Annotated in this window: 58 protein-coding genes and 3 pseudogenes; 41 read left to right on the forward strand and 20 right to left on the reverse strand. The window is 53.6% G+C overall.

Annotation, left to right across the window (positions count from 1 at the left end; translation table 11 throughout):
* Together LWH94_RS09370 and LWH94_RS09375 are read left to right on the forward strand one after the other, a co-directional pair.
* Positions 1–185, forward strand: a pseudogene (locus LWH94_RS09370) (IS256 family transposase); the annotation flags it as partial.
* Between the two features lie 391 nt (positions 186–576).
* Positions 577–1,500 (forward strand): tyrosine-type recombinase/integrase, encoded by a 924-nt coding sequence (locus tag LWH94_RS09375; RefSeq protein WP_232902006.1) that lies wholly within the window; start codon positions 577–579, stop codon positions 1,498–1,500.
* Positions 1,501–1,520: 20 nt separating this feature from the next.
* Here the strand turns inward: LWH94_RS09375 and LWH94_RS09380 are convergent, their stop codons facing one another.
* Positions 1,521–1,985 carry a hypothetical protein gene (locus tag LWH94_RS09380; RefSeq protein ID WP_232902007.1) on the reverse strand — a complete coding sequence of 155 codons (465 nt, stop codon included), beginning with the start codon at positions 1,983–1,985 and terminating at the stop codon, positions 1,521–1,523.
* Between the two features lie 95 nt (positions 1,986–2,080).
* Here LWH94_RS09380 and LWH94_RS09385 point away from each other — a divergent pair, with 95 nt between their 5' ends.
* The 7 genes from LWH94_RS09385 (at position 2,081) to LWH94_RS09415 (ending at position 12,922) form a co-directional block, all read left to right on the forward strand.
* On the forward strand, positions 2,081–2,572 hold the full coding sequence (locus LWH94_RS09385; RefSeq protein WP_232902008.1) for a hypothetical protein: 492 nt from the start codon (positions 2,081–2,083) through the stop codon (positions 2,570–2,572).
* Positions 2,573–2,873: 301 nt separating this feature from the next.
* The gene (locus LWH94_RS09390) at positions 2,874–3,746 is read left to right on the forward strand and encodes a DNA replication terminus site-binding protein (protein WP_232902009.1); all 873 of its coding nucleotides are present in this window, start codon (positions 2,874–2,876) and stop codon (positions 3,744–3,746) included.
* A gap of 112 nt (positions 3,747–3,858) precedes the next feature.
* The gene (locus LWH94_RS09395) at positions 3,859–4,890 is read left to right on the forward strand and encodes a DNA-binding protein (RefSeq protein ID WP_232902010.1); all 1,032 of its coding nucleotides are present in this window, start codon (positions 3,859–3,861) and stop codon (positions 4,888–4,890) included.
* 247 nt (positions 4,891–5,137) lie between these two features.
* The gene (locus tag LWH94_RS09400; protein WP_232902011.1) at positions 5,138–6,610 is read left to right on the forward strand and encodes a UvrD-helicase domain-containing protein; all 1,473 of its coding nucleotides are present in this window, start codon (positions 5,138–5,140) and stop codon (positions 6,608–6,610) included.
* A 109-nt stretch (positions 6,611–6,719) separates the two neighbouring features.
* Positions 6,720–7,760, forward strand: a complete 1,041-nt coding sequence (gene traF, locus LWH94_RS09405) for a conjugal transfer protein TraF (protein WP_232902012.1) — start codon at positions 6,720–6,722, stop codon at positions 7,758–7,760.
* Entirely contained in the window at positions 7,760–9,184 is a 1,425-nt protein-coding gene (locus LWH94_RS09410) for a conjugal transfer protein TraH (protein ID WP_232902013.1), read from the forward strand. The genes traF and LWH94_RS09410 overlap by 1 nt, the downstream gene beginning before the upstream one ends.
* Before the next feature lie 3 nt (positions 9,185–9,187).
* Complete coding sequence (locus LWH94_RS09415) at positions 9,188–12,922, forward strand: conjugal transfer protein TraG N-terminal domain-containing protein (RefSeq protein ID WP_232902014.1); 3,735 nt, start codon at positions 9,188–9,190, stop codon at positions 12,920–12,922.
* A 66-nt stretch (positions 12,923–12,988) separates the two neighbouring features.
* Here LWH94_RS09415 and LWH94_RS09420 read toward each other — a convergent pair whose 3' ends face one another.
* Complete coding sequence (locus LWH94_RS09420) at positions 12,989–13,537, reverse strand: hypothetical protein (RefSeq protein ID WP_232902015.1); 549 nt, start codon at positions 13,535–13,537, stop codon at positions 12,989–12,991.
* A gap of 841 nt (positions 13,538–14,378) precedes the next feature.
* On the opposite strand from LWH94_RS09420, the gene LWH94_RS09425 reads away from it, so the two are divergent.
* The 4 genes from LWH94_RS09425 to LWH94_RS09440 are packed head-to-tail and all read left to right on the forward strand — an operon-like array spanning position 14,379 to position 16,603.
* On the forward strand, positions 14,379–14,675 hold the full coding sequence (locus LWH94_RS09425) for a helix-turn-helix domain-containing protein (RefSeq protein WP_232902016.1): 297 nt from the start codon (positions 14,379–14,381) through the stop codon (positions 14,673–14,675).
* Positions 14,672–15,268: a lytic transglycosylase domain-containing protein gene (locus tag LWH94_RS09430; protein ID WP_232902017.1), complete on the forward strand. Its 597-nt coding sequence runs from the start codon at positions 14,672–14,674 to the stop codon at positions 15,266–15,268. The genes LWH94_RS09425 and LWH94_RS09430 overlap by 4 nt, the downstream gene beginning before the upstream one ends.
* Positions 15,269–15,290: 22 nt before the next feature.
* Entirely contained in the window at positions 15,291–15,863 is a 573-nt protein-coding gene (locus LWH94_RS09435; protein WP_232902018.1) for a transcriptional regulator, read from the forward strand.
* Between the two features lie 23 nt (positions 15,864–15,886).
* The gene (locus LWH94_RS09440; protein WP_232902019.1) at positions 15,887–16,603 is read left to right on the forward strand and encodes a FlhC family transcriptional regulator; all 717 of its coding nucleotides are present in this window, start codon (positions 15,887–15,889) and stop codon (positions 16,601–16,603) included.
* A gap of 88 nt (positions 16,604–16,691) precedes the next feature.
* On the opposite strand, the gene ltrA is transcribed toward LWH94_RS09440, so the two are convergent.
* From ltrA to LWH94_RS09460, 4 genes are all read right to left on the reverse strand, one after another.
* On the reverse strand, positions 16,692–18,059 hold the full coding sequence (ltrA, locus tag LWH94_RS09445; RefSeq protein WP_442914980.1) for a group II intron reverse transcriptase/maturase: 1,368 nt from the start codon (positions 18,057–18,059) through the stop codon (positions 16,692–16,694).
* Between the two features lie 409 nt (positions 18,060–18,468).
* Entirely contained in the window at positions 18,469–18,933 is a 465-nt protein-coding gene (locus LWH94_RS09450) for an H-NS family histone-like protein (protein WP_232902106.1), read from the reverse strand.
* Positions 18,934–18,958: 25 nt separating this feature from the next.
* Positions 18,959–19,276, reverse strand: a complete 318-nt coding sequence (locus LWH94_RS09455) for a hypothetical protein (protein WP_232902020.1) — start codon at positions 19,274–19,276, stop codon at positions 18,959–18,961.
* A 29-nt stretch (positions 19,277–19,305) separates the two neighbouring features.
* Positions 19,306–20,283, reverse strand: a complete 978-nt coding sequence (locus tag LWH94_RS09460) for a ParM/StbA family protein (protein WP_232902021.1) — start codon at positions 20,281–20,283, stop codon at positions 19,306–19,308.
* A gap of 486 nt (positions 20,284–20,769) precedes the next feature.
* On the opposite strand from LWH94_RS09460, the gene mobI reads away from it, so the two are divergent.
* The 4 genes from mobI (at position 20,770) to LWH94_RS09480 (ending at position 23,140) form a co-directional block, all read left to right on the forward strand.
* Positions 20,770–21,372, forward strand: coding sequence for a conjugative transfer protein MobI(A/C) (gene mobI, locus LWH94_RS09465; RefSeq protein ID WP_232902022.1), 603 nt, complete (start codon positions 20,770–20,772; stop codon positions 21,370–21,372).
* Positions 21,353–21,664 carry a hypothetical protein gene (locus tag LWH94_RS09470; protein ID WP_232902023.1) on the forward strand — a complete coding sequence of 104 codons (312 nt, stop codon included), beginning with the start codon at positions 21,353–21,355 and terminating at the stop codon, positions 21,662–21,664. The genes mobI and LWH94_RS09470 overlap by 20 nt, the downstream gene beginning before the upstream one ends.
* A 16-nt stretch (positions 21,665–21,680) precedes the next feature.
* A complete protein-coding gene (locus LWH94_RS09475) occupies positions 21,681–22,751 on the forward strand; it encodes a plasmid replication protein (RefSeq protein WP_232902024.1) in 1,071 nt (356 codons plus the stop codon).
* Positions 22,752–22,843: 92 nt separating this feature from the next.
* On the forward strand, positions 22,844–23,140 hold the full coding sequence (locus LWH94_RS09480) for a hypothetical protein (protein WP_232902025.1): 297 nt from the start codon (positions 22,844–22,846) through the stop codon (positions 23,138–23,140).
* Between the two features lie 1,017 nt (positions 23,141–24,157).
* On the opposite strand, the gene LWH94_RS09485 is transcribed toward LWH94_RS09480, so the two are convergent.
* Together LWH94_RS09485 and LWH94_RS09490 are read right to left on the reverse strand one after the other, a co-directional pair.
* Positions 24,158–24,607 (reverse strand): hypothetical protein, encoded by a 450-nt coding sequence (locus tag LWH94_RS09485; RefSeq protein ID WP_232902026.1) that lies wholly within the window; start codon positions 24,605–24,607, stop codon positions 24,158–24,160.
* 106 nt (positions 24,608–24,713) lie between these two features.
* Complete coding sequence (locus tag LWH94_RS09490) at positions 24,714–25,481, reverse strand: 3'-5' exonuclease (protein WP_232902027.1); 768 nt, start codon at positions 25,479–25,481, stop codon at positions 24,714–24,716.
* A 314-nt stretch (positions 25,482–25,795) separates the two neighbouring features.
* Between LWH94_RS09490 and LWH94_RS09495 the strand changes: the two genes are divergently transcribed.
* The 13 genes from LWH94_RS09495 (at position 25,796) to LWH94_RS09555 (ending at position 33,091) form a co-directional block, all read left to right on the forward strand.
* Complete coding sequence (locus LWH94_RS09495; protein WP_232902028.1) at positions 25,796–26,182, forward strand: hypothetical protein; 387 nt, start codon at positions 25,796–25,798, stop codon at positions 26,180–26,182.
* On the forward strand, positions 26,182–26,634 hold the full coding sequence (locus LWH94_RS09500; RefSeq protein ID WP_232902029.1) for a hypothetical protein: 453 nt from the start codon (positions 26,182–26,184) through the stop codon (positions 26,632–26,634). The genes LWH94_RS09495 and LWH94_RS09500 overlap by 1 nt, the downstream gene beginning before the upstream one ends.
* The gene (locus LWH94_RS09505; protein ID WP_232902030.1) at positions 26,621–27,145 is read left to right on the forward strand and encodes a hypothetical protein; all 525 of its coding nucleotides are present in this window, start codon (positions 26,621–26,623) and stop codon (positions 27,143–27,145) included. The genes LWH94_RS09500 and LWH94_RS09505 overlap by 14 nt, the downstream gene beginning before the upstream one ends.
* Positions 27,146–27,157: 12 nt before the next feature.
* The gene (locus tag LWH94_RS09510; RefSeq protein ID WP_232902031.1) at positions 27,158–27,721 is read left to right on the forward strand and encodes a hypothetical protein; all 564 of its coding nucleotides are present in this window, start codon (positions 27,158–27,160) and stop codon (positions 27,719–27,721) included.
* A gap of 119 nt (positions 27,722–27,840) precedes the next feature.
* Positions 27,841–28,320, forward strand: a complete 480-nt coding sequence (locus tag LWH94_RS09515; RefSeq protein WP_232902032.1) for a hypothetical protein — start codon at positions 27,841–27,843, stop codon at positions 28,318–28,320.
* A gap of 11 nt (positions 28,321–28,331) precedes the next feature.
* Positions 28,332–28,628 (forward strand): hypothetical protein, encoded by a 297-nt coding sequence (locus tag LWH94_RS09520; protein ID WP_232902033.1) that lies wholly within the window; start codon positions 28,332–28,334, stop codon positions 28,626–28,628.
* A gap of 3 nt (positions 28,629–28,631) precedes the next feature.
* Positions 28,632–29,360: a hypothetical protein gene (locus LWH94_RS09525; RefSeq protein WP_232902034.1), complete on the forward strand. Its 729-nt coding sequence runs from the start codon at positions 28,632–28,634 to the stop codon at positions 29,358–29,360.
* On the forward strand, positions 29,338–30,297 hold the full coding sequence (gene sppA, locus LWH94_RS09530) for a signal peptide peptidase SppA (protein WP_232902035.1): 960 nt from the start codon (positions 29,338–29,340) through the stop codon (positions 30,295–30,297). The genes LWH94_RS09525 and sppA overlap by 23 nt, the downstream gene beginning before the upstream one ends.
* 10 nt (positions 30,298–30,307) lie before the next feature.
* Positions 30,308–31,201, forward strand: a complete 894-nt coding sequence (locus tag LWH94_RS09535) for a DsbA family protein (RefSeq protein ID WP_232902036.1) — start codon at positions 30,308–30,310, stop codon at positions 31,199–31,201.
* Positions 31,202–31,246: 45 nt separating this feature from the next.
* Positions 31,247–31,495, forward strand: a complete 249-nt coding sequence (locus LWH94_RS09540; protein WP_232902037.1) for a hypothetical protein — start codon at positions 31,247–31,249, stop codon at positions 31,493–31,495.
* Positions 31,496–31,510: 15 nt separating this feature from the next.
* Positions 31,511–32,248 carry a TIGR00266 family protein gene (locus LWH94_RS09545; protein ID WP_232902038.1) on the forward strand — a complete coding sequence of 246 codons (738 nt, stop codon included), beginning with the start codon at positions 31,511–31,513 and terminating at the stop codon, positions 32,246–32,248.
* A gap of 170 nt (positions 32,249–32,418) precedes the next feature.
* Entirely contained in the window at positions 32,419–32,688 is a 270-nt protein-coding gene (locus LWH94_RS09550) for a hypothetical protein (protein ID WP_232902039.1), read from the forward strand.
* Positions 32,689–32,737: 49 nt separating this feature from the next.
* Positions 32,738–33,091, forward strand: a complete 354-nt coding sequence (locus LWH94_RS09555; RefSeq protein ID WP_232902040.1) for a nuclease-related domain-containing protein — start codon at positions 32,738–32,740, stop codon at positions 33,089–33,091.
* Here LWH94_RS09555 and LWH94_RS09560 read toward each other — a convergent pair.
* The 10 genes and pseudogenes from LWH94_RS09560 to LWH94_RS09605 form a co-directional block, all read right to left on the reverse strand.
* Positions 33,088–33,408, reverse strand: a pseudogene (locus LWH94_RS09560) (transposase); the annotation flags it as partial. The gene LWH94_RS09555 and the pseudogene LWH94_RS09560 overlap by 4 nt on opposite strands.
* A 16-nt stretch (positions 33,409–33,424) precedes the next feature.
* Entirely contained in the window at positions 33,425–34,969 is a 1,545-nt protein-coding gene (tnpC, locus tag LWH94_RS09565) for an IS66 family transposase (RefSeq protein WP_232902041.1), read from the reverse strand.
* Positions 34,970–35,044: 75 nt separating this feature from the next.
* Positions 35,045–35,380 (reverse strand): IS66 family insertion sequence element accessory protein TnpB, encoded by a 336-nt coding sequence (gene tnpB / locus LWH94_RS09570; RefSeq protein ID WP_169054488.1) that lies wholly within the window; start codon positions 35,378–35,380, stop codon positions 35,045–35,047.
* The gene (gene tnpA, locus LWH94_RS09575; protein ID WP_022993478.1) at positions 35,377–35,751 is read right to left on the reverse strand and encodes an IS66-like element accessory protein TnpA; all 375 of its coding nucleotides are present in this window, start codon (positions 35,749–35,751) and stop codon (positions 35,377–35,379) included. The genes tnpB and tnpA overlap by 4 nt, the downstream gene beginning before the upstream one ends.
* A gap of 83 nt (positions 35,752–35,834) precedes the next feature.
* Positions 35,835–36,330: pseudogene (locus tag LWH94_RS09580) on the reverse strand (ISL3 family transposase); the annotation flags it as partial.
* Positions 36,331–36,458: 128 nt separating this feature from the next.
* Entirely contained in the window at positions 36,459–36,980 is a 522-nt protein-coding gene (lspA, locus tag LWH94_RS09585; RefSeq protein ID WP_008930575.1) for a signal peptidase II, read from the reverse strand.
* Positions 36,981–37,033: 53 nt separating this feature from the next.
* Complete coding sequence (lnt, locus tag LWH94_RS09590; RefSeq protein ID WP_009686176.1) at positions 37,034–38,473, reverse strand: apolipoprotein N-acyltransferase; 1,440 nt, start codon at positions 38,471–38,473, stop codon at positions 37,034–37,036.
* A gap of 294 nt (positions 38,474–38,767) precedes the next feature.
* Complete coding sequence (locus LWH94_RS09595) at positions 38,768–39,529, reverse strand: ZIP family metal transporter (protein ID WP_009686175.1); 762 nt, start codon at positions 39,527–39,529, stop codon at positions 38,768–38,770.
* A gap of 180 nt (positions 39,530–39,709) precedes the next feature.
* Entirely contained in the window at positions 39,710–41,068 is a 1,359-nt protein-coding gene (locus tag LWH94_RS09600; RefSeq protein ID WP_232902107.1) for an IS1182 family transposase, read from the reverse strand.
* 197 nt (positions 41,069–41,265) lie between these two features.
* A complete protein-coding gene (locus tag LWH94_RS09605; RefSeq protein WP_008928737.1) occupies positions 41,266–42,162 on the reverse strand; it encodes a cation transporter in 897 nt (298 codons plus the stop codon).
* Between the two features lie 98 nt (positions 42,163–42,260).
* Between LWH94_RS09605 and cadR the strand changes: the two genes are divergently transcribed.
* Entirely contained in the window at positions 42,261–42,695 is a 435-nt protein-coding gene (cadR, locus tag LWH94_RS09610; protein ID WP_008175821.1) for a Cd(II)/Pb(II)-responsive transcriptional regulator, read from the forward strand.
* A 217-nt stretch (positions 42,696–42,912) separates the two neighbouring features.
* Positions 42,913–43,581: a hypothetical protein gene (locus LWH94_RS09615; RefSeq protein ID WP_232902042.1), complete on the forward strand. Its 669-nt coding sequence runs from the start codon at positions 42,913–42,915 to the stop codon at positions 43,579–43,581.
* Positions 43,582–43,931: 350 nt separating this feature from the next.
* Here LWH94_RS09615 and LWH94_RS09620 read toward each other — a convergent pair whose 3' ends face one another.
* Entirely contained in the window at positions 43,932–45,248 is a 1,317-nt protein-coding gene (locus LWH94_RS09620; RefSeq protein ID WP_232902043.1) for an IS1380 family transposase, read from the reverse strand.
* Positions 45,249–45,528: 280 nt separating this feature from the next.
* Here LWH94_RS09620 and LWH94_RS09625 point away from each other — a divergent pair, with 280 nt between their 5' ends.
* Positions 45,529–46,107 (forward strand): hypothetical protein, encoded by a 579-nt coding sequence (locus LWH94_RS09625; protein ID WP_232902044.1) that lies wholly within the window; start codon positions 45,529–45,531, stop codon positions 46,105–46,107.
* Between the two features lie 55 nt (positions 46,108–46,162).
* On the opposite strand, the gene LWH94_RS09630 is transcribed toward LWH94_RS09625, so the two are convergent.
* Entirely contained in the window at positions 46,163–46,369 is a 207-nt protein-coding gene (locus LWH94_RS09630; protein WP_232902045.1) for a hypothetical protein, read from the reverse strand.
* Between the two features lie 630 nt (positions 46,370–46,999).
* Between LWH94_RS09630 and LWH94_RS09635 the strand changes: the two genes are divergently transcribed.
* The 8 genes from LWH94_RS09635 to LWH94_RS09670 all read left to right on the forward strand — a co-directional run bounded on the left by LWH94_RS09635 (position 47,000) and on the right by LWH94_RS09670 (position 56,488).
* Positions 47,000–47,812, forward strand: a complete 813-nt coding sequence (locus LWH94_RS09635) for a hypothetical protein (RefSeq protein ID WP_232902046.1) — start codon at positions 47,000–47,002, stop codon at positions 47,810–47,812.
* A complete protein-coding gene (locus LWH94_RS09640) occupies positions 47,809–48,387 on the forward strand; it encodes a type I-E CRISPR-associated protein Cas6/Cse3/CasE (protein WP_232902047.1) in 579 nt (192 codons plus the stop codon). Before LWH94_RS09635 ends, LWH94_RS09640 begins: the two co-directional genes overlap by 4 nt.
* Positions 48,380–50,521, forward strand: coding sequence for an ATP-dependent DNA helicase (locus LWH94_RS09645; protein WP_232902048.1), 2,142 nt, complete (start codon positions 48,380–48,382; stop codon positions 50,519–50,521). Before LWH94_RS09640 ends, LWH94_RS09645 begins: the two co-directional genes overlap by 8 nt.
* The gene (locus LWH94_RS09650; RefSeq protein ID WP_232902049.1) at positions 50,518–51,318 is read left to right on the forward strand and encodes a TatD family hydrolase; all 801 of its coding nucleotides are present in this window, start codon (positions 50,518–50,520) and stop codon (positions 51,316–51,318) included. Before LWH94_RS09645 ends, LWH94_RS09650 begins: the two co-directional genes overlap by 4 nt.
* Before the next feature lie 2 nt (positions 51,319–51,320).
* The gene (locus LWH94_RS09655) at positions 51,321–52,436 is read left to right on the forward strand and encodes a hypothetical protein (protein ID WP_232902050.1); all 1,116 of its coding nucleotides are present in this window, start codon (positions 51,321–51,323) and stop codon (positions 52,434–52,436) included.
* Between the two features lie 2,002 nt (positions 52,437–54,438).
* The gene (locus LWH94_RS09660; RefSeq protein ID WP_232902051.1) at positions 54,439–54,675 is read left to right on the forward strand and encodes a hypothetical protein; all 237 of its coding nucleotides are present in this window, start codon (positions 54,439–54,441) and stop codon (positions 54,673–54,675) included.
* On the forward strand, positions 54,672–55,619 hold the full coding sequence (locus tag LWH94_RS09665; RefSeq protein WP_232902052.1) for an endonuclease: 948 nt from the start codon (positions 54,672–54,674) through the stop codon (positions 55,617–55,619). The genes LWH94_RS09660 and LWH94_RS09665 overlap by 4 nt, the downstream gene beginning before the upstream one ends.
* Positions 55,616–56,488: a hypothetical protein gene (locus LWH94_RS09670; RefSeq protein WP_232902053.1), complete on the forward strand. Its 873-nt coding sequence runs from the start codon at positions 55,616–55,618 to the stop codon at positions 56,486–56,488. Before LWH94_RS09665 ends, LWH94_RS09670 begins: the two co-directional genes overlap by 4 nt.
* Positions 56,489–56,580 lie beyond the last annotated feature (92 nt).

The raw sequence follows: 56,580 nt of genomic DNA on the forward strand, positions 1-56,580 counted from the left end.
CCCAACGAGCCCGGAACTGCGGCTCGCGAGAGACCACACTGGCGATGGTCTACAAGCTGCTGGAGTCAGCGCAGAGGAACTGGAAGCGGATCAAGGGATTTAATCTGCTGACCCTTGTGGTCAACAATGTGAAGTTCAAGGACGGCGAACAAGTACAGGATCAATCAGACAGGAACGCGGCCTGATGCCGTACACCAGATTTGACAATAACTCGCGCTGATTTATTACCAACTTTATTTCAAGCCCACAGCTTTAAGTCGAACAATAGCGCCGAACCAGAGCCTCCGTGGAGGCTCTTTTTTTTGCTCGGAAGATCTGCTGGCACCGAATCTTTCTTTATTGTTACTGTATTACCGTAACCGTAATTACCGTAATAACGGTAATTCTCTACTTATTAAAATGTATCTTTGAAAAAGTAGAGCTGCTGGAATACGATAAGAAGCGGTAATTACCCCCGGCAGCGGCAGACCTGTCGGTAAGACGCGCAGCCCACAGGAAGCCTCATTCATGAGTCCAAAGGATCTCTACCCTGATTTGAACAGCAGCTCACAGGCTCTGCCGGAGAGAAGCGTTAACATGGCCGAAGTGATGCCAGCCTCAGAGCTTATCGAGCAAAACCCGGCCATGGCTTATTTGGTCAGCCTGGGCTCGAAGAAAAGCCGCCAGACCATGAAATCCTTCCTGAATATCGTGGCTCGAATTAACGGGTATGCGTCCATTGAAACCTGCCCCTGGGCTCAGCTTCGGCGGCACCACGTACAAGCGGTGCTGCAAATGCTGGAAGATCTTGGCCGGGCTCCAGCGACCAGGAACACCTATCTGGCGGCCATCAAAGGCGTAATGACTGAGGCGTGGATCAAGAAGCAGATCGACCATGACACCTACCAGCAGATCAAACTGATCCGGACAGCAAAAGGCACGAGGTTGGCTAAGGGCAAAGCCTTGGCGAAGGAAGAACTCCAGAAACTTTTTTTCACATGTGAAAGTGATTCCAGCCCAAAGGGATTACGAGACGCTGCGATTCTTGCCGTCCTTGTTGGCTGCGGACTTCGGCGGTCTGAGATCGTGGCCCTTGACCTGGAGAGCATTGATTTCAAAGAGCAGTGCTTAAAGGTGCTGGGTAAAGGGGACAAGGAACGCCTGGCATTCATGCCGCCCGGCCCGCAGCAGCGAGTTAAGCGGTGGATTGATGAGGTACGTGGTGACTACCCTGGCCCGCTGTTCCCGCGTATCCGCCGATATGGCGATGTCACGACTGAGCGGATGTCCGACCAAGCCATCTACTACATCCTGGATACTCGCCGCGTTGAGGCGGGACTGGACGAATTCGCTCCTCACGATCTTCGTAGAACCTTTGCCTCAGCGATGCTGGACAATAAAGAGGACATTATTACGGTAAGGGATGCCATGGGCCATGCCAGCGTCACAACGACTCAGCGATATGATCACCGGGGCAATGACCGGCTTCGAGAAGCCAGTCAGCGCCTCGATGTTGGTTGAGGGGTGGTGACAGGTGAAAGCTACGCTTCAGCACGGTAGCAGGGAGCCTTCAGGCGGCGGTGGACTCTTTTTCTCAGGAGCCAGCGCATCACTCGTCTCTGGAGCTGCTCCTCGCATGGCCACCGACCGTCCTCCATTAGATCCCCAATATCCGAGAGGGTGGCCTCTACCACCAGTCTCTCGTCTTGCGGAGTCAGCAGTCGTTCAGGATCAAAATCGTCAAGAGTATAAGCCAGACGTTTTCGGTAAAGATCGAAACGGGCTCGGGCCTCAAAACCACCGGGGGTTACCTCGTGTGGAAGGCGTTTGCGCAGGCGTTTCCTCAGCTCCTGAAGTGTTACCGAAGTTTGCGCCGACGCAACATAGTGCTCAGCAATCTCCAGGCCTGCTGCCAGAACATCCTGGTAATCACCGAGCTCGCGGATTTGGGGAGACTCATCCAGGAACTCGATTACAGCCTCATATACTTTGTGCTCATCGAACATATTTTGCCTCGTCGCTATGCCAGTGAATGCGCCCAGGGCGCAGAAACAGTTCTGGTTGGCTTACGGCAAACGAAAATTTAGGAGGGACGCTTTTTATGACTGAAGAGATTTACGGCGAGGCGATGAAATTCTTCTCGGATCGCCAGCAAGATCCGGGCAAACGGACAGGCCTTAATGTTCAATTTACGGCAACCCGCAAAAAGTATCCAACCCTGAGCGTTGAAGTGGCCCCGATCCTGGAGCCAGGTCAAAGCCCGTATTGGGCCAGAAAAATCACCATCCAGCTCACGCCAACCGAGTTGACCGCGTTTTGTGGGGTGATGTTTGGCCTGCGAAAATCTATGAAAGGTGCTTACCACGGCGAAGCGAAAAACAAAGGCATCGCCGCCTACAACAACGGGCCAAGCGGAGCTGTCATTGCTCTATCGGAACAGGGCCGACAGCTCCAGAACTTCCTGACTCCAGAGGATCGACTGGAGCTGGCGGTATTTTCTACCCGCCGTCTTGCGGAGGCCTGGAAAGTAACGCCCTCTGACGCGGTGGCCTTTTTGCGGCAAGCTGCGTGGTTGGATCGCCAGCCCTCTTAGCTACAGCGCATTCAATATGTAAATTTAGACCATCATGCAGAGTTGGCCCCGTAAGGGGCCAGCCTTCAACCTCACCGTTCGACTCAGCCCTTTATTGCCTTCCCGGCCTTTTCTTATTTCTCTCTTTTTCTCTCTCTTTCTCAATCTAATTTCACGCGGCGCAACGAACGAGAGGGATCCCGCCCAGCCTGAGCGCAGCGAAGGCTGCCAATCCGTTACACCCCTCGTTGCATGATGGTCTAAGACTGTCTACTCTTTGCTCAAAGTATCATCAAAACAATCTTGTTCAGGAGCCCGCTGCATGGCCACTGTCATTTCGGAACAATACACGGCCATGTGCCGACATCTGAATCAACTCGAACGAGCACTCCAAAAAACGCCTCACCGGGCCGCCAAGGTGACGACGATTCCCGGCGTTCCACGGGGCCGCGAACAAGAAGCCGTGACCACCATCGTCGTGTCCGAACATTCAGGCGCAGACGCGATCAGCAGTGCAGCCCGTTGCTACCAGGATCTCCACATTCATCCGAATTTTTCTCAGAAGTCCGCCAGGAGGACGCCCGGCGTCCTGTGGTTTTCCCCTTCCCTATCTGGGGGGACAGGAGAAATTGTCGAGCTGGTACAAAGCATCAACGAAGCAAAGTCCGGTATCGAGGAGCACATCATCTCGAACTACGACACAAGGCAGGCGCGGTTTGAGGCGTTACGAGCCGAATGCCCAGGGATTATGACTTTGCATTTGTACCGGCAGATTCGGTGTTACACCGAGGGCTCTGTTTCGTCAGTACGTTTTTTCTGGCAGCGCAAAGACGCTCTGGTAAAACCGAAAAAGGCAGAGCTTGAGCGCCGGATTCGAGAAGACCTAGAACATTACAGCGAGCGCAACAAATTACCGCTGGAACAATTGCTGACGAAAATCGTGGCGACCCCTGAGAGCCAGCTCCGGGTTAGGCGACCAGTGAAAGTGCAGCCCGCAGCAAACCTGATGCTTGATCGTTCTGTCAGAACAATCAACACCCCCATGCCGATCATCGTGATCCAGGAAGCTGAAGTGGAGATGAAGATGCTTCATGACTTTGACGCATCAGTACATCGCAAAGCCCGCTCCGACCGTCGAGTCTCAGAAGTGCTCGGTACGTTTGGTGGCAACACCATTGAGGCGTTTTCGGAGTAACTTCGCGCTATCTTCCAACCAGATTCTGTTGGATAGTCATGCTACGCGAGCACAAATAGTGTATAATTACCGTAATTACGATAATTACTATCAAACGAGCGAGGCCGACATTATGGCGCGTAAGCTGATTTCAGAAGCGGATGTCCACGCAACCGCCGACGCCCTTGTGGCAGAAGGTAAAGAGCCCACTATTCTTGCCATCTACTCTGTGCTGGGCTGCGGGAGCTATAGCACCATCAGCAAGTACAAGAAAACGTGGAAAAAACAAAACGGCGATGTTCCTGAGCACATCCAGCTCAAAGCTGATCTGCAAACGCCGGAGGAAATTCTCAAAGTTGCAGAAAGCTTCGCCCAAAAGCTCTGGGTGCAGGCCAAGGAAAGAGAGCAAGCCATTCTGGAAAGTGAGCATAATGCTCTGTCGCTGGAAAAAGCGGAGATGAACGAACGCGCCGAAGAAATCATTGAGCGTTCAGAACAAACCCGCGTACAACTCGAAGATCTCCAGGCGGAAATGGAACACCTCACCCTCCAGCATGAAAAAGCTCTTGCATCGAACAGGGAGCTGTCTCACGAGCTGGATTTAAAATCAGCGGCACTGGAAAGGGCTGAACAGCAAGTCGGTAAGCTGGAACATAAGCTTGAGACGCTGACCTCAAAGTATGAAGGCAAAATTGAAGAGGTCACCAGGCTCAATGGTAATGTCACGCATCTCAATAGCGAGGTTAGCCGATTAACCAAAGATCTGGACGAACGGAAAGACGAAAACGAGCGTTTGCGCCAAAAACAGGCAAATACAGAGGCCACCTTATCTGAGAAAGCGCGGCAAAATCAGAGTCTCCAGGAGGAGATTCAACGCCTCCAGAACACCGTGGATGATGCTGTTTCTGCTCAAGAGAAAGCAGAACAGGACATCCGAAATGTTTCGGAGCAAAATGCCGCGCTCTCGGCCCAAAACCAAGAAAAAGAGGCTCAAAATCAGAAGCTGGAAGCCAAGCTGGACAAGGCTATGACAGACCTCAAATCTCTTGAATCCGAGAACGCAGCTCTTCACCGCTCCCTCGAAGAACGGGACAAAGATGCGCGAGAGAAACCAACCGCTAAAGTACAGCAAGAAGTGGGTAAAAAGGGCTCAAAAACTAAGTGAGAGGATCCGGCTGGCTGAAGAGTTAGCCAGAAGACAGTGCCCCTCTGCCTTGGAGTGGCTGTTGCCAATGCGCAAATGGGTGCTTGAGATTGCGATGGTCGAGGCTCCCGGATGGTGGACAGACCGAGACTGTGAATCGGTCATACCCGTTGCTGAGCATCGTGTTGAAACGCTGATAGGCGCAGCAAAGCATTATCACCGCACAGTGACACGAATTTCACCGGACAATAAACAGTGTGCGGCATAAATGAGCTGGCAACTCCCGCCTGACACACCGGAACAGGCTTTGATCACTCAGTACAAAGGCCGTCGATTAGTGGTCAAAGCCTATGCCGGGACGGGCAAGACAACAACATTGGTCAAGTTCGCGCTGAACAACCCCGGCGAGCGAATTCTGTATCTGGCGTTTAACCGGGCAATACGTGATGAGGCGATCTCTAAGTTCCCACGCAACGTGGAATGCAAAACTTCTCATCAGCTCGCCTATGCCGCCATTGGGCGACAGTATGCACACAAGCTGACCAACAATCTCCGCTTAACCGATATTGCCAACGCATTACCGTCTCCGAACTGGACGATGGCGCGTGATGTCATGGCCGTCCTCAACGCCTTTATCACCAGTGCAGAACAGCGCATTCTGGATTGCCATTTCCCTCAGAAGCAGAATGAACCCCAGGGCAGGACGCGCAATCGCGTGATGTATCAAGCCCGAGTGCTCGACGCTGCCCAGATGATCTGGCAACGGATGACTGATCTTGATGACGATTTCCCTGCCACACACGACACCTATTTGAAGCTCTATCAACTGAGCCTCCCAGATTTGTCACGCCGGTACAGCATTATCCTCTTTGATGAAGCCCAAGATTCCAACCCGGTAACCAATCACATTGTTCTTCAGCAAAACTGCAAAGTAATTTTCGTGGGCGACGATCACCAGCAGATCTACCGGTTTCGGGGTGCCAGCAACGCCATGAAAACCTCCATGCTGGAGAAAGCAGACATGCTGTATTTGACGCACAGTTTTCGATTCGGCCCCCAAGTTGCCATGGTTGCGAACGCCTTGTTGATGCTCAAGCAGGAAACCCGCCCCGTGATCGGCAAGGGCGCGGAAGGCCAAGTCCTACGGAAGCTACCGCCAAACACCAAGCAATTCACCGCTTTGGCCAGAACGGTAATGGGCGTGATTGGTGTGGCCTTCTCTGCGGCCCTGTCAGGGAGGTCAATTTTCTGGGTCGGCGGCATCAAAGCCTACCAACTGAATGAGCTGGAGGATCTTTTCTGGTTCGCGTTACGACAACCGCAAAACGTCCGGAACAAGAAGCTCCTGAAGGACTATCAAAGCTTCGAGGAGTACGAGGAAATTGCGAAGGCAACCAAGGATCCGGAGATGCTTCGCGCCATTGCCTTGCTCGAAACCTACGATGACATCCCGCACATGATCGGAATGATCCGTCAGCACACAGTCAACCTTGAGGGAAACGCCGACATCGTTGTTTCGACCGCACATCGCTGCAAAGGGCTAGAGTGGCAATCGGTTGTCCTGGTTGACGACTACCCGGATATTTTTGATCCTGACATGGCACACGATGCACGAGAAGATGAAATCAACCTTCTATATGTGGCGGCCACCCGAGCCCTCCAGGTGCTGATCATCAACACCGCGTTAGAACTGGTTCTTCAGTACGCCAAAGGGCTCGCCTACAAACAGGCTCAGCAATAACCCTCAGCCAACCGGCTCTTTACGCCCTTTTTGGGCAATTTCAGACACCATGGTTTTGGTCGGCCTTCAGTAAGATTTCAGGTAATTCATACCAACTACCTGTAGATCTATGCTGAAACGACACCTTTCAATAGCCTTGGCGTTTACGTTGCTGTGCTCGCCTCTACTCTCTCATGCTCAAAATGCCGGGGGAGACTCAGGATTCTTTGACCGGAAGGCCGAAGGTTGGTTTTGGTACAAAGAAGAGATCCCGGAAGAACCGCCCGAGCCGGAAGAGCCGGAACCTGAGATCGTTGCCGCTCCCCCGCCAGAACCCGCTCCCATCGAAGAAGTGGAACCAGCCCGACCAAAAGGGCCGGAAGTATTCTCTGCGGCCTGGTTCCGAGAAAACCTCCCAAAGTACAAGGATGCAGCCTGGGATAACCCCACCATTGAGAACGTCCGCACCTACATGTACCTCCAGCGGTACGCCATGGACAGGAGTGAGCAGTTTGCCAACGCCTCGGAAATGGCGGTCGTGGGCGATCCGTTCCTTGATGAAGAAACCCGACGACCCAGCGCATCGTTCGCCTCACAGCCACTGGATCGTTGGGCAGGAAGGAATAAGGACAACATCGCTCACAAGATTGCTCAAAAGGCCGGTCTGTTTTTCTTTTTTGAGTCCGACTCCGATACGAGCCGGATTCAGGCACCGATCTTGAAAATGCTCGAAACCCGCGATGGGTTCACGATTTTGCCCATATCGCTCGACGGTAAGCCACTGCCAGACGGCTCCTTCCCGAATTTCCGAACCGACCAGGGACAAGCAGATGCCATGGGAGTCGATGCTTTGCCTGCACTGTTTCTCGTTTCTGAAGACCGGGAAGTGGAACCGATTGCGCAGGGTGTTCTGGCTCTCACTGAACTCAAAAGCCGGATCATTCTAGCCGCCAAACGCCGAGGCTGGATCAGTGATGAAGAGTTCAACAAAACTAAGCCCATCTTGAATCTGGACAACAACATTGCCGCCATCCTGGACGCGCATTCCTATGAGCTGGGCCAACAGTCTGGCCAAACCTCGACTGAAGACGATGGCACCAACTTCATTCCTCCAGAACAACTGAGTGACTTCATTAGAGAAAAACTTCGGACTTCATCAGGAGCGCAATAATGAAAAGTAAGGTCAAAAAACTCACCCTCAGTGTCGCATTGGCCGTAGCCACGATGACGGGATCCGGAGTTTCTCACGCGGCACTTCAAGACGAACTGGACAGTTTCTTTGGTGACATGACAAACGCCACTGCGCCAGGCGTATTTGAGACACAGCGGCGAGGTGTGCTCTCTGGTGGTCGGTTCACCACGAAATCCAAGATCTTCGATGAAAACCTGATCACATTCTCACCGCCCTCGTGGAAAGGCGGCTGTGGTGGCATTGACATGTTCAACGGCTCGATGAGTTTCATTAAAGCAGAGCAGATTGTTCAGTTGCTCCGGGCTGTTGCCGCCAACGCGAAAGGTTATGCATTCCAGCTTGCCCTGGATAACGTCTGCCCGGACTGCTCGAAGCACATTGAAGCTTTTCAGAAGAAGGTTCAGGCGCTAAACGAGCATTTGGGTAACTCCTGCCAGTTGGCTCAGGGCATTATTAATGACGGAACCTCCGCCTTTGACATCAAAGGCAGAACTGATGCGTCCATTACAGCTACGCTGACTGGTGTAGTTGATGATGTATTTTCTGCGCGTGAAGAAACAGAGAACGGTAAAACTCCGGAAGAGCAGCTTTCCGAGGCAGAGCTGCTTCAAAAAGAGCTGATCGGCAACATCGTCTGGCAGCAGCTCAAGAAACAAAACTCAGCATCCTGGTTTACCTACGGCGACAATAACTTACTCGAAGCCATGATGAGTTTGACCGGAACCATCATTCGAAAGCCACCGGAAACAGATCCCAACCATATTGGTGATCCTGCTGATGCATCTAAAACCATGCCGATTTCAACCCAACCGGCCAAGCCTGACATCCTCAATGCGTTGCTCGCCGGGGGCCAAGCCAGCATTTACGACTGTGACACCAACGACAAGTGCCTGAACCCAACGGATCAAACGGTCACCATAGAGGGCTTGGGTAGGCAGGTCGAAAAGCTCTTGATGGGATCTGGCTCAAACCCTGGCATCATCGCCAAATTCGCACGAAACCAAGGTTCTTTGAATAGCGCCGAACAAGCGTTCATGGCAAACCTGCCAGCCGGATCGGGGGCAATCATCCGAAATCTGTCGGTGCTTTCTGAGGACGCTGCACAGATATTCGCTTCTAAAGCTTCATACAGCATTGCTCTGACCATGGTTTACACCATGACTGAGGAACTGTTCCGAGCTGTCAGTCTGGTCGTCAGCCAGTCTAAAGCGCCCCACCAGAAGAAGGCGTTTGATCTGATTAGCGATTCCCAAACAAAACTCCGTCAGGACTTCCAGCAGCTCCGTTCAGAATATGGCGATGTGTCAGAGCTTATCCAGTATTACAACGCCATGCTGGATAACCTTCGCAAGCAGAGATACACCCTTAACTCTTTGACCTCGCCGCAACGTACCAAGGAGTAAGAGATGGAATTTACGATTTTTTCTGTTGGTGATGCGGCGTTTCTGGAGCAAATCCTCATCGCCGTAGCAATGGTCACCAGTCCGGGAACTGGCTTTACAGATATTGTGAAGATCGGCCTGTTGATCGGTGTCCTGCTCATCCTTGTCCAAAGCGTGTTTCAGGGTGCAAAAGAGGTCAACATTCAGCAAATATTTATTGGCTACCTGATTTACGCACTGTTCTTTGTTCCGACAACACTGGTAAAGATCGAAGATGCCTATACCGGCGATGTTCGTGTCGTGGACAACGTACCGCTGGGTATCGGCGCGGCTGGCGGAATCATCTCGACCATTGGTTACAATATCACCAACTTGTTCGAGCAAGGGTATGGTGTGATTGTCCCGTCCGCCACCGAAAACCGCTTTGCTGAGTCGCTGAAACTACTGAATGATGTACGGAAAAGGGTTGCCGCAACACCGGTCTATGCCGTTATGGATGCAACAATCGGCGGCGATGCCGACATTCGTAAGTCCTGGAACAACTACATCCGTGAATGCACCCTTACCGCCGTTGACCTGGGGCCAGATCTTGGCGGAAAGCGACTCACCGATATTATGTCCGGAGAGCTCCCGGACGCATTGCGATTCAACTCAAACCTCTATGGAACCCGCCTGTATTTGGGCGGTGGCGGAACAGACTATTCCTGCTCTGATGCGTACACCGTGCTGGTGAACAACACAAACTCTGCATTGGCATCGCCAATGACAGATAACGCGATCAGCAAAATTCTGGGAATAGACACAACGGGTGTTGGTGCCAGTTCTGCTATTAGCGAAATATCCAACAGCCTTGGGATGCTGGGACAAAGCTCTACAGCGGCGACTGACTACCTCACCGCTGCGGTACTTGAACCAATCTATTACGAGGCCGCTCAAGGTCGTTACACCGACTTTCAGGACATCGCTTCTGCGACAATGATCAACCAGGCCATTCAGCAGAGAAACACCCAATGGGCCGCCGAACAGTCAATGTTCATGACCATTGTTCGTCCGATGATGACGTTCTTTGAAGGGTTCGTTTATGCCATTACGCCCTTTATGGCCTTTCTTATCGTCCTGGGTAGTTTCGGCATCGGCCTTGCGGGCAAATATCTTCAGACCTTGCTATGGATCCAGCTTTGGACACCCGTCCTGGCTATTATCAACCTGTACCTTCACACAGCGGCGGCAGGTGATCTATCCAGCATTGAAGGTGAACTCAATTCTTTCTACGCCCTGAACGCGGCAAGCGACCAGCTCCAACATTGGATTGCTACTGGTGGCATGCTTGCCGCCGCCACACCAATGATTTCTCTGTTCATCGTCACCGGCTCAACGTATGCCTTCTCGAACCTTGCTGGACGCATCAACGGTCGGGATCACCTTGACGAAACGCTACAGAGCAAGGATCTGGCGACCAACGGCCCCGTCATGCAAAACGCTGCTTCTAATGAATACACCGATCTGACGGGCATGGCCTCAACAGGCGCGGCAGGGTTGATGGGCTCCATCTCGTTTGGCTCCGGTATGGGTAAGATGGTGGCATCCTCACAACAGCGAATGGAGCAATCGCAGCAAGGCTTTTCAGAAGCTTTGGGGTCAACATTCTCCTCCGGGAAAATGGATAGCCAGACCTACGAGAAAGCTGCCGCACTTGGACGCACTCACAGTGCGATGCACGGCACCAGTCAGGGTGTCGTGAATGAACGCGCCCAGCAGATCATGGAAAACTCCTCCATTGGCCACCAGCATGCGGATGCAGTCAAAGGCATCGTCTCAGCGGTCGCCAGCGGCTCAATCTCCGGAGAACTTGGCACCAAGATGCTCAGCCAGCTTGCTGAGAGCGCAATGGTCTCGGACGGTGGGAGTCAGTCCTCACCTCTAAACCCGAGTCCAGGATCTACCCCAGGTAGTACCGCGAGCCAAAATACAAGTGCTACACGATCCGCTACCCGTACAGGGGGTAAAGCGAAAAGTATTGGTGTAGGAGTTGGAGCGGAGGCCTCTTTGAAAGCTGGCGCGGACAAGACCACCACTGATACTCGAACCACCCAACAGGATAACTCTGCCGCGTTTAGTGATGCTCTGAAGTTCTCGAAGGCCGAACAGTCGCAGGTCTCGAACAATCTGGCCCTGGCACTGTCCGAGGGGAACAAAGACGCCCTTAGCAAGACCTTCGGCGCTCAGGATTCGCAAACGCTAACTAAAAATGCCCAAGACGTTGTGAGCAGCAACGAAGCTTACAACAGGGCGGCCTCGTTAAATGAAAACGCCTCTGCCCTGAACAACCTGAGATTACGCGATGTAGGGAATCAAGTCGCCGGTAATTCAGATGCCATGGGGCAATTGAATGACTACTGGAACACTGGCGGAGTCAGTGCGGCAACCAAAGCAGAGGCTCAGCGTCTTTATGAAAGGTACTCTGCTCCATCCACCGAAGGCGGCTATGGTATGAGCAGCTCTGCGGCACTGGCGGCTGCTCGAATCAAGGCACTTCAAAACTCAAGCAACCATGAAGGAACAACTGACGACCAGTACCAGAGAAACTTCAATGCAGCGGTCGGCGCAGTCGGCACAGGACTTGGCCTTGCCACAGGCAACTACGGTGGATTTGACCAGAATTCCGGCCTCAGAGACGTTGATAATGGAAACCTGAAAAACCGAGCTAATGAAAACGCCCAGAACATCGAGAATGCAGTGGATCCAGCCAAAAATATTGGATCACCTGATGGGCTTGGCCCGAATTACCAAGATCCAACATCCGCTGGCGACACACCTGGCGTCATCGGTGCTGAAGCAGCCAGAAACAACCAGCGAGTTGGTGGAACCGGCTCCGCGTGGGAAGCAGGCCGAAACGCCCAGAACGAAATGCCTGCCAGACAACAACTTCTTAACAACGGGCCTGAGTATGACCGCATGAGCGCAGCCGATCTCTACGGAAGCGTCGAGAATGCAAATGATTGGGTCAGCCGAAGAATGCAGGAAGCCGAAAAAGCTGGTCAGAACCTGTTTAATGCAGCGGGTGAAGGGATGACTGCTGCTTCTGCAAACTTCGATGAGCGACTTGCAGCACTGAAAAACGACCCCGCACTTCGGCAACAAGTCATTGATGCGACACGCGGCACCCAAAATGACCTGGAAGAGTCCGGCCTTGCTGGCAAGATAATGTCCGGGCTCTCCACTGTAGGACAAAACATCATTGGCATGGCGGCAACAGGTATGGAGCTGGCCCGTGGTGAAATCAGCTTCAGCGACCTGAAAGACATGTCGTTTGAAGAAAAGGGCATGGTGTACTCTGCCGCGCTCAGCCACGCGATGGCAACCGGTGGAGAGGCCGCAGCCAGAGCCTTCCAAGAGTCTGAAGGTGTGCAATTCCGTCAGGAGTTCTACCAAGAGGCCATGTCCAGGGGGCTAACCCATGAACAGGCTCAGGTGTATGCCCATTCCTTCGATATGGAGGTGTTTGGTCAAAGCCCCGAGCGAGCCGCAGCCATACAGGGGCTTGCCGCTACTTACGCTGAACGTGATGAACACGGAAACATCATGCGAGATGGTAACGGAGCCCCTGTTCTGTCCGAACAAAATCAGGAATTCGTTGATCACATGGTTCATACCATCACTGAATCAGCTAGAGCTGGCTCTACTATGTCGGGCTCTTATCTGTCGGGAGTCGCGCACTACAACAACATGACTGGTCGAGGGGCCAGCGTCATGAATTAACCTGCAACCAAAAAAGGGGCCGAAAATCGGCCCCTTTCTTTTACCCTTGCTCTCTTCCTCTTATCTTTAGAAAAACTTACCAGTCAGGTTCTCATCTGAGACAAAAGGATTAGGCCCATCAAAATGATGATACTTCTTGTAGATAGACGCGCCATCATTGTGAGCCTGCCCATTCTCTCTTCCAGCGTTCGCTGAAAAACCATGGCCTCGATAGGTGTGTGTGAAGTTGGCATTGCTGCCCTTCAGCTCCGGGAATGGGATCTCGCCGTTCGGGCCTCGCTTGAAATCAGCCATAAACCACGCAGCCATAGCCCCAATCACTTTATAAACCAGCCAAATAACGCCTCCGGCACATCCCACCACCCAGCTCACAGGCATTGTTTTGGCAATCCCGTAATGGATTTCGAGAAGCCCGAGCCCAAAAAGCACAACACCAATAGCCAGACCACTTTTCACAATCATCTTTCCCATTCTCATCACCATCAGTATCCCTGGCACAGCAATCAGCACCAAACCGAAACGGACACCCTCGCTAAATAATAGCAATCCAGAGAGAACCAGTAACAAAAGTGCAACGTAAGACAGTCCGTTCAAAATTCGCAGGGTGGATGTCATGTCTACGCCCTCCAAAGGTCATTTGTTACCAGTATATCGAAGGATCAAAAAATGCAACCCTGAAAAAGCTGGCACCGCTCAACTTTCACATGTGAAAGTTCCCATAGACCATTCTCCCTCCACTTGCCTACATGGCATGTGATCACTTTCTTTTTACAAATTTTTGCACTTTCTGTATCAGCAAAAATTCATTTCTTTGTTTTCACAGTAAGCCAGTTTTAAAAAATTGACAGACATCAATTGACCAAGTTGACGGTGACAACCTCGTAACATAAAATTTGTGTCAGTTTGGTGACGTAGACCACATCTATGCACCATTCCCCGCTTCTTCGAGGCGAATCTCTTCAAAACACGCATGCTGGTTTTTTTTATCCAGTGAGCCCATAAGGCAAACCTGCGTGAACTCCTATAGCCTTTCTGTGCCTGTCTGTTTTACACCCCGAAAAACACAAAAACTCTTTACCTAATCGCGTTAACGCCCGCACGGCCACTGCGGACACTGCTTTAAGTCATTTGGTTATATACTTATGTCTTATTCAGTTTTGGCCATTTTTTCACACAGTTTCTACCTATTGCTATACACTATTTATGCTATAGTGTGACGCGATTTTATGTGGTGTGATAAAAAAGTTGGTAACAAGATAATAAAGTTGGTAACTAATGCCGTAAGTGTTTGATACAGCGTTGCGAGCGCCATTTTAACTCCACAAAAGTTACCAACTTTATTTATGTTTTGGTTGCAAGCGGTTCGATGAATTGGGGCCTGGAGAGTCATTTTGTTACCAACTTTTTTATACTCTTACATTTTAACGCTTGTGCTGGATTGATAGGAGGATGACCAGTGGCAAATGCAGTCGCTGACATTGATCAAATCCCGGAAACTCCTGAGCTTCGCCGTGAGTGGATCAAGTTTCAGTTGAACATCCGTGGGCTGAGCATCGCCAAACTCGCACGGGAGCATGGAGCCTCCCGGCAAGCCGTATCAATGGCATTAGTTCGTAGCAAACCTCGCTGGGAACATGTCATTGCCGAGGCGCTAGGGCTGTCGCCAGAGCTTCTATGGCCAGAGCGATACGACCCGGCAACGCTCATGCCACGACACTTCCTGGAACGTGTTGAAGCGAGGGCATCGGCGTGAAAAAGATTGTTTCTGCAATTGCCATCGCCAGTTCGCTTGCACTCAGCTCTCCAGTAACTCAGGCAATTGAGCTCAGTGGCACCGTTTTTGAGGAGACGGCAATCCAGCATGGGATAGATCCTCTCTTGCTTTATTCAGTGGCACTCGCTGAGTCAGCCTCTGGCCGTGGTGACAACAATATATCGCCGTGGGCATGGACGTTGAGAACTGTTGATGGGCCGTTCTACGCGCTGACTAAAGAGCAAGCTGTCAAACAACTGGAAGCCTTTATTGCCGAAAATGGAGTCAAGGGTTCCGTGGACATTGGGTTCATGCAAGTCAACCTCTATTGGCACGGCCATAGGGTTTCATCTCCTCTCGACCTGCTTGATCCAGCAAAGAACCTAGCTACTGGAGCCGAGATCCTGAAAGAAGCTCTTAAATCAGCGCCAAATGATTTAGAGCTAGGTATCGGCCGTTACCATCACTGGGAAGATCCCGAACGCTCTCGTCAATATGGCAGGCGCGTTCTCTCCATCTACCAGCAGCTTTCTCAAATGCAGTCTCAGGAAACATCAGGGAGGGAGCGTTATGCCGCGAATGTCTCTAACTGACCTAGATCACCACGCGCTAACTGTGACTGATGAGCGCCCGGATCGAAACCTATACGAATTCGACCTCACTCTCTGGGGATTGTTGGGGGGGCTCGTCGTTAACTCGCCAGAACAGGCGAAGCGCCAGTTCGACCTGACAGATGAACAAATAGAGGCAATTGCCGGAGCCAAACAAAGTCAGCTCCAGCACCTCGCTTCGGGTGTTGTGATTAGCTTCAGGCTGCAAACAAGTGAAGCCACAATTTTGGACATTTTGGAGCGGGATTACTCCTCAGTTTTGAGCCTGGCTATGAGGCCGGATAACGAATTTGATTCCGCCTACTGGCTGCTGATGAAATCGTTGGCAAATAATCACGACCATGTAATTGCCGCTGCCGCATTCGGCGCTTCCAAAAAACTCGCCCTTCGAGTCAGTGCAGCTACCGACAATCAGCTTAGGAACCTGGCAAATAGCACGGTGACAGCGTTCACTCTGAGGTTTGCGCCGAGTCTCATACCTGACCTGATTTCAGCAAAACTTTGCCCAGAACGAACGCGATCCTTTTTCCAAAAGTACCAGCAGTCCTTGTCGGCTAACGAGTCGATGCGGCAATAGCAAGACCAGGGTGGGAGGTCATAATGCATAATGGAAAGCAATTGCGCCGATGGGTTCAGGCCCGGCAGATGGCGTTAATGGGTTATGTGACGCGAATCATTATTCTGGAAACCGGCTTAACCGACAAGCAAGTACGGCGGCTATACCGGGATTTGGAAGATGATGGCTATAAGCTTGCCACCAATCGTACTACCCGCACCATCCGCAGTGGGGCCACACTGCTCAACAGCCAACTAAATCGCATCCATGCCTCACTAATGATGCAGCTTTACATTAATACTGGCGGTGAACAGGTTTATACCTCTGTTAATATTGAAGCCCTTGATCGTGCATTTAGGATGTATCAGGCGCTCATATACGAGGTCAGCAGAATCGACCCCCATATCAACAGGGCCAAGTTCACCATCTCGGACGCATGGTGCCTGGCTTCAGAGCTGCGCTCAGAAGAAGCCATGTTCGAGTCTTGTTCGACTTGTCACTGTTCGTACTTCACTTCTCTCAACCAAAGCTCCAGTGGCTCATGTCCGTTTTGCTCTGAAACGGCGCTCATGCATCGTGGCATGACAGAAAGCGCAAAATTAGAGCTTGAAGCAAAAACTGAGTCGCCTCAGCCTCAACAGGCATCCGGTGAAAAAAACATTGCGAGAGTGCGTCTCTCAGAGAATATGGAGAGGTCAAAAGCCAAGGAAACGGGCACACGCACAATGAAGGATGAACATCCTAAAATCCTAGTTAACTAAATCGGGATAGGGGGGAACCAATAGGTTCCGCCCCTCCCACACCACCCGGCATGCGGGTCCGCACCGGGCGGTTCGAGAAGTTGAGGTTTCACGAGAGTCTCGGCACTCCCAACCGATCGAAGTAGGCAATGGTCAGCACATTATGGATGGCAGAGCGACTGTTATGCCACCAGCGACGACTCAGCGCCGCCACGGATTCAGCAACCCAGGAACTCGCGCCTAAGCGGATCAGCTCCCGGTAGATCGTCTTGCCCCGTCGCCAGTGCCGGAGGTGGAGCATTCTCAGGCGGCGACGTATCCACTCATCCAGTGATCGCCAGATGCGAGGCGTTTGTGCCAGCCTGAAGTACCCTTTCCAGCCGAGCAGATAACTGCGGAGCTTCTCCACCACCTGTGCCATGCTGCGACCACCTGATCCCCGGGTCAGTTGCCTGATCCTGAGCTTGAACGCCTGTAACGCTTTGGTCGATACCGCGCGTCGAACGTCTCCACCCCTCCCTTGCCACAGAGCGTAGCCGAGGAACTTGCGACCGAACACGCTGGCGACTGCACTTTTGGATTCGTTAATCACTAAGCGCAGTTTGTCGTAACACCGGCGTAGCAGGTGCATCACCCGCTCTCCCGCCTTGTGACTGCGAACGTAAACGTTGCAGTCATCGGCGTAACGAGCGAAGCAGTGCCCCCGGCGTTCCAGCTCTTTATCCACCTCGTCCAGCAGAACGTTGGCCAGTAACGGCGACAACGGCCCGCCTTGCGGCGTGCCCTTATGCCGATCCATGACCACACCGCCATCCATGATGCCCGCGTTCAGATACGCACGCACCAGCCGGATGATTCCGGGGTCGTTTATGCGTTTCTTCAGGCGGTCGATCAGGATGTCGTGGTTAACCCGGTCGAAGAACTTCGACAGGTCAACGTCCACCACGATGTGGCGACCCTGTTGGGCGTAGCGTTGCGCAGCCAGCACCGCATCGTGGGCCCGGCGGCCCGGGCGGAAGCCGTAGCTGTGCTCGCTGAAGGTGGGATCAATCAGAGGTTGCAGCACTTGCAACAATGCCTGTTGAATCAGACGGTCGGTGACGGTGGGGATTCCCAGTTCCCGCTCACTGCCGTCCGGTTTCGGGATGCCTACCCGACGAACGGGTTGTGGTTGGTAGGAGCCGCTCAGCAGTTGCTGGCGAAGCTCCGGCCACACCCATCGCAGGTGTTCAGCGGTCTGGGCAATATCCAGCCCGTCCACACCTGCCGATCCTTTGTTGGACTTCACGCGCTTCCATGCCCGCTGCATATTCTCTCGTGCGAACGCCTGCTCAAGCAGGCTTCGCCCTGCGCCCTCCGGTTCTCGCCGCGGGAGCCCTGTTTCATCGCTGATCGCATTCGGTAAGGCTTCACCTTCCCGTTCCGCGACCCGCCCCGCTGGCGCGGGCATCTGATGCGTTACAGTGCTCATCGACAAGGCGTTTGACGCTCCTTCTCGTTCAGCCCTTCGCCCTGACCAAGCGGCTACTATGGCTTCTGCTGACTTCTCGCTCCGTGTTGCCACGTCGCCCTTTCAGACATGAGGCGAGATCTCCCCGGGTAAGGACACACTCCTTCACCGCACAACCGCCGGATATACACCGCCTCGCCTTGGCCACAAGAGCTTCGCGACTTTTGGCCCGCTCGCCCTGCTTGGCAGTGCCTCGTATCCGATTCTTGTTCATCGGCTCACGGTTTACGCTCCACGCTTCCTCCCCACGGTCGGTCGCCCTTCCGCAGTTGCGCTTCACTTCGTTCGCTGTGGCCAGCTCACGGGAGGACTTGCACCTCCAGGAGTGCGCCCATGCCGGGCGCACCAAAAAAGCCCCGCAAATTGCGGGGCTTTTTTATGAAACGCGATGCTTTTCCAGCTCAAAATCCGATAACCCTTTAAAGGGTGCCGGGCGGCGGCCATGGCCTGTCCAGGAAACTCCATCTTTAACGTACTTTGTCTTTGAACTTCCACCAGACTGTTGCTGGTTTTGTTGATCGCGGACTTCCTGTAAAACCTGAAAATCAATTCCCTGGCTTTCCATATCCTGCAAGATCGAGCGTGCCCGAGCTTGCTTCTCGGCCTCCTTTGCTTTGCGCTCCTCCTCTTCCTTGACTCTCTCATCAAGAACGCCTTTCAACCGGTCAACAATCTCGGATAACTCGTCTACAGGGAAATCTCTAAAGATCGCTCGAACTTTATGCTTCCTCTTGAACTCGGCAACGATTAATTCCCGTTTGTGATTCAAAGCAAGATTCTCGACGCAACCTTCACAAGCATCGTTTTCATTTTGTTCGTGGCTTGAACTTTCATTCGTCATGGAACTCAAATCTCACACCATTTTCTCAAGTCGTCGCAACAGACCCAAGAAGACGCCCCTTTAACTCCATCTTCGCACTGTCTAGTCTAGGCGAAACTTCAGCTTCGGTAGTTTCGTCTTCAGGCATGGCCCCGTCTGGTGTTGGTACGGAGCCCGTCACCTCGTTATTTTGGCCCAATCTGTGCAAAGAATAAAGCCCGAGAAGCGCAAGAGAGCGCAGCCGGTCGCTGCGCTCTTTATGATGTAGATGTGCAAGTTCCCGATAAAGCTCTGGATAACCTTGTTCTGAGATTTTTAAATTCGAGAATTGCCCGTCCCATTTGGAGTTTTTTTTGCGTGTCATATCCCCTCCTGGACTTACCCCAATTGGCATTATCCGCAGTGCCAGAAACCGCGAGCGTTGGCCAATACCGGAGATTTAGGCTCAATGATCCGGCTGCGTGGGAAAAGCTCTTTCGCTGCTTCAGCGTAATCAGAGGCACCGCCACCTGCCAGAATCACTATGTCGGCATTCATGCCGTCTTCCCGCATTGCTTTGCGCATGGATGTTACTGCTTCCCTCGTAACAGTTTTCCCGGCTTTGGCAAGATACTCATCCAGTTCAATGCGCCGTGCGAAGACCATCGGCGGCTTACCCGTGCGAATGGCCCGCTCCAGTCCTTCTACACCTGGACTGCCACCGTAGTCATCCAAAATCAATTCATCGGCTACCTGAAGCAAACGGGACATCGCTTTAAGGCTCGTCCCTGAAGAGTGGTAATGGATCTCGCCTTCAACCAGCTTCGTGAAATCATAAGAAAAGAATCCGGGGTCACAGACAACAGACGTTCCGAACTGAATGGCCTCCAACAAGCTGTCATCATCCGTGCTATTCACAACGTCCATATATGCGCCTGCTGGCTGCGGCACGACCAACACATCTTTGACCGTGACCTCAAGCTTTGGAGTGATCTGGTGAGCGCCCTTCAGCAACTCAATAAGCTCGTTTCTCTGTTGCTCATCTTTCGCCTGGTCAACAGGAAGACCGGTTACCAGCATGTCGATCTCTGTCTGCTCAGACACCAGCAAGGCCGCATAAAAGAGAGCTTTGTAGACATCCGTGGACTTGTAGTCTCGGTGCAGCTCCCGTTCCCATCCTTGCAAACGGGAAGGCTCCACGCCTGCTGCCCACTTCTCTCCATTAATGACGACCTGGAGAAAGTCGTTGCCCATACCTGCACTCATATTCCGGGGCATAAGCTCCACGCGGCCAGCACCAGCAGGTAGAACCTTCGTGGTCATGCCTTCATCTTTGTGGCCCATAGCGATTTTCAGATTCGAGTATCCAATGTCCAAACCTAATACGAACACACCAATTCTCCTTCGATAGAAACAGTCTGGTAACAGCCTCAAAAAAGACTCCGAGAGAGGATAAAACCTTTCCCATCGAACCGTGGCCTCTGGAATTGCCCAAAAAGGGCGCAAAGGGACTCTAAAAAGGCGAATTGGAGGATTTTGGTGCTGTGCGCCACCTTTGGCATGGCTCGGTCAGCCCATTAGGCGCTGGTGAGCCTCCGCTCGGCCTACAGGTCGAAGCTCGAAATTTTCCATCAACTAATGAAAAAAATATGTCCTAATAAACACAATTTGTGAAAAACTACTGCCTAAAATGAGGAAGTAGATGACGACAAAATGAACGGGTAAATTTGCACAAATTGTGAAAACTAGCCGATTGACAAAGATGCAGCGTGGGGTAGCATTTGGGTGCCCGTTCTCTCTTTGTGAAAAAAGTGCGGGGATTTTTCACATAGATAGTTATGTGGAAAGGGACTGGAAAGTTTTTCTGGAGAGAAAGCGATGCTTGGCACTCAAGATGAGCTTGAAGAATTATTAGAAGTCAGCGAAGAGATGGGAGCCCAGAGGTTCTACATCGCTGCGGACGATCTTAATCAAGAATCAAGAATGTTCGTACAGAGCCTCCGAGAGCAGATCCAGAGGGAGATACGGATCATTGCTCTACAAGGACAAAAGATAGCGGATGCGTATTGGGACGGCGTTAAAGCCGTCAGGGAAAGCGAAGGCTCGGACAAAGCAAAGACGTACCTGGGAACCAGGGTGTTTCTGCAAAAGGATTCGGTGAGTTTTCAGTGGTTTCGGCAGCGTCCGAACCCCAACCCGAAAAAAGAGGGCAAGAGGTCGAAGGCCAAGGTGTTCTCTCGCTATCTCAAGAAAGGCAGTCAGATGAGATACTCACGGCATCACTTCGTCCGAGATCCTGATTGGCTCAAAGAGCTGGTTGAAGAGGCCGAAAATGGCTACGAGCTACTGAGGAGGCGAGCGGCAGCACTTACTCAGATGAAATACCGGCTGCGGGAGTACGAAAGGCTGCTGAACCAGACCTACGGTGAGCCGGAAGTAGAGAGTGCGGCGGGAGCGGAGGATGAAACGGATGGTGAATAATATGGGCAAATCTGTATCAGCGACAGAGCTGGCGAAACTTGGCAAATGCGAGATGCTGATAACCCCAAATCGTGAGCGCGGTGCATGGTTCCGATTCCGCAAGCCAACGGACTCTGCTGACTCTGTAGCGACAGAACGAGGTGAGGCGGCCCATAAACGTTTCGAGCAGGAGGCCACTCGCTTTGCAAATACGGTACAGTGTACCCCTGAAACAAAGTGGGCAAACCGATTGCTGGCAGCATCCGTAGCGGCGGGAGTCCTGATTCTGATTCTAGCGGCGCTCAGTGCGTGACAGGAGGGCAATAAGCATGGGCAAAAGTGATTACCCGACCATCGAGGAGCTGCAAGCTGCTGAGGAATCGGATGAGCTTGAGACTGAGCACAATGAACAGATGGAGCTGTTCGCGCACTTTGATCTATCGAAACCGAAGCAAAAGGACTACTCGAACACGGTCGATATTTACGATGCGCTTCCGAAGTACGTTTGGTCGTCCAGGGAGCAACACGACCTGAAATCTGCGAGCAGAACCCGTGAGTGCATCATCAAAGGGGCGAAGTTTACAGTCAAAGTAAAGCCTGCATTGATCGAACGAAACAACGATGACTCGGTATTGATCTACCCAGGCCAACGGGAAGAGCTTGTCGAAGATGCCCTCAGAAAGCTCGCTGTAAGCGGTCAGGGTGTCTATGTAAACGGCAAGGCAGGTGTCAGCTTTTCACTGTATGAGCTTCGCACCGAGCTGGAACAAATGGGTCACACATACAGCTTCCAAGAGCTTCGAGAAGCTCTCTTTATTTGCCGGGGAGCTGTGTTGGAGTGTTATTCCAGCGACAACCGCTCAGTCATCACCTCGAACTTCTTTGGGTTACTCGCTCTGACAACGCAAAAGGATCTTGAGGAGCGAGGTCGAGACGCCAGATGTTATGTTCAGTTCAACCCTCTGGTGAACGAGTCGATCATGAATCTGACGTTCCGACAGTACAATTACAAACTCGGAATGGAGCTGCGATCCCCGTTGGCGCGATATATCTACAAACGGATGGCGCAATACTGGACGCAGGCGAGTGCTGAGAATCCTTACACGCCGAAGCTTGTCTCCTTCTTGGAGCAAAGTCCGAGAGGGCTTACGAAGCGAATGAGTGAAAATCTACGTGCTATGCGCAATGCTCTCGATATTTTGGAGAAGCACGAGGTCATTGCCAGGTATGACGAAGATAAGGAGATGAAAGGTAAGCAAAAAGTGATAGATGCGACCTACTGGATCTACCCTCACCCTAAGTTCATCAAGGACGTAATCAGCGCAAACCAGCGTAATAAGGCGTTGCGAATGAAAAAAACGAAGCAAATGCTGGACGCTCCGAGTGATGGGGAGGGCTGACCTCCCCTGTTTCAACCGCCCTACCCTGCTTTGCTCTCACATGACATACTGCGTTGAGTAAACCTCTCAACTCACGCAACAAACAGACCTTCATGGCTATCCAATCAAACACCGAATCCATATCAATCGCCCAGGGATCCGGCTTGCTCATGGCCTGGGATGAAGTAAACGACATCGACAAAAGGATGTACCGGCATTTTCTCCTGATCAATCTGGTTGGTCAGGACACCGCAGGTTCCCAGGGCTCCACCTATGTCACCGAAGATGACCCGGACAGCTTCATCATGAAGCGGATAACGTCCGTTGCTAATTCACTTAACCTGGATGTGCTGGAAGCTGACGTTTCAGAGCTTTGTGATCGTCTTGATCGACAAGGGCTTCTGGGATAACTCCTGCACGTAGGCCAGTCACTGCATCGGTAGGTTTGCTGCACCGGTTTCATAAGGCGTGATGAATCCAACAGCCTTCGACGCGGGTTTTCGGTAGGTTTACTGCACCGGTTTTGAAGCCTGGGGGATTTCCGGTAGGTTTGCTGCACCGGTTTTCGGTAGGTTTGTTGCACCGGTTTGCGGGGGTTGACAGAGATTGACACAGATAGACAAAGGTAAACGGCGCAAAAAGTGACCCTTTAAACACGCACTACGGAGAAAATTGGGTAAAAGTTAAGCAGAGATCCCGCAAGAAACTATCGGTAGGTTTGCTGCACCGGTTTCGGTAGGTTTGTTGCACCGGTTTTCACATCATGAAGAGAATTCGGTAGGTTTGCTGCACCGGTTTGAGGGTCTAAACTGGACTCGGTAGGTTTATTGCACCGGTTTACAGGTGTGGACAAAGGTTGACAAAAGTAGCGGGCGAGCAAAACTTGAGCAAAGAATCAAAAAATGACCCTGAAATGGATCCAGTAGGCAAAAGTTATCCCCAGAATTTGGGGATAAGCCTGTTGATAAGCCAAACCTGATCGGTAGGTTTGCTGCACCGGTTACGGTAGGTTTGCTGCACCGGTCAAAAAATGCGCAACATTTTCAGTAGGTTTGTTGCACCGGTTCAGTAAATAACGACCTATAACGCTCAAAAAACGAACATAGTGGACATCGAGCTGAATGCTCAATCAGTAGGTTTGTTGCACCGGTTTACCCGAAAATGGCCAAAATGGGCCAAAAATCGCCTAAAAATGTGGAAAACTTGTGGGTAAAAGCACTGGTTAAAGATACATGGGTAGGTCTGCTGCACCGGTTTCAGTAGGTATGGAGCACTGGTTTCGGTAGGTCTGTTGCACCGGTTATTAATGAAAAGGCTTTATAGAACAGGGGGATAGGCCACTTTCTAACATCACTAACCTCTATATAGCCCTTTTTTAATCAATAACTAAAAGAACTTATTATAACCCTGCACCGGTAGAGGGATGATCAAAAACTCGCCAACAAACCAGACCAGTGCAAGAAGAGCAGGATTACTAGGAGGACAACAAACACCAGTGCAAGCAATCTGACATAGTAACCCAGCTCCCAGGCAACGGATCGCGCCATCACAGCAATACTGACCGTCCGCCCCGATACTACTTGCACCAGTTTTCGATAAGTGAAAAATGATGCGATGGCACAAAGCACACCGACCGGTGCAAACAGAAAAACGTTCTCTTGCAACACCGAAAGCGAAAACCAGCCGTTCGATAAGGCTTCGCCAACAACTCGTCCAACCAGAAAACCTGTGCCAATACCGACAGCCGCTCTGACAGTCACCACCTTAACTGCCTGGAGCCACGAGAGTTCAATACCCATCGCTTTACGCGAAGATCGTCTTAGGAGCAGGGTCGAAATGAGGAGGCCGACGACAATCAGCGGTAACAGCTCAATCACTACAACTTCCTTAAAAACCGTTTCTTGAAGTCTAGTCAGAATATTCCCAAACCGGTGCAATCACTGACATAAGAGAATTGTATTGGCCAAACACTTCCAGGTAAGCCTAAAGACGACCACTTTTACGGGCAGCAAGATACTGAAGCACCGCTAAAACTGAGCGACAATCAGAGAGAGCTCTGTGTGCCCGATCAGGGGTGTATCCGCAGTAAGCCGCAGCTTCACCTAACGAAACCCACCTGAAGCCACCAGAGGCGCTCTCAGAGCCCATCCAGCGACTAAACAAGCGCATGGCGCAAATACCACTCACTGGAGCGGAAAGCGCTTCTCCATGAACCTGTGCGGTCTGAGAAAGCAGTCTCAAATCGAAGGGTGCGTTATAAGCGACGACTGTGCCCTCTGAGAACAACGCCTCCACTTTGGCATGAATCTCTGGCCACACAGGGGATTCAGCAACATCTGCAACCGTCAGCCCGTGTACTTCTAATGCCTCTTCAGAAATTGTCGTTACCGGACAAAGCGTTGTCTCAAGCAGGGTTGCTCCAGTTTCGTCAATTGCAGCAATCTCAATGATCTCATCCCGATCACCCAGCCCCGTGGTTTCTGTATCAATGATGATGCACCCCTCTTCCAGAAGAGTTCGCGCTTGAGCTGAACAATCCATTCGTCGTCGTTGCGAAGGGCCGGGTGTAGACTTCCAGGGAATGCAGTCTTCTGGTCGATAAACGGGATAGCTCCGATAGCCTTGCCATACAGAACCCGCTGGAAAGGTAGATGCGCCTGGCATCAGCTTTCTTGCCTTGAGCTGAGTTCTGGTCAGGAACCCAGAACGTTCGGCTTCGTCGGGCCTCAAATGTTTACGTTGTTTTCTCATAACAGAGTTATATCACCAGTGTCATTTGCATTGACATAACAAAGATGGATAACCCGACAGGCAATCTCTCAGATCTCTTTTTTGCAGATCAATCCTTGTCCTGGAGCTTGCGTTATTACAGTATCATAATATAATACTATGAAAGATTCGGAAAAAGAGAGTCTCACAAGCGCCTCGTAAAAGACTGATGCGATAGCGAGGGCAGGCAGAGATGGATGCACAGGGGCTTCAAACAGACTGTTTCGAGACTTTTTGAAGGTTCCGCGCATGAAGCCCAGCTAAAGACTCAAGCACACCAAACGCGAGAAAAGATCATGCATTCAAAACAGCTCCAGGCCATTACCCAATCGCCCCGTCTGGCGATGCGTTATCAGTTATGTGGCGAAGTACCAAAAATGATGACACCCCGTTCACCACTCATTGATTTGCTGGAAACCTACACCCCGCATCAGCGAATACGGATGATAGGAGTTCGGGTCTTGCCAGCGTTGGGTTATACCGGTGGTCTGACGTTTCGCAATGGTGAGCAGCTTTACCGCTGGCTGAAGCCTGAGCCTCAAATGCTGGAAACCGACACCTGGCCAGCAGAATCCCGACGCATCAAAACATTTCGGAAGAAGCTGACAGAGGCGGACTTGCGCAAGCATTGTCAGTCCTGGCCGGAATTCATTCAGACTCGAAAAGCAGGAGAGAAACGATAATGACGGCCAGCCAAGCAATGCCGCTTGCATCACCTTGGCACCAAGAGCTGGAAGCCATTCTTCAGTGTCTTGAAGATGCACCACTGGAATGTGATGGGATGACCTATGCGCTCAGCTTCGTTCTGAGTCGAGCGGGAATCAAACACCAGTGCAAGATGGGATACGTGCGGGACACGCAAACTGGATATTGTGTTACCCCTCACCTCTGGATTGAGCTTGCTGATGGATGGTTTGTCGATTTCCGGCTCCGCATGTGGCTTGGCGATGATGATCGCATTCCGCATGGCGTCTTCTCAGCTCAGGATGCAAAGGAGTTTGAATACCAGGGACAACCGAAAGGGCGAGCCAACACGATCAGCGAACAAGTTTTGGACATCATGACTGAAGGCAAACTTTCACATGTGAAAGTTCCAGCTCAATTCGTAAAGGAGAACCCCAATGTCTGCGTTTGATTTTGACAAAGAAGTTGCAACAGCACATTTCAAGAGCGCGGGTTGGGGTATTGATGCCTACCACCACTCAAATCCGTTTGAGTCGCACATGATCTACGTTCGTGATTACCGAACAGGCCATGTCCAGGTATTTTCCGTTCGCCAGGAGCATCTCGACACGCTGAAACCCAAGCTCCCAGCCGCTGAGTTAAGTGGAATGGTCGCAGAGCTGATGAGCCGGTTTCACCAGAAAACAGCGGATAACGATGATCAAATGATTGCCCTGGAAGTGTTCGGTGGGTACATCAAAGGCACACAGTCGTACGGCCATTGGCACAGCGTGAAACACAAGGGAGAGCGAGCTCACATCATTATTAACATCTACGGTGCCGTTGGCGTTGAGTCATGGATTCGTCCGTTTTTCATTCGGGACGAACAAACGGTATTGACCGTCGATGAGGTGTTTCATCACTCAAGCACCGTAAAGGATATGGATGCAGCCCGGCACCCGGAGTGGTTTTCCGGGAAGTAAGGAGGACACATCATGTTCGATGCCCTGACCAACCCCCTTCTCTGGTTTGTTGGGCTTGTGGTTGCCCCGTTTCTGATCGCCAAAGCGGATCGCTGGCGAAAGAGCGCGATGACTGCGCTAAAAGCAAGACAGCAAACCCAACAGCAATGGTGGGACAAAGAGCGCATGCCCGAAGAATTGCGCGGGGCCAGGCTGTTCATGAATGAGGAGGATATTCGGGCCTTCGAGCCCGTTCCTCTGCATGGTCGAGTGGATCAGGTTTTTGAAACGAGAAATGGGTTGCTTGTCCCTGTGGACACTAAGACCCGCAAGTATTTTCGAGTCTACGACTCCGACATCATCCAGCTCTCCGTTTATCGCCTGATCCTGGAGAAGATGTACGGGAACCGGCACACCGTCAGTCAACACGGTTACATTCGAGCCGTTGTCCTGTCGAAACACAACAAGGAAAACATCCGCTACCTCCGGGTTCGTCTGCTCTCTGAGGGCGAGATCGTTGAATTGTGGCAACGGTACAAAGCGTTAAAAACCGGAAAACGCAAACGGTCTTGCTCCTGTGCAGGCGCTTTGCACTGAACGAACAACTTCTGAAACCTGCTTTCCTCATCGCTCCCTCTGTAATAGCCCAAATTGGGCAAAACGGCATGGGTTGCATTTTTAGGGAGTTCGGTATTCTGGAATACAGGAGGTAAGCGATGTCCCAGAACCCGAAAGCATTGATCCCGGTCGCCACGATAACAGCGACGATGGCGGCCTTGATAACAGGCCAGAGTGCCGTGGCTCTTGGTCTGGGGCTCATCAGTTGGTGCTTGCTGATCCCGGAGAAAAGCCCCTACTCCATTAAACGTTTGGCGGGGGAATACCGGCGACAGGCGGCCAAAGAAGCCTTCAACAACATGGATGTGGTGGGGTTTGGCAAACGGTGGATCGGTCATCATTCCGAGGTGGCCATGATCCAGGAGCTGACCAACATCCACGACACCAAACCCTGGCTGGTAGAGGTGCTTGCCAAAACGGATGGAGGAGCCTGGTTCATTGCCGAAATTACCGTGACGGGATTGAAGCAGGCACAAGTTACCAAGCTTCACCAGATTACCGCCGAGATGGCCAAAGAACTGACCGGTCGGAAGCCGGATGTTTATGAGCGGTTCTTCGGTAAGCCCGAAATCGCATGAGGAGCATGACAATGACTAACGCAACCAACATCACCACCAATGATCAGGCAATGGATAAACTGCTTATGCAAGCCGGTCTTGCTCAGCCAGTCTTCATTTTCCTGCAAAGCCTGTTCTTCCCGGAGCTGGGCATCCTGGGTGCCATGATCGCCGCTCAGTGTGCGCTGATGCCCTGGCTGGTTCCCATGACAAAAAAGGCTCCGAGCATGGCCGCCGCCATGTCGATGAGTTCCGCCATCCTGACTCCGGTGTTCAGCCTGATGTGCCTTTACGCGCTGGACTTCGTTCGAGGCTTTGGGGGCGCATAAGCAATGACATGGCTTCGCGCTCCCCACGCATACTCAAGGCTTCTCGATGCCGGGTATTCCCGGAATGACTTGTCGAACCTGTTTGGCTTTCGCTACGGGTACTGGATTCACGAGCAATCACTGGAGAAAGCGGCGGAACATCTCGGAGTGTCTCTGGGCCAGCTTTACGTTGACCCGGAAGAAACCGCTAACCGGCGATTCCAGAAAAAGCTCCGGGGCAACCTGGCCAGTTATCTGTTTGAGGAGGCCGGTGCTTTTAAGTTCGATGCCTCTCCTTCGCACATGAAGGTGCTTGGGGTTGAGCCCTACAAAACCTACGCATTGCCAGTTCGGGTGACTGACGCACTGCTTCTTGAGAAACGTCTGAAAGAAGTGTTGGGAAGGGCTCAGGCTCTTCTTTTGACCCTGGAAGAAAAATTTCTGGCCTCGGAGGACGAAGCCGTGTTCTCCGATCAGATAACAGCCGGGCAGTTCAAACCACGAGGCAAGTACCGCCAGGGTACGACCAACGAGTTCACAGTTTTCGGCACGAAGTATCGAAATATCAGCGAAGTCGCCAGAGCCCATCACCTGAGTTACGAGCGACTGCAACGATTTGTGCGGGAAAAAGGGGTGCCACCGTCAGAGATGAACGACGAAGACTGGAAGGAATGCATAGAACTGTGCGTAGCCGCCACACAACCCACATCACCTTACAACAGGAGCAGAAATGTCACCAACAGACAAAGATGAGATCCCGTGGGAAAGGGACTTGTTGAGGGAATACATCTTCAAACTTTACAAAGAGCAGGTTCGTGACCGGCGTTACCGGATGTTCCTCAAGATGTTACGGGCGATTGGCCTGATCATGGTGCTCGTGCTGGTCTTCCAGCTCGGATCGAACGCTCAGCAGTCCCCGTGGCAGCAAAGCGCAGCCACATCCCATGTTGCTTATATCAACATCCATGGAGAGATTGGTGGGGGCCAGGAAGCCGATGCAGACCGGCTGATACCGGCCATCAAAACAGCGTTCGAGTCGGAAAACTCCAAAGCCATCGTCCTGCGGATCGACAGTCCAGGAGGAAGTCCTGTGCATTCTGGTCGGGTGTATCAGGAGATCATGGCTCAGAAAGAGCTCCACCCTGAGAAAGTCGTTTATGCCGTTATCGGGGATATTGGAGCGTCCGGTGGCTATTACATTGCCGCTGCCGCCGATGAAATCTACGCCGATCAATCCAGCCTGGTGGGTTCCATCGGTGTGATCTCCTCTGGGTTTGGTTTCACTGAACTGATGGACAAGCTGGGCATTGAGCGCCGGGCGATTACCGCTGGTGACAACAAGGCGCTTCTCGACCCCTTCTCTCCTCTGGATCAGGAAACCCGGAAATTCTGGGAGTCTGTATTGGACAAGACACATCAGCAGTTCATTGCCCGCGTTAAGCAGGGTCGGGGAGATCGGCTGAGCGATGACCCAAGAATTTTTTCCGGCCTGATCTGGAACGGTGAACAGGCGCTTGAGATTGGACTGATTGACGGGCTCGGCAGCATGAATTCACTGGCGCGAGACGTTATCAATGAAACCAATCTGGTGGATTACACCCCAAACCGGGACTTCATTAGCCAGTTGACCAACCGGGCGAAAGTAGGCGTGACCTCGCTTCTGAGCGAGCCAGCGATTCGAGTGTACTGAGGAAACAACCATGAGCGAAAACCCGAAAAACGAAAATACGCAGCAGAAGAATGCATCCAACAGCAACGGGCCGATGATACTGATGGGTATTGCCCTCGTCGGTATCCTGGGGATCGGCGGATTCGGGATGTATAAAATGACTGACTCTGTTGCCTCAATACAATCCGAGGTGTCTTCCCTCCGCTCGGAAGTCAATCAGGTGGCGGCCAACCAGCCTTCACCGAAGGAGTTTCAGAAATCCGTTGCTGAGACGCTGGAAGCCTTGGCCTCCAAAAAGCAGCAGGAAATGGTCGATGCCAAGTACGCCAAGTACGATGCTGCCGTTGACCCGGTGCCCGAAGACAAGAGCATTTACGGTAACGTGAATGCCCGCTTCACGCTGGTTGAGTTCTCTGACCTCGAATGCCCCTACTGCAAGAAGTTCCACGATACCGCCAAGGACATCGTGGATAGCAGTGGCGGAAACATTAACTGGCAGTGGAAACACCTGCCTCTGGGTTTCCACAACCCGGCTGCACGAGAAGAAGCTCTGGCTGCGGAATGTGTACGTGAACAACAGGGGAACCGAGGCTTTTGGGTGTTCCTGGATGATGTGTTTGCGAACAGCCGTGGTAACGGCCAGGGTGTCCCCAATCTGGATGATTTGATTGCCGGTGTCGGTGCTGACGTTCAGAAAGTACGGCAGTGCATGGATGAAGGTCGTTACGACGACAAGATTGATGCTGACCTGCAAATGGCGGCTGAAAACGGTGTGAATGGCACTCCGGCTACCTTCGTGGTCGATAACAAAACCGGTCGCTCTCACCTGATGGGTGGTGCGCAACCTGCTCCTGCGATTATGGCGGTCATCAAACGGTTGATCGCGGAGGAAAAGGAATCTCAGGAAGAGTCCGAACAGTCGTAACCATCACGCCCCCGTTCACCGGGGGCTTTGTTTTGGAGCGGTGCCATGAAACTGACCTCCCATCAGGAAAAAGCCCTGGAGATACTCCGAGGTGCCGGTGGCACCCTGGATTATCAGTCCGAACAGTATGCGTTTGCGGCAGCCGGTGCGCCCAGAAGCGAGCGTATTAAGATGGCCACGGCTAAGGCGCTCATTGATCGGGACTTGGTTGCGGCAACCCGTACCAAAGAAATCCGTGGTCGTCAGGTGGTTGATCAGATCACCCTACGGCCCGCAGCAACAGACATGGAGTAATGGAGGGAAGCGGGGATGCGATGCCACGCAGTCGATTACGAAATCATTGGTCACGGTGCGCAAGTGCTAGAGGTGGAGCTGGATCCAGCGGAAACCGTAGTCGGTGAAGCCGGGGCTATGTGTTACATGGAGCCGGATATTCACCTGGAAACACGATTGGGTGACGGTTCCGAGGCCGAAGAAGGTTTGTTCGGAAAGATCTTTTCTGCCGGGAAGCGCCTGATGTCAGGTGAATCACTCTTTATGACTCACTTTACGAACCAGGGAAGCTCTCCACAAAAGATGGGGTTTAGCGCCCCCTTCCCCGGAACCATTGTGCCAATCAATTTGGCGAAATTTGGCGAGAAGGTGATCTGTCAGCGCGAAGCGTTTCTTGCCGCCGCTCTGGGCACCAAACTGGACGTTGAGTTCACGAAGCGTCTAGGCGCTGGCTTTTTCGGTGAAGAGGGATTTGTGCTCCAGCGGGTGGAAGGCGATGGAATGGTGTTTCTGCATGCTGGCGGGGCGCTCGTTGAGAAAACATTGCACAACGAAACCCTGAGAGTGGATAGCGGTTCATTGGTCGGGTTCACCAACGGCATTGATTACAACGTGGAGTGGGCCGGTAGTGTGAAGTCGGCATTGTTCAGTGGCGAGGGGGTGTTCCTCACCACCCTGTCTGGTACAGGCACCGTCTGGATTCAGAGCTTGCCCTTCCCTCGATTGATTGACCGTATCCACGAAGGACTCCCGAAGCCCAAACAATCCACTTGATCTTACGCGGAATAGCCCTTCTCTGGGTAACCGGGAGGGGCAAACTTTCACATGTGAAAGTCCCAACGAGGATAGAGGTGAATCGTTCACAGGAAAAACGCTGGCGGGAAGTTTCACATGTGAAAGTTTAAGCAGTCGATAATCTGTCATGTGTATCGAAGGAAAAGGCTGTGGGTGTTCAAGATCGGGATTACATGAAAGAGCGGACTCTACGACGATTAGAAAAGTCGGACATCTATTATGACCCGAAGCTTTTCAGGTTGAGAAAGGATGATCCCGTACAGGGCGACTGCCCTCCAGACATTAATTACAAACTGCTTGGAGGATTGGTAACGGGATTTATTGCAGGCTTTTTATTCGCGTGTCTGGCGGCCTTGCAGGATTGGGGTGTCTTCCAAAAGGGCGTGGCCGTGGTTTTCAAGTTCATGACATTGTTCTAAACAAACAATGTCGTTAGTCGTAGTAGTGAGTGTGAGATAGGAAAGAGTGATGAATGTTAAGGCATTTTCTGGAAAGAAAAACGAAAAAGATGTCGCATTTCACTTGAAGCGAGCATTTCTGGATCGCAGCGATGTCGAGGTGTTCAATGATTTGCAGATCGTGGTGGACGGTGAATCCGCCCAGATTGATCACCTGATCCTGCACAAATACGGCTTCATCATTGTTGAAAGCAAGAGCGTTAAGGGCGAGGTTAATGTAAACGCCCACGGCGAGTGGAGTCGAAGTTACCAGGGGAAATGGTTTGGCATCCCGTCCCCCATTCAGCAAGCTGAAAACCAGCAGAAAATCTTGGGTATCCGGATTAAGTGGTTGATGGGCCTTCCAGCCCCATCCAACCCTTAGTCCTTCCAGAAGGTTGATAGATCGACACCGAAGTTCTTCTCAGGCTCGGGGAGTCCCATGTTGTAGGTCATGGTGGCTCTGCCCAGAAACGGGGATTCCTTGACTTGTGGCGCCTTCTTCTTGTGCTTGGTGGTATAGAGCATCCGGGCTCGCATTACCTCGAACGAATAGCCCCGGCCATCACGGTTTTTGTCCTTGGCTAGGCGGTTTATCGACTACGTGAAAGCGTTGGTGATCGGGATGTCGGTCTCAAAGTAGGTCAGCATCTCTTCACGCCAGCCACTGACGGCGCTGACGAGATCCTTCCAAACCTCCTTCGTAAGCGTCCGGCCATCACACCTTGTCAGGTGTAGCCGGCTTCCAGTTGTGGGGCAACATCTCGTCGATGGCGTTGTTCTTCTGCGTCGGCAAGCGGGTCAGCACGTCCTTCAGATAGGCATAGGGATCATGGCCGTTTAGCTTCGCCGACTGGATCAGCGTCATCACCGCAGCCGCACGCTGGCCACTGCGCAGTGAACCCGCGAACAGCCAATTGCTGCGACCCAATGCCCAGGGCCGGATCTGGTTTTCTACCCAGTTGTTATCGATGGGCACGGCACCATCGTTCAGGTAGCGCGTCAGCGCTGCCCACCGCTTGAGGCTGTAATCGAGGGCTTTGGCCGTGCCGGAGCCATCCGGCACTTTCTGACGATGCGCCAGCATCCACTGATGCAGCGCATCAGCGATTGGCTTGGCCCTGGTTTGCCGGATTTCTCGCCGCTTATCCGCCGGCAGCTCTTTGGTGTCTCGCTCGACCTCGTACAGCCCGCCGATGTATTCCAGTGCCTTGGCCGCCAGTTCGCTCTTATTGGCTTCGTGCAGGTCGTAGAACTTGCGCCGGGCGTGGGCCATGCAGCCGATTTCGGTAATGCCGTTACCGAACCCGGCCTTGTAGCCGGCGTAATCATCACAGACCAGCTTGCCCTGCCAGTCACCCAGGAAGGTGCGAGCGTGTTCACCCGCCCGGCTGGGTGCGAAGTCGTAAACGGTGGCTTTGAGGTCCGAGAACGGTGTGGTGCAGTACGCCCAGACGTAGGCCTTGTGAGTCTTTTTCTTGCCCGGGGCCAGCATGCTCACCGGGGTTTCGTCGGCGTGCAGAACGTTGTGTTCCAGCAAGGTGTTTCTCAGTGCGTCCACCAGGGGCTGCAACTGCACACCACAGGCCCCCACCCACTCGGCCAGAGTGGAGCGCGGGATTTCCAGGCCAGCACGGCCGAAGATACGTTCCTGACGGTACAGGGGCAGATGGTCCGCGTATTTGGCCACCAGCACTTGAGCCAGCAGACCCGCCGTCGGGATGCCTTTGTCGATCACCTGTGGTGGCACCGGTGCCTGGACCAAGGTCTCGCATTTGTCGCAGGCCCACTTGCCCCGGATGTGGCGCTCCACCGTGAACTCGCCTGGGACGTAATCCAGCTTCTCGCTGACGTCTTCACCAATACGCTTGAGCTGGCAGCCACACTGGCACTGAGTATTTTCCGGTTCGTGGTGGATCAGGGTGCGGGGCAGTTCTGGTGGCAGCGGGGCGCGCTTGGGCTTTTGCTTGGGCCGAGCCGCCTTCTGTTCCTCGGTCATCGCCTGGTCCAGCTCGGCTTCGATAGCGGCCAGGTCGCTGTCGATCAGTTCGTCCAGCAGCTTGCCCTGAACCGCATCGAGTTGCTCACTGCGACGGGCGTACTTGTGACGCTTGAGGATGGCGACTTCGTGAGTCAGCTTCTCAATGACCGCATCACGGTACACCAGGGCGCGCTCCTTGCTCTCGACTCGATCGAACAGTTCCGTGGCAAGAGCACGGAGCTGTTCGGCAGAGAGTTGGTCGAGATCGGGGCGCTGAGTCATGCCCGCTAGTATGCCAAGCCCATGAGCCGCAAGCGATTCGCGGTTCTGATTATGGCGATACCGCAGGGCTTGTGGTTACAGGATAGAGATCACGCCTTCAGCGCCAATGCGCTGCCAGGGCAGGCCCTGAACGAGGGCGGACAGCTGTTCCTCAGTCAGGCGAAGTTGGTCACCGCGCCAGGATTCGCCCCAGTGGAACTTGCCCCGGTGCAACCGACGAGCGCAGAGCCAGATGCCAAAGCCGTCGTGGATCAGCACCTTCATCCGATTGCCTCGCTTGTTGGCGAACAGGTAGGCGCAATGGGGTTTAGCCGAACCGAATACCTGAATAACCCGCGCCAGGGCCTTGTCGGGCCCGGCCCGCATATCCAGCGGTTCGGTGGCCAGCCAGATCTCGTCAATGCGGATCATCCCAACAGATCCCGAAGCAAGGCCGCACACTGATGGGCTTGCTCCGCCGGCCATTCGACCACGACCGGGCCACCGGCGCGGGGAATCTCGATGCGGATGGTGCTACATTGACTCGAGACTGACGGGGTGTCCGGCACAGGCGCTACGGCTGGCAGACGGATCGGAACGAATCCTGGCGCTTCCGGTGTTTTAGCCGCCCGTCGCGCCTCGCTTATCCAGCGCCGGACCATGTTGGCATTGAGGCCGTTATCCAGCGAAATTCGGGAAACAGACGCCCCGGGCTTCAGACATTCGGCGACTATACGAGCCTTAAGCTCTTTGGAGTAACGACGACGTTTTTGGTAGGGCTTGGTTACGCTTATGCTGGTCATGTTAAGTGTCCACTTATTTTTTAGTGGACACTATCCTGACGGCAGCGGCGACGGGCTCAAGATGGGTTTACCGGACGGTTACCCTCCTTCTGCCCCTGAGGGATGTTGTCAATCCAGGTGGCGAGAGCCTGTTCGGCACCACGCCGATTGGTACTGTCCCAGATATGGTAGAAGCGCTCCTTGTGCTCGTAAGCCGCCAAGAGCTGGGGGGAATGCTCCTGTCCAGGTCTCCATGATGAGCCGTTCGCGGTCTGAAACGTCGTGAGCGCGCTTCAGCAGGATTTTCCGGTCACCTTTGAGGGTCCGGCGCTGATTGGGCTTCAACTCCTTCCTTAGGCCTTTGCGGATCTTCTCTAAGGCCTCGTTGGCCATGCGCACGACGTGGAACTTATCGACCACGATACGGGCCTGTGGCAGCACCGTCTGGAAGGCGCGGCGGTAGGGCTTCCACATGTCCATGCTGACGATCTCGACCTGGTGGCGGTTGGCCATGCTCATGAGGCGTCTTGTCACCCTCTCTTGCTGACGACCGGGTAGCAGGTCCAGCAGGGTGCGCTCTTCCAGATTGGTTAGGATGCAGCAGAGCCCTTGGCAGCAGTCGTGCATCAGGAACGTACAGCTGGCTCATGAAGGCGTGCCGCCTTATCAAGGCCCAGGACGCGCCTATTCCGGAAGTCAAGCATGCGATAGCGAAGACGCTAGGCGATTCAGCGGCGGCGGCTGCCTGGTTGATGTCGTATTTCCGCCCAAATAAAGAGGGCGACACCGAGGAAGATCCATACGTCCGCTAGGTTGAACGATGGCCAGTGCCACTGGGCATAGTGAAAATCGAGAAAATCCTCTACGTAGCCTAACCGCAAGCGATCTGCGACATTGCCCAACGCGCCGCCGAGGATCGCACTGAGGGCGAGCCGATAACTCAGTACGCGTGGTGAACGCCAAAGCCAGTACACCAGTAATATCGAGATAACCAGGGCCAGTCCGATGAAAAGCGGCTGCTGCCAACCGCCGACATCCGCGAGAAAGCTGAAGGCCGCCCCCGTATTGTGGCGGTGGACCCAATTGAAGAAGGGTGCGGCAGGCACGCTTTCACCATGCGCTAGCATGGTGCTGGCAAGGTACTTGCTCGCCTGATCGACAAACAGTAACAGGAGCGAGAGCCACAGCCAGCGCATCGCCTTTCCCGGCTCGTGGGCTTTCTCTGCGAGCCGACTGCCATAAGTAGACATATCCCCTTCCTCCTGACCCAATCTAGAATTTGCTCGCTGCTAAATAACAAGCGTCATGTACCCAACCGATGATGCCGACGAATTCGACGGAGCAGGAGCAGGCCGAGTCCGAGTGCGGTCAGGCCAAGGACAGGCCAATCCCGCCAGCGCACATAAGGGGGCGCGCCAGTTCGCGGTGTCACTTCGGCGCTGAGGGTGGCCACTTCGAACTGCGGAGCACGCTTGAGCACTTTGCCCTCATGATTGATGGCTGCTGTGATACCGGTGTTCGTGGCTCGAAGAAGGTCACGTCCGGTTTCGATGGCACGCATGCGTGCCATCTGGAAATGCTGGAGGGGGCCGAGCGAGCTGCCGAACCAGGCATCGTTGCTGACATTCACCAGTAACTGCGCTTCGGGCAGAAGCTCAGTGACTTCGGCACCAAAGACCGCCTCGTAGCAGATGAGTGCCCCTACGGGCACCCCTGCTGCATTCAGGACGTGCGCTTCCCGTCCCGGTGTGAAGTCGGACATGGGCGCCCCGAGCACGTCGAGGGCCGACCCCAAAAGATCCCGAAACGGAACATATTCACCGAAGGGCACCAGGTGGCGTTTGTAGTAGAAGCCTGAGGGATCGGAGAGGCTTACCACGGCGTTGTAGGTACGGCCCTCCGCCTCGCGTACCGGGACGCCAATCATTAACGATGTGCCTGCCTGATCGGCTAACGCCTCAAGCTCAGCAAGATATGCTTTGGCCTGGTCATGCCACATCGGGATTGCCGCTTCTGGCCAGATCACGATATCGGCTCCGAGATGCTGCGCGGTAAGCGCCTGATAGCGCTCAAGTGTGATGTCCCGGTATCTCGGGTCCCATTTCTTGTCTTGCGCGATGTTTCCTTGCAAGAGGACGACATCGATCGGGTCAGCGGCTGGCTGCGTCCATTCACGATCCAGCAGTTGCAAGCCGGCGAGGGTAGCGACTAACACGGCACCGACTACCGCAGCACGGCGCAGGCTTGGCCCCTGGACAACCCAGGCAAGCCCGCCAGCGAGAAGTGCCACCAGTAAACTCACGCCAAGCACGCCAAAGACGGGAGCGATAGTGGCAAGTGTGGTGTCGGTCTGGCTGTAGCCAATGAAGAGCCAGGGAAAGCCGGTCAAGAACCAGGTGCGCATCCATTCACTCAGCACCCATGCCGCAGGTAGCCCTAGCCAGAGTGCCATTGCATCCATCTCAGGGCGCAGGCAGCGCACGAGGTACGCGACGCCCCATGGAAAGAGGGCGAGCAGCGAGACAAAGGCCGCCGTGACTAACACCGCCACCACGGGGCCATTGCCGTACTGGCTAATGCTGATAAAGACCCAGGAGACACCCACGCCGAAGTAGCCAAGGCCAAAGAGGTAGGCCGACCACAGCGCCTGACGCCTTGAAGACTGCGCGGTCAGGACAAAAAATGTTGCCAGAGCGATCACCGCAAGCCATGCCCAGCCCACAGGGGCAAAGGCAAGCGGCATGGCGCCTCCAGCAAGTAGAGCCATCCCCCCTGTCAGAAGCGGCTTATAGCGCACGCCCGTGTATAGGCTAGAGGGTAGCGCGCACTTATCACCCAATGCTCTCTCGCCTCCGAATCCAGGATCAACCCTGTGGCTCATGCTTTCTTGCTCCGCTTAATCAAGCTGCGTCAATTCATTCGGCCGGCTGGCCAGGGTGGCAAAGTGAATGTTTCTGGACTCGACTAGGTGCGCCGTAAGCTGGGAGCTGCTTCGTATTCGGCCAGCACGACAGTGGCTGTGTTGGGGAGCAGTACGTTAGCTTTGCGATACCACCCCTTCCAAGCCCGCTGATACCAGAACGAACAGGACGAAGCCGCCTATGAAAGCCAGCGGTGAGATGTGCGTATCGTCACCGCTCTCGTGAGCCTCGGAGACCATATCTTCGATGGCAGCGACCGTGAGAAGGCCTGCCGTGAACGTCAGTGCCGCTAGCTTAAATGCCTCCGGCTGGTTCCTGAGTACGAAGTAAGCAAAGACGGCTGCCGAGAGCACAGGAATCGCGAAGGAAGCAGAGAGCAGTATCCGCTTGCTACGAGGGATTCCTTTATCTTTCATGGTGGCGATCGTCGCAAAGCCCTCAGGAACATCGGCGAGAACCTGACCCGCCGCCAGGATTATCGCGACCGACGGTGAGACCGCCGACCCCGCCCCGATCAGGAGGCCATCGCTGAACAGGTCGATGGATACGGCGATATAGATCATCCAGACACTCGTCTGACCGCCTTCTCCCTGCTGGCCTTGTCGCTTCTGGAGACTCTCAACGAGCTTCTCGATACCTACGTAAGCAATGCCGCCCAGCGCGAAAGCGAGGGCGATTACCCAGGCTGAGAGGTTCTCTAGCACGCGCGGCATGATTTCAACCGCCACCACCGCAATGACGAGGCCGGCAGCGCCGTGAAGGGCGTAATTGAGACGGCGCCCGGTAGTTCGGGAGGCCTCCGCAGCGAGCCCACCACTAAAATTGCCTAAGGCGGGCAACAGCGCCAGGCCGAGTACCAGCCAGATACTATCCATCATCTTCCTTCCTTAGTTGATTCCTAGCAGCCTGTCGGACTTGCACCTGACAGGCGTTATTTAAAGTTGTCTTGTTCGCTTGGCTTCCCGAGTTTGACCGTTAGTGGTCATCAGAGAGTCCAGGTTAGCCTCTATGGTACCTTGAGGTGCACCAGATCGGCCTTTGGGCGGGTGAAAAGGCCCTCACTGCGCCATTTTCAACACGCTCATCCGCTTCACATTCCACGCCAGCGTGGCTAACGTCCACTCGCCCGCAACCTTCTCCAGTCCCCTCATCGAGAACTGTCTCAAGCCCATCACCTGTTTGATAATTCCGAACACGGGCTCCACCGTTTGTTTTCGCAGTGCATACAGTGCTCGTCCGGACTGGGTTGTTAACTGGTGTTTCATCTGTGTCACTGGGTCGTCCGTGACAGGCGCCGGATCATCGGGTGCGAACCGATCAAACACGGATAAGTGGTGTTGATCACGCGCCACCGCCAGTGACGGCCGGATGTTTTTCTCCCTGCATGCCTGGACGTTGGCTTTACTGAAGTACCCTGTATCGGCCAGCAGATCCGTAACGGTGCCGAGAGCCTTCGGCAACGCTCCTATCCGGGTGATGGCTGGAACGATCTGTTGTTTGTCGTTTGTCGCCTGGGTCATGTGCGTACTGATAACCAGCATCGTCTCGGTATCCACCCCGGCCTGAGCGTTGTAACACTGCTCAAAGCCGCCGCCGGAGACGGGCATGATGCGCGATTCTTCATCGGTCAGGTTCACCTGATCGGTATCCCGAGGGCCGGGCTGCGGTGGTTTAGGCGCCCGGCCCCGAGGCTTTTTTCCGGCGTCCCTCTGGGCCTGCCGTTTGGCCTGTTTTTGCTGGTAGTCAGCCTGCTCCTGTTCAAAGCGCTCTTGTGCTCGTGCCTCAATCGCCCGCTTCGCTTCAGCCAGTGCTTCCAGCCGGGATTCACGCCGAGCGATCTCAGCGGGGATATCCATACCCTCAACCACCGGCGCCTGATCTGCCGCCTCAGCTTGGGCGGCAAGTGCGCTCACTTCCGCTTTGAGTTGTGCCTCGATCTTTTTTGCATGTGCATAGGACAACGCTTTGTGCTTACTGGCGTTTGCTTTCACCTTGGTGCCATCCAGAGCGATCCGGCCCAGCTTCACCAGATTCATTTCCCGAGCCAGCAGCAGAACCTGGACAAACAGAGCCTCAATCTGAGGAAGGAAGCGCCGGCGGAAGGTGGCAATCGTGTCATGGTCAGGATGCGTGTTGGCCGCCAGATAACGGAATGCAATCGAGTCGTGGGTGGCTCGTTCAATTTTGCGGCTGGAGAAAACGCCGGTCGCGTATCCATAAATCAACAAGCTGAGCAATACGGCAGGATGATGGGCCCGCGAACCGCGCCCCGTGTATTGTCGGGTGAGCGCAGACAGATCGAGTTGATCAACCACTTCAACGACAAACCGAGCCAGGTGATCCTCCGGCAACCAATCCTGAATGGAAGGGGGAAGCAGAAAGTCAGTGTCCCGATCGGCAAGTACAAAGTGTCCCATCATTGAAGTCCGGTTGTGGCCCGTGTCGTATTGATTATCTCACTTCGATACTGCTTGGTTAAGTCCGACAGGCTGCTAGATACGCTACCTTGCTGGCTCCGAGCCTTCGCGCTATATGCTGTCGTTCAGGCCTAGCGCGCTTGTACAGCCACTTCGATCAAGTGTCCCAGGCATCGATAGCTGCGTACCGTGCAGCCTCACCCCTTGAGCGCCAGGATGCGCCGAGCGCCGTTGAGGACGATCAGGCCCACGATGGTACCGATAATCAGGTCAGGGTAGCTGGACCCCGTCCAGGCGACCAAGGCACCGGCGGCGATGACGCCCATGTTGATCACCACATCATTGGCCGAGAATATCCAGCTTGCCTTCATATGCGCGCCGCCTTCGCGGTGCTTGGATATCAACAGCAGGCAACCGGTATTGGCGATCAACGCGACGAAGGCGATCGCCATCATCATCAGCGATTCAGGCTCACTACCGAAAACAAAGCGTCGCACCACCTCGACGAGTACGCCGATAGCCAAAATCAGTTGCAGTACCCCTGCCAGATGCGCGGCACGTACCTGCATTTTCGCACTGCGCCCTACGGCATAGAGAGCCAGGCCATAGACGGCTGCATCGGCAAACATATCCAGGGAATCAGCGATCAGGCCGGTAGACTGGGCGATCAGGCCAGCAGTCATTTCCACCACGAACATGATCGCATTGATACCGAGCAACACGCGCAGAGTGCCTGACTCCTGCGTAGCAGAGACTGCCGAGCTCTCAGCGGCCTTGATCGTCTCTGGGTCGGCAATGACGGTTTCCTGAAGAGAGGCGCCTAGCCCCAAGGTCGCCAGTTTCGCGGTAATGGGCTCAGCCTCGCCGTCATGCACGACCTCCAATCGGCGGTTCGACAAGTCGAAGGACAGCGTTCGAATCTCATCAAAGCCGTTCAGCGCCAAGCGGATCATCCGTTCTTCTGAGGGACAATCCATCTTCGGCACAGCATACACGCTGACCCATTCCCCTGACGCTTCGGAGGAGACCGGCATATCGGTATCCGCTGCAGGCGTTGCATCGCAGCTACATGGGCCACCACAGGCTTTACTCACGATACGGCTCCAGTTAACCAACATAGATTGCTAGTATTAAAAACTATATAGCTACTATAAGGTCAATGGGACAGATGATCCGTTGAGGAGTAAGCCTGATGCGCATTGGTCAGTTAGCCCAGATAGCGGGTATCGACACGCAGACGATCCGCTTCTATGAGCAGCAGGGCCTGTTGCCGCCGCCAGAACGGCAGGAGAATGGTTACCGTGTCTATACCGAGAAGCATGGCGAGTGGCTTGCCTTTATCCGCCGCTGCCGAATTCTGGACCTGTCACTGACAGAGATTCGCGAGCTACAGAGCTATCAGGACGACCCTCGCCAGCCTTGTACCGCCGTCAACGCCATGCTCGATGACCACATCTCTCATGTGCGGTCGCAGATAACTGCTCTGCAAGCGCTTGAGCAACAACTCGTTTCACTGAGGGCGAGTTGCAACGAGGGTCGGGAGATCAATGCCTGCGGCATCCTGACGGGGATCAGCGAGGAGAGCAAACAACAGCTGTATAGGGCTAGCTCAGGCCGTAAGGACTGAGCAGAGACATGCCGGACCTTGCAGTGACATTGTGAATGCATGGTGTGTTGATCGCGAAGCCTCACTGCGTATCTCGGCATGCGAACCTGGGCGTTGCTGCAAACTTGCAGGGGCCGTGAAGAAGAGTCGTCATCAACCAGGTAATCCGCTGAGCTGATGGTTGGTTCCGTCATCATGATATGAGCCAATCAACCAAAAAATCCGGATACCCAAAATCTTGAAGATGTACCTCAAGAGCCGAGATAAGGATCTTCTTGGGAAACTATTGGGATTGCAGAAGGGTTTTGGTGGTCGAACCTACGATGTTCTGGTGGCGCTTTCCAGCTCAGCTCTGATCCGAAGGGATGAAATCCCCGAAGACATCAACAACCTCATTGCAAAAGCCGACCAGATCCCAGCCAAAGTTGAGGATCTGATTAAGAAATACAAGTTCAGTGTGCTCAAACTTGATACCCGCCCAGCCTTTACCGATAAGGAAATGCAGGCTATCTCGAATGAGTTGAAGGGGTTGGAATCCGCAGGAAGTTCAAAAGTCGAAGCAGTTGAGGCGCTTGAGCCTAAAGCCCCGGAAAAGAAGGAGGCCAAGGAAAAGCATAAATCCGAGGAAAAACGGCGTGAAACGTCTTCGGTAGATGCTCGATGGGCACTGGCTTGCAAGAAGTGCAACGAAACAAAGGGTTTGGTCGCTAAGTATGGGAAGTTCGGTTATTACACTGAATGCCCCAAATGCCATACAAACACAGCCATGAAAAGCGACTGCTCAGCCTGCGGCTCCAAGAAAACAAAGGTGCGTAAGAGCAAGCACACCTACGCCCTGGAGTGCCAGGACTGTCAAGGCGTTAGCAAAATCACCGTCGATTCAGAAATGCGTGTAATGAGTCAGTAGCCGATAGGTGAAAAGCGACTTTCACATGTGAAAGAAAAGGACGCACGATGACGATCATTATTGATGAAGCGTACAGCCAATCCGAGAATAGTGGCCAGGTTAGGCAGTGGTTGAAAAGGTATCCTGAATCAGTGACTTCGCTCGCCAATATACCCGTCAAGCCCACCTCTGCGCCAACAAGAGGCGATAACTGGGTGAGATTCTGACTTTGAGGTCAGGAAGCAAAGAGCGGGAGCAACCGACGGCCCGAGATTGGTTGATAAATAACCAGCATACAGTGTTTAGGCAATAGCGGGCTGTCCCGGCAGAGGATTCCGGGAGGATTGCTTTTTGCCAGTGGTTGAGTTGGCCTATCCGGCGGAAGCAAGGCCCCGATAAAGATCGCGGTAAACCGCAAAGCCTGGGCAGTGCCGGCCAAATCGCAGGATCCACTGCCGGCCACTGTGCACCAGGCGGCAGGCCATGGTCATGATTTCCTGCATCACGGTTCTCAGGCGGCGACGCCTGGCCGGGTGGCGAACCGGTGCATCCGGGCCGGTCAGTCGCAGACCCATCCAGCGCAACACGTTGTAACCCATCGTCGCGAAGGCCATGACCAGGTTGTTGGTGTCGAATTTCCCGGACGGAAGTCGTTCCAGGTCCAGGTCGGTCTTGAACTCGCTGTGGAACTGCTCACTGGTGGCGTGATCGCTGTACAGCGCCATGATGTGTTGCTCGTCGGCTACTTCGGCCGGCAACGAGGTCACCCAGCCTTCGAGGCTGACTTCCGGTTCGAGATACAGCTGGCCTTCGGCATCGCTGGTACGAACGGTGACCTTCACGATGCGACGCAGACCGGGCTCGTCCGGAATCGCTTCCGACAGAACCGCTTCCATCTTGCCATCGCGCTCCAGTGACCAGGCTTTCCGGGCCTGGACCTTGTCCGCCCAGACGAGCGGATCCTCTTTACGAGGGTTCCACTTGATCAGGAAGTCGACCTGGTCCTGCTCGCGCAGGAAATCGCGATTGGCACGGGCATCGTGTGCGCTGTCCAGGCGCAACAAAATGGGCTTATCCGTCAGTGATCGAGCCCGGGGTAACACCCGTTTGAGGGTATCGAGAAATCCCTTGTTGGCGTGCTGGCTGCCAGGGCGCAGCTCGCAACCCAGGCACCAGCCTTCCTGCCCAAGGTAGGCGGCCATCGGCGCATAGCCGTCATAACCCTTGTAGGTGTAGCTGACACCCTCTTTGCGGGTCTGGCTGTTGTCCATGGGAAAGACATCCATATCCAGCGCAACGTGGCCCATCGCCAGAGGTGACACCGGAGCTTCGACGGACTGAAGAAACTCGACGCTGGCATCGTCCAGCAGGGGTGTCAGGCCTTGAGCGTCTTCATCAAATCGCTGGCGCAACCGGGCCGACGATGGCGATTGCTTGATGCCCAGGGCAGACTTGAAAAATGGGTCCGTTCGAACCGGCTCGACCGCCTCGAAGTCACTCTTGCCCAGCGTGATCAGGCCAAGATAGGTCCGGATCAGTTCAATGTTCGGAATACCGTGCCGCTTGACGACGGTGCGGGCGGTTTTGGTGAGCGATGTATGCCGGTTCAGGCAATGACCGACCAGGGCCAGCCCGCCATTGGGTGTATAGACTTCGGTTCGGGATTGCTGGAGAGTGAAGGTACGCATGAGCCGAAAGCACTAACTGGGTGAATGGGTGTCAGATGCTATTATATCGCTCTAAGCCTTGTTATTGCAGGCTTTGGGCGTGAGTTCAGCTCGTTGAAGTCACGGATTCAGGGGTATGTCCAGGGACTGCCCCGAGCGGGCCTGAGCTATGTTGACCTTGCCAGGCCCAAGAAGATGCGATTAACTCCGCTGGTGCAATTCATCCGGCAAGGCCACATTAACTCAACTCAGTAACGATATGTCAGAACAACGCACCTCCCAGCTAATAGCGGATAAGGAAATGCCCGACTTCTCAGTGCCAAGGCCGGGATGTCGGAAAACGGAAGTGCAGGGAGAGACGTTGTACCTTCCCAGAGGGCTGAGTTTCAATTCTTGCGGACTCTGGAGATCGACCCATGCCAACAAGCAGCGTTACTTCAAAACGCTTGAAGAGGCCTGGAGAGATCTTTCGCAGCGAGAAGAGGTGGACTCACGCCCCTGGTATCCCGCACCCACCGGGCCTAGAAAACGCCTGGACACCGGCATTATTGGTGTTGTGATCTCTATCTGCTGGAAAAACGGTAAGTTGCGTGTTGTTGTGACAACTGCTCAAAGCCTGACGACAGGCTATCGAGCGGTTGAAGGTGAAATCATTGAAGCGTCCGACCTGACCCAGCAGTGGCTTGATGCCCGGCTCTGCGAAGCGGCTGCTATCCGGTGGCACTACGTCCGCTTGCGTAAGGAAAAGAAGCCCTCCAAACCGGTAAGGCTGGAAGATGTTCCCCCCGGAAGCATCCCGAGGACACCCGTCAAGCGAGTCGATGTCTCAGAAGTATTTGAGGCGATTGATCAGCACAGGGCCAAGACCAAAAAGGGATAGGCCTGATTTCGTGAAATGTTGCAACGTGACAACAAATGGTGAGGCGCTTTCCGGGTTAAGGCCAAATCTGATCCTTCAAGACACTCATCACCTGTTCAACCAGCCGAGTTTCCTCGGGAGTCAGTATGGCGAGCCCGTAGTCATGGGCCTTCAGAACTGCCGCAACCTGGCTTTGGTTGAGATTGGCTTGATAGCTCCCTGAGACAGCCATTGCCCGGTAGTGATCAAGGCTTTTGGGAGTGAATAGTCCGTCCAGTGGCATAGTTTGCTCCAGGTTGTGAGATGGGATCTGTGTAAGCCTTCAGGACTTTCACATGTGAAACTTTTCTGGCGACCCGCGCCAGTTTCAAGGATTGTCATGTCAGACCACTGGAAGATCAAACTCATTGCTGTAGCCATCATCTGCTTTGGAGCTTTTCTTGCGCTAGGGGGAGAGCTGCCGGGCACCACGGGCGCTGGGGGCCATTCATTGAAAGGATGGGAACGGATCCTGGGCGGCCTGCCTATCCTGCTAGGGCTCTTGCTATGGATAGGTTCTGAACCGCCCAAGTCCGAATAAATGAGGGTTTTCTGGCTAGAAAATCGGGTCGTTTGCGGCTTCTGGTCGTTCTGATTCGGGTAAAGGCTCAAGAAAAAAGCCCGTTGGGATATGCACTTTTTTAGCGTAAGGCCATAAGCTCCACATCGCTCTCTCCTAGTGAATGACAGTTTCATTCATAGCTTAGCACCTCCAAGAAACTGACCTGGAAAATTCAATGAAATTTTCGGAAGTCGGTTTCTTTCGTTTCTAAAATTGATGTAATCATTAAATCGAAACTCCGTCACAAAAACAGTTGAGCAAAGCCGCTTTTTTTATTATCGTATCAAAAAATGAACCTGTGAGAGTTGGGAAATGACGCTGGCTGGTATTGATTTTTTGGCAACAACACTAGGGAAGCCGCTTGTAGAGAAAGCCATGAAGTCGGCTCTGCCTGTGGAGCATAGGGTTACCTGTGCGTACTGCGAGCGGCCCTCAGATGAGTGGTATTACAAGGATGTTTACGTAAACGAAAAATCCTACGACTACACGGAAATTCGGTGTTTGAGCTGCCATAGCGCAGTGATGCCGGACACGGAATACTTCGGCACAGGCAAAATAAAGAGTCTGGCCGGAATCTCCTCCTTGGGCATGCTGGTCACTGAGACGAAGAGCATCGGTTATGCCACGAAAACACACTTCGAGAAGCTCACATCGCTGGAGCCCCTGTTCGACGAAGTAATTCCTCTTTCTGGCGATGATTGCATTGCTGATGCGCTTCAAAAGGTGCCAGAAGACAAACCGTTCCTGCTGGTTTCGGCGGTAGGGCAAAGCCGCGAGAAATTTATCTCCAGCCTCCAGGTGTCGGAGCCGGGGCGGATGTTTTGGTTTTGTGATGGCGGGAAAGGGGCTATTTCGGTCAGGCCGCACGAATTGGTGCAACCAGACGATTTGCAAGGGATACCCAAAAAGCTACTGACGAACAAGGGGCTCGGCTGGATAGACCTCATGAGAGCGAAAACCACGAGGTACATCTCATCCGAACGAGAAGAAGCGCTGCTCAAACTGGTCGATGAGAACCCTGCCATAGCCGCTTTACACAAGAAAATGCCAGCGGATCCACACGCGAGAAACTACGTCCTGAAGCTGGCCGGCACAATGCTGAAAAATGCGGAGCAAAAGAAATGAACCCGATGACGGTCAGCTACCAGGAAGCAGGGTTGATGCTTCCTGATTCAGCAAATCGGCAGGATATTCATGCCCAGGTCTACAGTGCGGTAAGCCAGTTGCGAGGCTCCAAGCTCGAAAGGGACTACATCTACTCGGTGCTGCAACACCCCGGCCTGAAGGGTCAGGTTATGGTTACGCTCCGGGGTCAGTCCCTACCGAAAGACATACCAACACAACAGCACAGTCAAACATTCGAGCCTGGCCGCATCCTTCGGAGTAGGGCGGAGATTGTCACGATGGCACAAATTCCCGGTGAACGGTATCGCTACCGGGATCGCAGACCAGACGAATTGCATCAGTGGCTTACAGATCTGGTTGGTCGTCACGGCTTCGCCCTCAAGGATGCTGTTTGGGGCAACCCTAAGCGCAGTCGGATCAAGCGGGCCGGGACACAATTTTCCGTGCCCAGTCTGAGCTTCACCATGACACTGGAAGTGGTCAATCCCGTGGATGCGGCGTCAGCCTGGCTTAACGGTATCGGACGAAAAAAAGGTTATGGCTTTGGGATGATGGAGGACATCTCTGATGAGTAACAAATGCACCCCCACTCAACTGATCGAAGCGGTAGATCAGTGCTTTAACTCCGAAGGCTGGCTAGTCAGGCAGGGGCTGACCTTTGAGCCGGAACAACATCGTTACGCGATTGATGTCGCCCGCTGGCTCCAGGGCGATACCAAGCAAATAGCGTTGATGGAAGCTGAAACAGGAATCGGGAAAACCCTGGGGTACATGATTCCGCTCATGCTGCACCTGTCCTTCACTGGAAAGCGTGGTCTGGTGGCAACTCACACGGTTCACCTTCAGAACCAGATCATGCAGGAAGGCGATTTGGCCCTGGCCAAAGATTATCTCGATGACTGTGGCTACCGGATTGCAAGCATTGCACAGGTCATTGGTGCGAATCATTACCTGAATCCGAACCGCCTGAAGCTGCTCCTGAATAACTATCTGACGGAAGAAAAGCAGCAGCCGTACCTCCAGGCCATGGAAAGCTGTTTGGCGCAAGACGGGCTTCTGGAGACGTTTTTGAGTGAAATTGAGGCTCTGCCCGAGGGTATTACCGAAGATGGCATTGCGATTAAGACTAAGGACAGCTCAGAGCACGGTAACGATCAATTCCAAAAAGACCGGCTGAGTGCGCAAGATGCCGACCTTATTATTACGTCCCATACGGTCGCTATCATCGACGCCAAATACAACACAATGCTCGGGCGCAAAGACGGGCGAGACATTGAGTTTATGGTGCTGGATGAAGCCGATGGCTTTGAGCGGGCGGCAGAGAGTTTCATGGGCAAAAAGTTCTGGCCAAGTCGTATCAGGCGCTTGCTCAGCGTCCTGGAGCCTCACCTTACTCCCAAGAGACGATCACAAGCCTATGAAGCGATTAATGCCGCCAAGGCCATTGAAGGCCTGATTTGTAAGGCCTGCCCGGAATATCACGATGATAAAAAACGCTCTCTTTTATTGGAGGATGGTGCTGACCTGACAGAGCGGGTTCACGGCCAGCGGGAAATCATCGTCTCCCATGCGTCAGGAATTCTCGGCTTGCTTAAAAAGCGAGCCAAGAACCTTGATAACGACACACAGATGCTTGTGGAGGAATTGGAGCACTCTTTCGCTTTTCTGAAAGAGTTTAACAACGAAGATCACAAGTACGGGTATCTGGGCATTAGCCGCTCGCCCATCAAAGGCATTTCGGCACTGGAAGTCACATATCCCAAGCCTGCCGCCGTGATTAACCAGATGGTTAATCGGGAAAAAGGTGTTAATGCCCGGCTAATGCTGACCAGTGCCACGTTGTCTGATGGCAACAAAGGCTCTTTCAAGTCCATTCAGGGCGGGCTTGGAGTGAGGGCAGAACTGTTTGAAGAGGGTGATTTCTACAGGCCGGAGAAGTTTGGGGATATGCGTTTCATACTGACGTTTCCCCAGATCCCGGCCCCGTTTGCCAAAACCCTCGATGAACAGGAGCAGATCGTCGTGGCGCTTTCGCCAAGCTGGTTGGCCTACACCGCCAGTCTCATCACCGTTGCGTCCGAAAGAGGGCCGTTGTTGGTGCTGACTTCTTCGTATGAGGAAACCATGCGTCTGGGTGAATTGCTGACCCACGTGCCGGTCATTGTCCATCGGCCTGGGGAAGCGTTGAAAGAGAAGCTGGCGCAGTTCCAGGAGCACAAAGGAGTGCTACTGACACCGGCAGCCTGGGAAGGTGTGTCTCTTCGGGACAACGATGGCGGCCAGCTTTTCCAGAACCTGATGATCACCCGTATCCCCACGCCGCCGCCCAACCCGTTCCGGGAAAAGGTGATGATCCGCCACTGGAAAGATTGGAACCCCAAATTAAGGGACGACAAGCTGGAAGGCTGGCTTCAGGCTGCCCGTCAGAACAGGGCCATACGGAAGTTCCGTCAAGGGGTAGGCCGTCTGATCCGAAAGCGTACTGACGTTGGCACAGTCTGGATTGCTGACCCGCGTTTCCCATGGCCCATATCCATCGCAACGAATAAAACATGGACGAATCTGAAACGCGCCATACCAGAACGCTTTCTGGAGAGCTACCAGAGACACTCCCAAACCTATTGGGCGGATGGGAGCTTTAAGGCGCTTGATGAAGTGGCAAGAGGTTTCAGGCAGGGCGTTACAAAAAGCGAGGTGGAATCTGTATGAAACCGTTCCGCTTGGAAGTCGAGCTTAAAACACCGGTTGTCCTGGGATCACGGCCACTGCGGCTCGAAGGTTTGCTCTGGCATTGCCTGTACCTCAATTACGGGTGTCCGGACACCGCAAGGGAGAAGCTGCATGACTATCTCCAGTTCAATGGGCGCTTTTTCCATGCCTCGTCATGCGCGTTTTTTGTTCGGAAAGAACTACATATTGCCGAGGACTTTCTTAAAGGCAACGCCTGGAACATTGATCCAAAAGAAGTGATCAAGAAACCCTCCAGGGCGGCCCCGATTAAGGAGGTGATTGCCAGGGATCGAAGCACGGTCGGAGCCATGAGACAAGAAGATTTGCACGAGGATCTCATTGCTCCGTTTGGCAAGCGAAAACCATACAAGAAACTCGAATTGCTGGGAGGTAAGTACCGGATACGCATGAACCAGTGGAAGGCGTATTGGGCCGAAAGCCTTGTGTTTCATGGCGTAGGCAACGGCGGCGCTATCGCCAGCCTGATGGAGTTCTATCTGGCGTCCATCGGTGTGAACGCCTCTATCGGCTTTGGCACCATCGGTCGGGTGAGAGCCATGCCCGAAAGAAAGGATTACAGCATCGTGGATCCTAACCGGGATCTCGCCAGACCCATACCACTGGATAGCGATTACCAACTAAGAAATCCTGAAAAACTTCTCATTGAAGACGCACTCTTGATGCCCCCGTTTCGGGGCGAGCAGGGAGAGCCCTGCTACTTGCCCGAACGGATCCGAACAATCTACGACGACACATCAGCACTGGATGGAGCTTGATCATGACAAACACACAGACTTTGGTTTTGAACGGTAAAGTTACTGCGGTTTCCCCGCTGGCAGTTGGCCGACCAAAAGACGACTTTGGGGAGAAGTTAGAACCAACCCGACTGCCACGGGCAGGTGCTAAAGCAGAAAAAACACCTGTCTATTTCCCTGGCTCCACGTTGAGCGGAACCTTGCGCCGTGCCTGTCGGGATCTGGTGCGAGAAGCAACAGTGTTGGCTACAGGCGACGAAAAACCGTTTTCTATTGATGTCCATTACATGCTGACTCAGGGGGTTGATACGTCCTCCAACGGAGGAACGAACCAAAATCCCTCTCTAGGCTTCATTTTTAGCGAACGCGATCTGCGCTCTGTTAACCCGATGTTGAGTTTATTCGGACGTTGGAAAATGCCCGGTCATCTCTCAATCAGTGATATGACTCCTAACGAGCCGAATGAAAAATGCGTTTTCATCCACGGTCAGGGAGTGCGGACAGAAGACTTTAGCCGGGATCCCTCGCAAACGGCTTTTATCAAACCGGATGAAATGGAACGACTGAAAAAGATCCTGGTTGATGATCACGCCAAACAGGGTGAGATCCGGGAAGAGAAAGCGAAACAGCAAGCGCTGAGGCGTCAATTGCGTGATGCAGCAGGTGATGGAGAGAAAGCATCCATAAAAAAACAACTGAATAAGATTGAGGAATCAATCGCACGGCTGGAGAACGACAAGGAAGGCTCCAAAACGTCCATTCAGCATTTGATGAGAGGCTATGAGGCCATCATACCGGGCACAGAAATGGATCATAAGTTTGTGCTCAGCAACGCAACAGACATCGAGATCGGACTCTTCATTGACACGTTGCTACGTTTCTCAGAAAAACCATTCCTTGGGGCACACTTCCGGAACGGTTGCGGTGAGGTTAGAGCAGAATGGGATGTTATGACCCGGACGCCTGGGGCATTGAGATCGGAAACAATCGGGCGCGTTGCCCTGTCCTTCGGAGAGTTTGAGCTGGAGGACTACACAGACGATAAGGTATTGGAAAAGAGCTTTGAGGTCTGGCAGAACGCTAAGCAGGACATCAAGGCGGCTGGTCTGGACTTCACGAAGTTTCTCTATTCCGATTAAGCCCAACATGTTGATGTATGCGGTAGGTGCCCATCTATATGTTGGAGTGTTTCCCGCGTAAGCGGGGGTGAACCGCCCAGGAGCTGGCCAACGAGTCTCTACACGCCGTGTTTCCCGCGTAAGCGGGGGTGAACCGCACAGTTCCGACTCGTCAGCGTCCCCGGCCACGTGTTTCCCGCGTAAGCGGGGGTGAACCGGAATACGCAACTCCTAGCACTCCCAGCTACAGGTGTTTCCCGCGTAAGCGGGGGTGAACCGTTCGTGGCTGGTGGTTAGTCAGTTTCCGGGAGGTGTTTCCCGCGTAAGCGGGGGTGAACCCCGGATACGATCACCGCTCCGGCGATTTTGCTGGTGTTTCCCGCGTGAGCGGGGGTGAACCGGTGACACCGGAAATGATTAACGATTTGGCTTAGTGTTTCCCGCGTGAGCGGGGGTGAACCGCACGACACCGGAGCCATTCTCTCGCGAACCACGTGTTTCCCGCGTGAGCGGGGGTGAACCGCCGATCGGGCATTGTGTCGGTATCTCGGTAACGTGTTTCCCGCGTGGTGAGCGGGGGTGAACCTCGCGTCACACCGGATGGTGAGATTACAGACCGGTGTTTCCCGCAAGTGAGCGGGGGTGAACCTAAGGTCACGCCAGACGGGGAAATCACAGACCGGTGTTTCCCGCGTATTAAGCGGGGGTGAACCGGACCCATGAATACTCATTGGCCAGTGAGCAAAGCGTTTCCCGCGTTGCGGGGGTGAACCGTTGGTTTGGGGGGATGTGGAGCAGTTCTACGAGCGTTTCCCGCGTTGCGGGGGTGAACCGCCGATCGGGCATTGTGTCGGTATCTCGGTAACGTGTTTCCCGCGTGGTGAGCGGGGGTGAACCTCGCGTCACACCGGATGGTGAGATTACAGACCGGTGTTTCCCGTAAGTGAGCGGGGGTGAACCTGGAGGGTTTTCTCATGACCGCACACATTGAGGTGTGTTTCCCGCGTGAGCGGGGGTGAACCGGATTGGATTTTACTCGAAAACCGACAGTATCAGCGTTTCCCGCGTAGCGGGGGTGAACCGTAGTCTCGAACCTCGCCAGACTCAGTAAAACAGTGTTTCCCGCGTGAGCGGGGGTGAACCGGGATCACTATCCAGTACCACCGATTCGATATAGTGTTTCCGGCGTGAGCGGGGGTGATCCCTGTATTCGTACCCACGCACGTCGAGCACGGAGGTGTTTCCCGCGTAAGCGGGGGTGAACCGGAGGGAAACGAATACCCCACTGGCAAACTCATGTTTTTCCCGCGTAAGCGGGGGTGATCCGTAGAATCCGGCGGCAGTGGGCCGACTGGTGCGGTGTTTCCCGCGTGAGCGGGGGTGATCCGCGACACGGTTACGGTAAGGGCAAGTGGTTTGAGTGTTTCCCGCAAGTGAGCGGGGGTGAACCGTTGCAGCACATTAAACGCCTGGTCGCCAATCAGTGTTTCCCGCGTAGCGGGGGTGAACCGGGCGCAAAGAGCGAGAGGCTCCAAAAAGTCCTGTGTTTCCCGCAAGCGGGGGTAAGCGGGGGTGAACCTGTGAATGTTACGGAAAGCGGGTTTTCCGCCGCGTGTTTCCCGCGTAAGCGGGGGTGAACCGAAAGGTGTTCTGTCCACACAATGCACCCAGTAGTGTTTCCCGCGTGAGCGGGGGAGTGTCTCGATAATGCCTGCCGTGCCGTGACTGTTATTGGGATAGCCGGTTAAATTGTAAATACGGTAATTATCGTAATTACAGTTAAGGGGAGGCGCGAGTAACAATGGGTGAGTGCTGTCATCGGTGCAATCTGAGCCGTGGCAACTTTCACATGTGAAAATTCGCGCATTTCGCACCTGCGGACGATTAACGGTAGGGAAGTCTGCACTGTTGGATCCCTGAGTCCTCAGAACTTTCACATGTGAAAGTTCATGGGGTGGCATTTTTATTACAGAATCATAAAATGACTCTATGAGATCTATGGTTCTGCGACCGGGATATGAAAATGCCAGAAACAAAAGAGTTGATTGCGTTACGCGATGCCTTGAATGAGGCAATTAAAACCTCCCGCACCCTGGATAGGTGTCATTCCAGTTTTCTTGAAAGGCGTAACGACGGGCTAACCAGGGCAAGGCAAACCACCTATGCCGCCCTGGCCACGGCATTGAAAGCAGACATCAAGGAAGCGAAACGCATTGCCATCGAAGTGTTTAATCTGAACAACGGAGAAAAAGCGGCATGAGAAAGACCTGGGTATTACTTGTCAGCTTGTTGTTGGTTGTCAGCACCGCGTCAGCGGACATCGACAACTTCAGAACAGCCAAGCAGAAGCTCAAAGAAGAGGTCTACTTTGATCAGGCCCGAGGCAGTGAGGGTACTTTCTATTGCGGCTGTGATTGGCGCTGGGTGGGCGAGTCTGGGGGAAGGGTGAACCGGGCAAGCTGCGGATATGAAACCCGCGCTCAGGAAAACCGTGCAGAAAGAACAGAGTGGGAGCATGTGGTTCCAGCGTGGGTGATGGGGCATCAGCGCCAGTGCTGGCAGGAGGGCGGTCGCCGCAATTGTCGCTCGTCAGATCCGGTGTTCCGCGTGATGGAAGCAGATCCCCACAACCTTGTCCCTACGGTTGGAGAAGCGAATGCCGACCGCTCGAACTACCAGTTTGGCATGATCCCTGGCGAGCCGCGTGTTTACGGGCAGTGTGACTTCGAGGTGGACTTCAAGGAGCGCGTAGTGGAGCCTCGCCCGGAGGTTCGTGGTCGGATCGCTCGCACGTATTTCTACATTCATGACCGGTACAACCTACGCATGAGTCGCCAGCAACAGCAGCTCATGATGGCCTGGCACAAGGAATACCCTGTTACCGCCTGGGAGCGGGAGCGTGACGCTCGCATTGCCCGAATGGTTGGGCACAACAATCCCTTTGTGACTGGAGAGAAGTCCTGGCGGCTGGGCCACAAGAACAGCGGTGCCGGATTGAAAGGAATCGCTGGCGGAATGCAGACCAAAGCTGGAGTTGAACCCGAAGGATCCATCATCATCCGGGGGAACCGGAACAGCAAGATCTATCATTTGCCGGTGGGCTGTCCAAGCTATGACCGGATCAGCTCTCACAACATTGTGAAGTTTGTTACCGAAGCGGAGGCCAGGGCAGCCGGTTACCGAAAGGCAGGTAATTGCCGATGAGTATCAAATGGATCTTGGGGGTATGTGCCAGCATTACCGCTGGACTTTTACTGGCGGTTTTCTCTATGTACCCAACAGGTGAGAACTGGCAGGTATCGGGATTCATGTGGGCCAGTTTCGTAGCTTGCGGGGTGGGGTGGGTGTTTTGTTGTTACGTGACAACACTAAGCAAGCAAAGAAAGCTCAACGTATTTGGTGTGCTGGCCAGGAGAACGGGGGTCATCGTTCGGTGGGCTCCGGCTCTTCTGCTTGGTTTAACGCTTCCGACTGCTGCGCTGTTAGCCGCAGGGATTGGTGTGGCTTTTAATCACGCCTTTCACGCAGATGCGGCTTTTCCGGGGGTTGTGGTGAACACGGTGTTTCTACTGGCATCGTTTGGGGTTGTCGTGTTCCTGATCACGGCGGCCTGGGCAATTGCGTTGACCACCCAAGGCACGTTTCTTGGATTCGCGTCCATACCATCAGCCAGCGCGAATTGTCTGTTGGTGACTCCACGAAGGTTTGGTAAGAGCTGGGAGCTGCATGTCAACGAAACGGACGGCCAGCTTGGGCGGGCCATAAAAGCGGCACTTGAAGCGGCCCTCGCTTATGACAAGCTCCCATCAACCATCGTTATGCATTCGCACCTGTTTGGTGGCCAACCGGAAGAAAAGATCCGCAGACTGGTGAGCCGATTCATGCCCTCCGGCCTCACACCAATGGCAGTGGAGGTGTCTCCAGTACAAAACCTTGGTAAATGGCGAGCAAGACTGGTGCGGTATTTTTATCGTCGCAAATTCCCGATGGCGAAGAGAGATCCGGCGAGGAACATCCGCAAGGTAATTATTCATTTTGACGCATCAGAGCAACACCAGTTGGCAGTTTTGTGACGCAAATAATGTTCTAATAGAACCAAATAGAAGTGTTGCGGTATCAAAATATGCGCTATAGAATCGTTTGTCACAGCAGAACAAGACTTGGG

Origin of the sequence: Marinobacter sp. G11, assembly GCF_021282325.1 — a bacterium.
Lineage (GTDB): Bacteria > Pseudomonadota > Gammaproteobacteria > Pseudomonadales > Oleiphilaceae > Marinobacter > Marinobacter vinifirmus.

Bases quoted from the DNA above. Each gene is read 5' to 3' on its own strand.
- LWH94_RS09420 (WP_232902015.1), bottom strand. From the start codon at position 13,537: ATGACATCCACCCTGCGAATTTTGAACGGACTGTCTTACGTTGCACTT.
- LWH94_RS09480 (WP_232902025.1), top strand. From the start codon at position 22,844: ATGGCTATCCAATCAAACACCGAATCCATATCAATCGCCCAGGGATCC.
- LWH94_RS09415 (WP_232902014.1), top strand. From the start codon at position 9,188: ATGGAATTTACGATTTTTTCTGTTGGTGATGCGGCGTTTCTGGAGCAA.
- traF (WP_232902012.1), top strand. From the start codon at position 6,720: ATGCTGAAACGACACCTTTCAATAGCCTTGGCGTTTACGTTGCTGTGC.
- LWH94_RS09385 (WP_232902008.1), top strand. From the start codon at position 2,081: ATGACTGAAGAGATTTACGGCGAGGCGATGAAATTCTTCTCGGATCGC.
- LWH94_RS09545 (WP_232902038.1), top strand. From the start codon at position 31,511: ATGCGATGCCACGCAGTCGATTACGAAATCATTGGTCACGGTGCGCAA.
- LWH94_RS09645 (WP_232902048.1), top strand. From the start codon at position 48,380: ATGAGTAACAAATGCACCCCCACTCAACTGATCGAAGCGGTAGATCAG.
- LWH94_RS09470 (WP_232902023.1), top strand. From the start codon at position 21,353: ATGAAACGGATGGTGAATAATATGGGCAAATCTGTATCAGCGACAGAG.
- LWH94_RS09535 (WP_232902036.1), top strand. From the start codon at position 30,308: ATGAGCGAAAACCCGAAAAACGAAAATACGCAGCAGAAGAATGCATCC.
- LWH94_RS09455 (WP_232902020.1), bottom strand. From the start codon at position 19,276: ATGACACGCAAAAAAAACTCCAAATGGGACGGGCAATTCTCGAATTTA.
- mobI (WP_232902022.1), top strand. From the start codon at position 20,770: ATGCTTGGCACTCAAGATGAGCTTGAAGAATTATTAGAAGTCAGCGAA.
- LWH94_RS09510 (WP_232902031.1), top strand. From the start codon at position 27,158: ATGTTCGATGCCCTGACCAACCCCCTTCTCTGGTTTGTTGGGCTTGTG.
- LWH94_RS09515 (WP_232902032.1), top strand. From the start codon at position 27,841: ATGTCCCAGAACCCGAAAGCATTGATCCCGGTCGCCACGATAACAGCG.
- LWH94_RS09390 (WP_232902009.1), top strand. From the start codon at position 2,874: ATGGCCACTGTCATTTCGGAACAATACACGGCCATGTGCCGACATCTG.
- lspA (WP_008930575.1), bottom strand. From the start codon at position 36,980: ATGTCTACTTATGGCAGTCGGCTCGCAGAGAAAGCCCACGAGCCGGGA.
- LWH94_RS09650 (WP_232902049.1), top strand. From the start codon at position 50,518: ATGAAACCGTTCCGCTTGGAAGTCGAGCTTAAAACACCGGTTGTCCTG.
- LWH94_RS09600 (WP_232902107.1), bottom strand. From the start codon at position 41,068: ATGGGACACTTTGTACTTGCCGATCGGGACACTGACTTTCTGCTTCCC.
- LWH94_RS09495 (WP_232902028.1), top strand. From the start codon at position 25,796: ATGCATTCAAAACAGCTCCAGGCCATTACCCAATCGCCCCGTCTGGCG.
- sppA (WP_232902035.1), top strand. From the start codon at position 29,338: ATGTCACCAACAGACAAAGATGAGATCCCGTGGGAAAGGGACTTGTTG.
- lnt (WP_009686176.1), bottom strand. From the start codon at position 38,473: ATGCCGCTTGCCTTTGCCCCTGTGGGCTGGGCATGGCTTGCGGTGATC.
- cadR (WP_008175821.1), top strand. From the start codon at position 42,261: ATGCGCATTGGTCAGTTAGCCCAGATAGCGGGTATCGACACGCAGACG.
- LWH94_RS09520 (WP_232902033.1), top strand. From the start codon at position 28,332: ATGACTAACGCAACCAACATCACCACCAATGATCAGGCAATGGATAAA.
- tnpC (WP_232902041.1), bottom strand. From the start codon at position 34,969: ATGACTCAGCGCCCCGATCTCGACCAACTCTCTGCCGAACAGCTCCGT.
- LWH94_RS09400 (WP_232902011.1), top strand. From the start codon at position 5,138: ATGAGCTGGCAACTCCCGCCTGACACACCGGAACAGGCTTTGATCACT.
- LWH94_RS09625 (WP_232902044.1), top strand. From the start codon at position 45,529: ATGCCCGACTTCTCAGTGCCAAGGCCGGGATGTCGGAAAACGGAAGTG.
- LWH94_RS09380 (WP_232902007.1), bottom strand. From the start codon at position 1,985: ATGTTCGATGAGCACAAAGTATATGAGGCTGTAATCGAGTTCCTGGAT.
- LWH94_RS09595 (WP_009686175.1), bottom strand. From the start codon at position 39,529: ATGATGGATAGTATCTGGCTGGTACTCGGCCTGGCGCTGTTGCCCGCC.
- LWH94_RS09620 (WP_232902043.1), bottom strand. From the start codon at position 45,248: ATGCGTACCTTCACTCTCCAGCAATCCCGAACCGAAGTCTATACACCC.
- LWH94_RS09635 (WP_232902046.1), top strand. From the start codon at position 47,000: ATGACGCTGGCTGGTATTGATTTTTTGGCAACAACACTAGGGAAGCCG.
- LWH94_RS09660 (WP_232902051.1), top strand. From the start codon at position 54,439: ATGCCAGAAACAAAAGAGTTGATTGCGTTACGCGATGCCTTGAATGAG.
- LWH94_RS09640 (WP_232902047.1), top strand. From the start codon at position 47,809: ATGAACCCGATGACGGTCAGCTACCAGGAAGCAGGGTTGATGCTTCCT.
- LWH94_RS09655 (WP_232902050.1), top strand. From the start codon at position 51,321: ATGACAAACACACAGACTTTGGTTTTGAACGGTAAAGTTACTGCGGTT.
- LWH94_RS09630 (WP_232902045.1), bottom strand. From the start codon at position 46,369: ATGCCACTGGACGGACTATTCACTCCCAAAAGCCTTGATCACTACCGG.
- LWH94_RS09375 (WP_232902006.1), top strand. From the start codon at position 577: ATGGCCGAAGTGATGCCAGCCTCAGAGCTTATCGAGCAAAACCCGGCC.
- tnpB (WP_169054488.1), bottom strand. From the start codon at position 35,380: ATGATCCGCATTGACGAGATCTGGCTGGCCACCGAACCGCTGGATATG.
- LWH94_RS09450 (WP_232902106.1), bottom strand. From the start codon at position 18,933: ATGACGAATGAAAGTTCAAGCCACGAACAAAATGAAAACGATGCTTGT.
- LWH94_RS09555 (WP_232902040.1), top strand. From the start codon at position 32,738: ATGAATGTTAAGGCATTTTCTGGAAAGAAAAACGAAAAAGATGTCGCA.
- LWH94_RS09525 (WP_232902034.1), top strand. From the start codon at position 28,632: ATGACATGGCTTCGCGCTCCCCACGCATACTCAAGGCTTCTCGATGCC.
- LWH94_RS09500 (WP_232902029.1), top strand. From the start codon at position 26,182: ATGACGGCCAGCCAAGCAATGCCGCTTGCATCACCTTGGCACCAAGAG.
- LWH94_RS09540 (WP_232902037.1), top strand. From the start codon at position 31,247: ATGAAACTGACCTCCCATCAGGAAAAAGCCCTGGAGATACTCCGAGGT.
- LWH94_RS09440 (WP_232902019.1), top strand. From the start codon at position 15,887: ATGCATAATGGAAAGCAATTGCGCCGATGGGTTCAGGCCCGGCAGATG.
- LWH94_RS09395 (WP_232902010.1), top strand. From the start codon at position 3,859: ATGGCGCGTAAGCTGATTTCAGAAGCGGATGTCCACGCAACCGCCGAC.
- LWH94_RS09665 (WP_232902052.1), top strand. From the start codon at position 54,672: ATGAGAAAGACCTGGGTATTACTTGTCAGCTTGTTGTTGGTTGTCAGC.
- LWH94_RS09475 (WP_232902024.1), top strand. From the start codon at position 21,681: ATGGGCAAAAGTGATTACCCGACCATCGAGGAGCTGCAAGCTGCTGAG.
- LWH94_RS09505 (WP_232902030.1), top strand. From the start codon at position 26,621: ATGTCTGCGTTTGATTTTGACAAAGAAGTTGCAACAGCACATTTCAAG.
- LWH94_RS09410 (WP_232902013.1), top strand. From the start codon at position 7,760: ATGAAAAGTAAGGTCAAAAAACTCACCCTCAGTGTCGCATTGGCCGTA.
- tnpA (WP_022993478.1), bottom strand. From the start codon at position 35,751: ATGACCAGCATAAGCGTAACCAAGCCCTACCAAAAACGTCGTCGTTAC.
- LWH94_RS09490 (WP_232902027.1), bottom strand. From the start codon at position 25,481: ATGAGAAAACAACGTAAACATTTGAGGCCCGACGAAGCCGAACGTTCT.
- LWH94_RS09670 (WP_232902053.1), top strand. From the start codon at position 55,616: ATGAGTATCAAATGGATCTTGGGGGTATGTGCCAGCATTACCGCTGGA.